This is a genomic window from Brevibacterium ravenspurgense (assembly GCF_001584615.1).
GTDB classification, from domain to species: Bacteria; Actinomycetota; Actinomycetes; order Actinomycetales; family Brevibacteriaceae; genus Brevibacterium; species Brevibacterium ravenspurgense.
Map to the genome: position 1 here is coordinate 1 of NZ_LQQC01000007.1, position 56479 is coordinate 56479.

60 protein-coding genes, 1 tRNA gene, 1 other RNA gene and 1 pseudogene (1 of these 63 cut by a window edge) are annotated in these 56479 nt (G+C 62.5%); 42 read left to right on the forward strand and 21 right to left on the reverse strand.

The window, feature by feature from the left end; genetic code table 11:
• Window positions 1–119 (forward strand): annotated as a pseudogene (locus Bravens_RS10670) (IS5/IS1182 family transposase); the annotation flags it as partial.
• 221 nt (window positions 120–340) lie between these two features.
• On the opposite strand, the gene Bravens_RS10675 reads toward Bravens_RS10670, so the two are convergent.
• A complete protein-coding gene (locus Bravens_RS10675; protein WP_197456678.1) occupies window positions 341–535 on the reverse strand; it encodes an addiction module antidote protein in 195 nt (64 codons plus the stop codon).
• A gap of 55 nt (window positions 536–590) precedes the next feature.
• A complete protein-coding gene (locus Bravens_RS02720; RefSeq protein WP_019174428.1) occupies window positions 591–1004 on the reverse strand; it encodes a GNAT family N-acetyltransferase in 414 nt (137 codons plus the stop codon).
• Between the two features lie 90 nt (window positions 1005–1094).
• Here Bravens_RS02720 and Bravens_RS02725 point away from each other — a divergent pair, with 90 nt between their 5' ends.
• Entirely contained in the window at window positions 1095–1559 is a 465-nt protein-coding gene (locus Bravens_RS02725) for a Fur family transcriptional regulator (RefSeq protein ID WP_062020090.1), read from the forward strand.
• 78 nt (window positions 1560–1637) lie between these two features.
• Window positions 1638–3068: a catalase gene (locus Bravens_RS02730; protein ID WP_244878105.1), complete on the forward strand. Its 1431-nt coding sequence runs from the start codon at window positions 1638–1640 to the stop codon at window positions 3066–3068.
• Between the two features lie 171 nt (window positions 3069–3239).
• On the opposite strand, the gene Bravens_RS02735 is transcribed toward Bravens_RS02730, so the two are convergent.
• The 4 genes from Bravens_RS02735 to Bravens_RS02750 are packed head-to-tail and all read right to left on the reverse strand — an operon-like array spanning window position 3240 to window position 7571.
• The gene (locus Bravens_RS02735; protein WP_061941429.1) at window positions 3240–4106 is read right to left on the reverse strand and encodes an SGNH/GDSL hydrolase family protein; all 867 of its coding nucleotides are present in this window, start codon (window positions 4104–4106) and stop codon (window positions 3240–3242) included.
• Entirely contained in the window at window positions 4103–4909 is an 807-nt protein-coding gene (locus Bravens_RS02740) for a queuosine precursor transporter (protein WP_157452688.1), read from the reverse strand. Before Bravens_RS02740 ends, Bravens_RS02735 begins: the two co-directional genes overlap by 4 nt.
• The gene (locus Bravens_RS02745; RefSeq protein WP_062020094.1) at window positions 4899–5363 is read right to left on the reverse strand and encodes a YbaK/EbsC family protein; all 465 of its coding nucleotides are present in this window, start codon (window positions 5361–5363) and stop codon (window positions 4899–4901) included. Before Bravens_RS02745 ends, Bravens_RS02740 begins: the two co-directional genes overlap by 11 nt.
• A gap of 3 nt (window positions 5364–5366) precedes the next feature.
• Entirely contained in the window at window positions 5367–7571 is a 2205-nt protein-coding gene (locus Bravens_RS02750; RefSeq protein ID WP_062020096.1) for a M3 family metallopeptidase, read from the reverse strand.
• Window positions 7572–7650: 79 nt separating this feature from the next.
• Between Bravens_RS02750 and Bravens_RS02755 the strand changes: the two genes are divergently transcribed.
• Together Bravens_RS02755 and Bravens_RS02760 are read left to right on the forward strand one after the other, a co-directional pair.
• Window positions 7651–8889: an MFS transporter gene (locus Bravens_RS02755; RefSeq protein WP_062020098.1), complete on the forward strand. Its 1239-nt coding sequence runs from the start codon at window positions 7651–7653 to the stop codon at window positions 8887–8889.
• Window positions 8890–8921: 32 nt separating this feature from the next.
• Complete coding sequence (locus tag Bravens_RS02760) at window positions 8922–9992, forward strand: AI-2E family transporter (protein WP_062020100.1); 1071 nt, start codon at window positions 8922–8924, stop codon at window positions 9990–9992.
• Between the two features lie 75 nt (window positions 9993–10067).
• Here Bravens_RS02760 and Bravens_RS02765 read toward each other — a convergent pair whose 3' ends face one another.
• A complete protein-coding gene (locus tag Bravens_RS02765) occupies window positions 10068–11750 on the reverse strand; it encodes a hypothetical protein (protein ID WP_062020103.1) in 1683 nt (560 codons plus the stop codon).
• Between the two features lie 193 nt (window positions 11751–11943).
• Here Bravens_RS02765 and Bravens_RS02770 point away from each other — a divergent pair, with 193 nt between their 5' ends.
• The 3 genes from Bravens_RS02770 (at window position 11944) to Bravens_RS02780 (ending at window position 14664) form a co-directional block, all read left to right on the forward strand.
• The gene (locus tag Bravens_RS02770) at window positions 11944–12537 is read left to right on the forward strand and encodes a peroxidase-related enzyme (protein ID WP_062020213.1); all 594 of its coding nucleotides are present in this window, start codon (window positions 11944–11946) and stop codon (window positions 12535–12537) included.
• Window positions 12538–12700: 163 nt separating this feature from the next.
• On the forward strand, window positions 12701–14224 hold the full coding sequence (exaC, locus tag Bravens_RS02775) for an acetaldehyde dehydrogenase ExaC (protein WP_062020105.1): 1524 nt from the start codon (window positions 12701–12703) through the stop codon (window positions 14222–14224).
• Window positions 14225–14226: 2 nt separating this feature from the next.
• Window positions 14227–14664: a DUF779 domain-containing protein gene (locus tag Bravens_RS02780; RefSeq protein ID WP_062020107.1), complete on the forward strand. Its 438-nt coding sequence runs from the start codon at window positions 14227–14229 to the stop codon at window positions 14662–14664.
• Between the two features lie 66 nt (window positions 14665–14730).
• Here Bravens_RS02780 and Bravens_RS02785 read toward each other — a convergent pair whose 3' ends face one another.
• Together Bravens_RS02785 and ffs are read right to left on the reverse strand one after the other, a co-directional pair.
• The gene (locus Bravens_RS02785) at window positions 14731–16245 is read right to left on the reverse strand and encodes a L,D-transpeptidase (protein WP_167346387.1); all 1515 of its coding nucleotides are present in this window, start codon (window positions 16243–16245) and stop codon (window positions 14731–14733) included.
• A gap of 238 nt (window positions 16246–16483) precedes the next feature.
• An RNA gene (gene ffs, locus Bravens_RS02790) (signal recognition particle sRNA small type) lies at window positions 16484–16579 on the reverse strand.
• Between the two features lie 192 nt (window positions 16580–16771).
• Here ffs and Bravens_RS02795 point away from each other — a divergent pair.
• Together Bravens_RS02795 and Bravens_RS02800 are read left to right on the forward strand one after the other, a co-directional pair.
• Window positions 16772–16857, forward strand: a tRNA-Ser gene (locus Bravens_RS02795).
• A 194-nt stretch (window positions 16858–17051) separates the two neighbouring features.
• Complete coding sequence (locus tag Bravens_RS02800; protein ID WP_062020111.1) at window positions 17052–17759, forward strand: DUF1345 domain-containing protein; 708 nt, start codon at window positions 17052–17054, stop codon at window positions 17757–17759.
• Here the strand turns inward: Bravens_RS02800 and Bravens_RS02805 are convergent.
• Both Bravens_RS02805 and Bravens_RS02810 read right to left on the reverse strand, forming a co-directional pair.
• Window positions 17737–18231 (reverse strand): hypothetical protein, encoded by a 495-nt coding sequence (locus Bravens_RS02805; protein WP_019174444.1) that lies wholly within the window; start codon window positions 18229–18231, stop codon window positions 17737–17739. The genes Bravens_RS02800 and Bravens_RS02805 overlap by 23 nt on opposite strands.
• A gap of 89 nt (window positions 18232–18320) precedes the next feature.
• Entirely contained in the window at window positions 18321–18872 is a 552-nt protein-coding gene (locus tag Bravens_RS02810; RefSeq protein WP_062020113.1) for a GNAT family N-acetyltransferase, read from the reverse strand.
• Window positions 18873–18917: 45 nt separating this feature from the next.
• Here Bravens_RS02810 and Bravens_RS02815 point away from each other — a divergent pair, with 45 nt between their 5' ends.
• Complete coding sequence (locus tag Bravens_RS02815) at window positions 18918–19259, forward strand: cupin domain-containing protein (RefSeq protein WP_157452690.1); 342 nt, start codon at window positions 18918–18920, stop codon at window positions 19257–19259.
• Between the two features lie 25 nt (window positions 19260–19284).
• Here the strand turns inward: Bravens_RS02815 and Bravens_RS02820 are convergent, their stop codons facing one another.
• Together Bravens_RS02820 and Bravens_RS02825 are read right to left on the reverse strand one after the other, a co-directional pair.
• Window positions 19285–19704 (reverse strand): DJ-1/PfpI family protein, encoded by a 420-nt coding sequence (locus Bravens_RS02820; RefSeq protein WP_244878102.1) that lies wholly within the window; start codon window positions 19702–19704, stop codon window positions 19285–19287.
• A gap of 159 nt (window positions 19705–19863) precedes the next feature.
• Window positions 19864–20241, reverse strand: a complete 378-nt coding sequence (locus Bravens_RS02825; RefSeq protein ID WP_062020116.1) for a hypothetical protein — start codon at window positions 20239–20241, stop codon at window positions 19864–19866.
• Between the two features lie 226 nt (window positions 20242–20467).
• On the opposite strand from Bravens_RS02825, the gene Bravens_RS02830 reads away from it, so the two are divergent.
• The gene (locus tag Bravens_RS02830; RefSeq protein WP_062020123.1) at window positions 20468–20650 is read left to right on the forward strand and encodes a CsbD family protein; all 183 of its coding nucleotides are present in this window, start codon (window positions 20468–20470) and stop codon (window positions 20648–20650) included.
• A 99-nt stretch (window positions 20651–20749) separates the two neighbouring features.
• Here Bravens_RS02830 and Bravens_RS02835 read toward each other — a convergent pair whose 3' ends face one another.
• The gene (locus tag Bravens_RS02835) at window positions 20750–21307 is read right to left on the reverse strand and encodes a hypothetical protein (RefSeq protein ID WP_062020124.1); all 558 of its coding nucleotides are present in this window, start codon (window positions 21305–21307) and stop codon (window positions 20750–20752) included.
• Window positions 21308–21443: 136 nt separating this feature from the next.
• Between Bravens_RS02835 and Bravens_RS10835 the strand changes: the two genes are divergently transcribed.
• Window positions 21444–21578 carry a hypothetical protein gene (locus Bravens_RS10835; RefSeq protein ID WP_019174449.1) on the forward strand — a complete coding sequence of 45 codons (135 nt, stop codon included), beginning with the start codon at window positions 21444–21446 and terminating at the stop codon, window positions 21576–21578.
• A gap of 96 nt (window positions 21579–21674) precedes the next feature.
• Here the strand turns inward: Bravens_RS10835 and Bravens_RS02840 are convergent, their stop codons facing one another.
• Window positions 21675–22148, reverse strand: coding sequence for a flavodoxin family protein (locus tag Bravens_RS02840; protein ID WP_331711530.1), 474 nt, complete (start codon window positions 22146–22148; stop codon window positions 21675–21677).
• A gap of 8 nt (window positions 22149–22156) precedes the next feature.
• Here Bravens_RS02840 and Bravens_RS02845 point away from each other — a divergent pair, with 8 nt between their 5' ends.
• From Bravens_RS02845 to Bravens_RS02910, 15 genes are all read left to right on the forward strand, one after another.
• Window positions 22157–23029 (forward strand): Sir2 family NAD-dependent protein deacetylase, encoded by an 873-nt coding sequence (locus Bravens_RS02845; RefSeq protein WP_062020125.1) that lies wholly within the window; start codon window positions 22157–22159, stop codon window positions 23027–23029.
• Between the two features lie 74 nt (window positions 23030–23103).
• A complete protein-coding gene (locus Bravens_RS02850) occupies window positions 23104–23721 on the forward strand; it encodes a TIGR03085 family metal-binding protein (protein ID WP_062020126.1) in 618 nt (205 codons plus the stop codon).
• Window positions 23722–23771: 50 nt separating this feature from the next.
• On the forward strand, window positions 23772–26654 hold the full coding sequence (locus tag Bravens_RS02855; protein ID WP_062020127.1) for a DNA polymerase III subunit gamma and tau: 2883 nt from the start codon (window positions 23772–23774) through the stop codon (window positions 26652–26654).
• Window positions 26651–27253, forward strand: coding sequence for a recombination mediator RecR (recR, locus tag Bravens_RS02860; RefSeq protein ID WP_019174454.1), 603 nt, complete (start codon window positions 26651–26653; stop codon window positions 27251–27253). The genes Bravens_RS02855 and recR overlap by 4 nt, the downstream gene beginning before the upstream one ends.
• A gap of 57 nt (window positions 27254–27310) precedes the next feature.
• Entirely contained in the window at window positions 27311–28606 is a 1296-nt protein-coding gene (locus tag Bravens_RS02865) for an aspartate kinase (RefSeq protein ID WP_019174455.1), read from the forward strand.
• Entirely contained in the window at window positions 28603–29634 is a 1032-nt protein-coding gene (locus Bravens_RS02870) for an aspartate-semialdehyde dehydrogenase (protein ID WP_062020129.1), read from the forward strand. Before Bravens_RS02865 ends, Bravens_RS02870 begins: the two co-directional genes overlap by 4 nt.
• A gap of 160 nt (window positions 29635–29794) precedes the next feature.
• Window positions 29795–30901, forward strand: coding sequence for a metal ABC transporter solute-binding protein, Zn/Mn family (locus Bravens_RS02875; RefSeq protein ID WP_062020131.1), 1107 nt, complete (start codon window positions 29795–29797; stop codon window positions 30899–30901).
• A gap of 88 nt (window positions 30902–30989) precedes the next feature.
• A complete protein-coding gene (locus Bravens_RS02880; RefSeq protein WP_019174458.1) occupies window positions 30990–31733 on the forward strand; it encodes a metal ABC transporter ATP-binding protein in 744 nt (247 codons plus the stop codon).
• A complete protein-coding gene (locus Bravens_RS02885; RefSeq protein ID WP_061940948.1) occupies window positions 31730–32644 on the forward strand; it encodes a metal ABC transporter permease in 915 nt (304 codons plus the stop codon). Before Bravens_RS02880 ends, Bravens_RS02885 begins: the two co-directional genes overlap by 4 nt.
• A gap of 11 nt (window positions 32645–32655) precedes the next feature.
• Window positions 32656–33558, forward strand: a complete 903-nt coding sequence (locus Bravens_RS02890) for a metallophosphoesterase (RefSeq protein WP_062020133.1) — start codon at window positions 32656–32658, stop codon at window positions 33556–33558.
• Between the two features lie 62 nt (window positions 33559–33620).
• Window positions 33621–35780: a transglycosylase domain-containing protein gene (locus Bravens_RS02895; RefSeq protein ID WP_239232868.1), complete on the forward strand. Its 2160-nt coding sequence runs from the start codon at window positions 33621–33623 to the stop codon at window positions 35778–35780.
• Window positions 35781–35866: 86 nt separating this feature from the next.
• Window positions 35867–36025 (forward strand): Sp36 family protein, encoded by a 159-nt coding sequence (sp36, locus tag Bravens_RS10600; protein ID WP_019174463.1) that lies wholly within the window; start codon window positions 35867–35869, stop codon window positions 36023–36025.
• 1 nt (window position 36026) lies between these two features.
• The gene (locus Bravens_RS02900) at window positions 36027–36491 is read left to right on the forward strand and encodes a RidA family protein (protein ID WP_019174464.1); all 465 of its coding nucleotides are present in this window, start codon (window positions 36027–36029) and stop codon (window positions 36489–36491) included.
• A complete protein-coding gene (locus Bravens_RS02905) occupies window positions 36463–37500 on the forward strand; it encodes an NUDIX hydrolase (RefSeq protein WP_145990122.1) in 1038 nt (345 codons plus the stop codon). The genes Bravens_RS02900 and Bravens_RS02905 overlap by 29 nt, the downstream gene beginning before the upstream one ends.
• A complete protein-coding gene (locus tag Bravens_RS02910) occupies window positions 37497–38339 on the forward strand; it encodes an MBL fold metallo-hydrolase (RefSeq protein WP_062020139.1) in 843 nt (280 codons plus the stop codon). Before Bravens_RS02905 ends, Bravens_RS02910 begins: the two co-directional genes overlap by 4 nt.
• A 106-nt stretch (window positions 38340–38445) precedes the next feature.
• Here Bravens_RS02910 and Bravens_RS02915 read toward each other — a convergent pair whose 3' ends face one another.
• Window positions 38446–39123, reverse strand: a complete 678-nt coding sequence (locus Bravens_RS02915) for a Crp/Fnr family transcriptional regulator (protein WP_026022688.1) — start codon at window positions 39121–39123, stop codon at window positions 38446–38448.
• Window positions 39124–39293: 170 nt separating this feature from the next.
• Between Bravens_RS02915 and nth the strand changes: the two genes are divergently transcribed.
• Entirely contained in the window at window positions 39294–40040 is a 747-nt protein-coding gene (gene nth / locus Bravens_RS02920; RefSeq protein WP_062020215.1) for an endonuclease III, read from the forward strand.
• Window positions 40037–40720: an NUDIX hydrolase gene (locus Bravens_RS02925; protein WP_244878103.1), complete on the forward strand. Its 684-nt coding sequence runs from the start codon at window positions 40037–40039 to the stop codon at window positions 40718–40720. Before nth ends, Bravens_RS02925 begins: the two co-directional genes overlap by 4 nt.
• Window positions 40721–40836: 116 nt before the next feature.
• Here Bravens_RS02925 and Bravens_RS02930 read toward each other — a convergent pair whose 3' ends face one another.
• Complete coding sequence (locus Bravens_RS02930) at window positions 40837–41244, reverse strand: phage holin family protein (RefSeq protein WP_062020143.1); 408 nt, start codon at window positions 41242–41244, stop codon at window positions 40837–40839.
• 159 nt (window positions 41245–41403) lie between these two features.
• Window positions 41404–43362, reverse strand: a complete 1959-nt coding sequence (acs, locus tag Bravens_RS02935) for an acetate--CoA ligase (RefSeq protein WP_062020145.1) — start codon at window positions 43360–43362, stop codon at window positions 41404–41406.
• Window positions 43363–43617: 255 nt separating this feature from the next.
• Here acs and Bravens_RS02940 point away from each other — a divergent pair, with 255 nt between their 5' ends.
• The 8 genes from Bravens_RS02940 to Bravens_RS02975 all read left to right on the forward strand — a co-directional run bounded on the left by Bravens_RS02940 (window position 43618) and on the right by Bravens_RS02975 (window position 52275).
• Window positions 43618–45480: a DMT family transporter gene (locus tag Bravens_RS02940; RefSeq protein ID WP_062020147.1), complete on the forward strand. Its 1863-nt coding sequence runs from the start codon at window positions 43618–43620 to the stop codon at window positions 45478–45480.
• Between the two features lie 29 nt (window positions 45481–45509).
• Window positions 45510–46319, forward strand: a complete 810-nt coding sequence (locus Bravens_RS02945; RefSeq protein WP_062020149.1) for a Fic family protein — start codon at window positions 45510–45512, stop codon at window positions 46317–46319.
• 180 nt (window positions 46320–46499) lie between these two features.
• On the forward strand, window positions 46500–47516 hold the full coding sequence (gene ssd, locus Bravens_RS02950; protein WP_062020151.1) for a septum site-determining protein Ssd: 1017 nt from the start codon (window positions 46500–46502) through the stop codon (window positions 47514–47516).
• Window positions 47513–48739, forward strand: coding sequence for a TadA family conjugal transfer-associated ATPase (locus tag Bravens_RS02955; protein ID WP_062020153.1), 1227 nt, complete (start codon window positions 47513–47515; stop codon window positions 48737–48739). Before ssd ends, Bravens_RS02955 begins: the two co-directional genes overlap by 4 nt.
• Window positions 48736–49458: a type II secretion system F family protein gene (locus Bravens_RS02960; RefSeq protein WP_062020155.1), complete on the forward strand. Its 723-nt coding sequence runs from the start codon at window positions 48736–48738 to the stop codon at window positions 49456–49458. The genes Bravens_RS02955 and Bravens_RS02960 overlap by 4 nt, the downstream gene beginning before the upstream one ends.
• Window positions 49425–50099 (forward strand): type II secretion system F family protein, encoded by a 675-nt coding sequence (locus tag Bravens_RS02965; protein ID WP_141737954.1) that lies wholly within the window; start codon window positions 49425–49427, stop codon window positions 50097–50099. Before Bravens_RS02960 ends, Bravens_RS02965 begins: the two co-directional genes overlap by 34 nt.
• 648 nt (window positions 50100–50747) lie before the next feature.
• A complete protein-coding gene (locus Bravens_RS02970; RefSeq protein WP_231863256.1) occupies window positions 50748–51845 on the forward strand; it encodes a DUF3238 domain-containing protein in 1098 nt (365 codons plus the stop codon).
• Window positions 51832–52275 (forward strand): hypothetical protein, encoded by a 444-nt coding sequence (locus Bravens_RS02975; RefSeq protein WP_231863257.1) that lies wholly within the window; start codon window positions 51832–51834, stop codon window positions 52273–52275. Before Bravens_RS02970 ends, Bravens_RS02975 begins: the two co-directional genes overlap by 14 nt.
• 87 nt (window positions 52276–52362) lie before the next feature.
• Here the strand turns inward: Bravens_RS02975 and Bravens_RS10895 are convergent, their stop codons facing one another.
• The 3 genes from Bravens_RS10895 to Bravens_RS02985 form a co-directional block, all read right to left on the reverse strand.
• Complete coding sequence (locus Bravens_RS10895) at window positions 52363–52869, reverse strand: peptidase inhibitor family I36 protein (RefSeq protein WP_070428361.1); 507 nt, start codon at window positions 52867–52869, stop codon at window positions 52363–52365.
• A 36-nt stretch (window positions 52870–52905) separates the two neighbouring features.
• Window positions 52906–53715 (reverse strand): hypothetical protein, encoded by an 810-nt coding sequence (locus tag Bravens_RS02980; protein ID WP_019174481.1) that lies wholly within the window; start codon window positions 53713–53715, stop codon window positions 52906–52908.
• A gap of 169 nt (window positions 53716–53884) precedes the next feature.
• Complete coding sequence (locus tag Bravens_RS02985) at window positions 53885–54433, reverse strand: RNA polymerase sigma factor (RefSeq protein ID WP_019174482.1); 549 nt, start codon at window positions 54431–54433, stop codon at window positions 53885–53887.
• Between the two features lie 830 nt (window positions 54434–55263).
• Here Bravens_RS02985 and Bravens_RS02990 point away from each other — a divergent pair.
• The 4 genes from Bravens_RS02990 to Bravens_RS03005 form a co-directional block, all read left to right on the forward strand.
• Window positions 55264–55479: a DUF4244 domain-containing protein gene (locus Bravens_RS02990; RefSeq protein WP_019174483.1), complete on the forward strand. Its 216-nt coding sequence runs from the start codon at window positions 55264–55266 to the stop codon at window positions 55477–55479.
• Between the two features lie 56 nt (window positions 55480–55535).
• A complete protein-coding gene (locus tag Bravens_RS02995; protein ID WP_082790993.1) occupies window positions 55536–55925 on the forward strand; it encodes a TadE family protein in 390 nt (129 codons plus the stop codon).
• 53 nt (window positions 55926–55978) lie between these two features.
• On the forward strand, window positions 55979–56317 hold the full coding sequence (locus tag Bravens_RS03000; protein ID WP_019174485.1) for a hypothetical protein: 339 nt from the start codon (window positions 55979–55981) through the stop codon (window positions 56315–56317).
• A 93-nt stretch (window positions 56318–56410) separates the two neighbouring features.
• Window positions 56411–56479, forward strand: the 5' end (the start) of a protein-coding gene (locus Bravens_RS03005) for an SLC13 family permease (RefSeq protein WP_062020159.1). The gene runs 1533 nt beyond the window's last position; the window shows 69 of its 1602 coding nt (coding positions 1–69); it begins with the start codon at window positions 56411–56413; its stop codon lies beyond the right edge, outside the window.

Below are 56479 nucleotides of genomic sequence, written 5' to 3' on the forward strand. Positions count from 1 at the left end.
ACATCAAGCAATGGCGCGGGCTGGCTACCCGCTATGACAAGCACGCAGTGGTCTACCGGGCTGCCGTCGTCCTGCACACCGTGATCGCATGGACCCGACATTTATCAGACACGCCCTAGCCGCGCTGGGCTCTGTTCGGTTTCAGCTTTTGGGCTTACGAGGCGCCGCCCGCCTTCTGCTCTCAGGCTGACGCGTCGCTGCGCTTGGGGATGTCGGGGTCGAGCTCGATCTTCTTGTCGCTCGTGGCGTAGTCGATGCGCATCGTCATGCCGAGGGCTTTGATGGGGTTGAACAGCGTCTTGAACGACGGGTTGCCTTCTGCGCTCAGGGACTTGTAGAGCTACTCGCGCTCCAGGCCGATTTCCTTGGCAAGCTTTGCCATGCCCTTGGAGCGAGCGATGTCGCCCAGAGCTGACTTGAGGAAATCAGGGTCTTGATCCTCCAGCACAGCCTTAAGACAGTAGGCCACCTGCTCCTTCGTCTGCAGGCGTTCAGCGATGTCAAAAGGTCGCATCTTGACCTTGTTGTCAGCCATTTTGCCCCACATACCTGTATCTCAAGGACACAGAAGGCCGAGGGTTTGTGGACGGTTACTGGGACTTCACGAAGGCGTGAATGTTGTTTTCGGCGGCTGTGCTGAAACCGCAGGCTCGGTAGAAAGACTGCTGGCGTTCTTCGTCATCAGTGATGAGAACGAATTGGCGAACATGAGAAAACGCGTCCGCTGCTTCTGCCATGAGCGCCTTGCCTACCCCTGTTCGCTGCTCCTCGGGGTGAACGAGGATGTCCTGCAGGTAGGCGATTGTGTGGCCATCGGTGAGAATGCGAATGAGGCCGATGAGAGATTCTCCGCACCACGCTGACCTCAGCCACTGAGACCCGGCGACCGACGCCGCGAGCGCCTCGGGATCCCTTGTGTAGGCCAACCAGCCGACAGAGTCATAGAGGTCGACGAGCTGCTGAAGGCTTGGGATGAGATCGGTAATTCGCAACTCCGGTGTCATGTGACGAACTCTAGTGCTTGCGCTGACTCTTCACTGTGCGTTTGCCTACATTTGTTTGAACTATTCAAAAGAGCGACTAGGCCGAAAGTGATGAACATTGCAGATCCATCAGCGGCCCTGAATGCGCACGAGGACCCTCGTGCGGCACTCAAGGCTGTGGGTCTGCGTGTCACGTCGCCGCGCGTTGCAGCGCTGGAAGCGCTCAGCGGGCACGGTCACTTCAGCGTCGAACGATTGCTCGACGACGTCCGAAAGACCCTGCCCACGGTGAGCTTCCAAACTCTGTACGGCGTGCTCGAAGCACTGAAGAGTGCAGGGCTTGTGCGCAAGATCGAAGTGGGAGGACACCCTGCGCTCTTCGAACTCGACCACGGCGACAACCATCACCACACTGTGTGCCGCAGATGCGGCGCAGTGGAAGACACTCCGTGTGCCACGCAGGCCCCGCCGTGCATTCACCCGCCGGCAGGGTTCGCAGCGGAGGTCACGGAAGTGACCTTCTACGGCCTGTGTGCCGAATGCTCGCAAGTTTCCGAATCCACAATCGCCCCTTGAAAGGAATCAGCACATGACTGACACCGGTTGACCACCCAATCAGGTGCGCCTGTCCAGAACAACGAGCACTCGCTCACGATGGGCCCGGACGGCACCACTGCCCTCCACGACCACTACCTGCTGGAGAAGCTCGCATCGTTCAACCGCGAGCGCGTTCCGGAGCGCAACCCGCACGCTAAGGGTGGCGGCGCATTCGGCGAATTCGAAGTCACCGAAGACGTGTCGAAGTACACCTCGGCAGCCGTCTTCCAGCCCGGCACCAAGTCCGAGACGCTCATCCGCTTCTCGACCGTTGCCGGTGAGCAGGGCTCGCCTGATACGTGGCGCGACGTCCGCGGCTTCTCGCTGCGCTTCTACACGACCGAGGGCAACCTCGACATCGTCGGCAACAACACGCCCACGTTCTTCATCCGCGACGGCATCAAGTTCCCCGACTTCATCCACTCGCAGAAGCGCCTGGGCGACTCCGGCCTGCGCGATGCGGACATGCAGTGGGATTTCTGGACGCTCTCGCCTGAGTCCAGCCACCAGGTCACCTACCTCATGGGCGACCGCGGTCTGCCGCGCACGTGGCGCAACATGAACGGCTACGGATCGCACACCTACCAGTGGATCAACGAAGCCGGCGAGCGCTTCTGGGTCAAGTACCACTTCCTGACCCAGCAGGGCGAAGAGAACATGACGGCTGAAGAAGCCGAGAAGCTGGCAGGCTCGGACGCCGAGTACCACCGCCGCGACCTCTTCAACTCGATCAAGGACGGCAACTTCCCCAAGTGGGACATGTACGTCCAGATCATGCCGTACGAAGAGGCCAAGACCTACCGCCTCAACCCCTTCGACCTCACCAAGACGTGGCCGAAGGCCGACTACCCGCGCATCAAGGTCGGCACGCTGACCCTGAACCGCAACCCGCAGAACTTCTTCCAGGAGATTGAGCAGGCTGCGTTCACGCCGGGCAACCAGGTTCCGGGCACCGGAATCTCGCCGGACAAGATGCTCATGGCCCGCGTGTTCTCCTACCCGGATGCACAGCGCAACCGCGTCGGCACCAACTACAACCAGCTGCCGGTTAACCAGCCGCGTGCCACCGAGGCCAAGAACTACATGCACGAAGGCCACATGAACTACGCGATCACGCCTGCTGAGCACCGCGTGTACTCGCCGCACTCCTACGGCACCGAAGGTGGCCCAGTGGCTGACGAGTCGGTCAAGGAAGCAAACTGGGAGAACGACGGCTCGCTCGTCCGCGCTGCAGCAACCCTGCGCAAGGACGACGATGACTTCGGCCAGGCAGGCATCCTCTACCGCGACGTCTTCACCGACGAGCAGAAGGACCGCTTCAAGGAGACGCTGTGCGGACAGTGCATGGCCATCACCGTCGACCGCATCCGCGAACAGTTCTTCGAGTACTGGACCAACGTGGACGCCGACCTCGGCGTTCACCTGCGCGAGTGCTACAAGAGCTGCTCCAGCAAGAACGCTGCAACGGACGCACACGAAGACGCCTGATCAGCACCGCTGACACAGCCGCACTGAGCTCAGATCTGAAAGTCCAGAGCTGAGAAGCAGACAGCGCCCGGGTACCGCAAGGAGCCCGGGCGCTGCTGTTTTGACGTCGGCCTCAGGAGACGTGTCCGCCTGAACACATGTTGTGCGCGTACGTACCCGTACAGACTGTGTTTAGGCGAACATCTTTGCGGAAGAGCTTCGCAGCCACGCGCGCCTGACGGCCGGCCACACAGCTTCTGCCCACACGGTGTACCCGTGGTCATTGGGGTGGAAGACGTCCGATTCCATTGTGAAGAATTGCCGTGGAATCCCCAGGGTGCTACGCGACCACAGGGACGCTGTTGCCGCGTACAGTTCGGCAAGTTCAAGGTCGTTCTCAGCGGCCAGACGGCGGATCAGGGCATTCGCTGCACGGCATTTGCGCTCAAATGCGGGCAGACCGAAGCTCGGCACGGTTGATACGACAGTCCCCGCCGGCAGTGCCGGATACAGACGCTCAGCAGTCCACGCGAATCCATCGTCAGTGAACGCGCGGTCGGCGATGTCGTTGCCGCCGATGACGCACATCGTGACATCAGCCTGAGCGAACATGCGCCCAGCTTTGAGCTGTGGAAGCTGCTGCTCCATGAGAAGCCACGAAGAGTCTCCCGGCTGGGCGATATTGCACACCAGCACGGGTGCGCCGGCCTCAGATGCCAAACGCCTCAGCACGATGCCCACATAGCCGCGGTCAGCACTGGAAGCGCCCACCCCGCTGGCTGCGGAATCACCCAGAACATTGACCCTGAGGGGGCGCGCGTCACCGGCCCAACCTGACACCGGCCCAACTGAGCCGTCGGGGAAGAAGGCAAGCTCCGCCTCGTGAAAGTGCTTCCACCATCCGCGGCGGGTGCGGGCCTGCACCCCGTTCATCCACGCGGAACTCGACAGCCAGCCGGCTGTCGCGCCGGCCGCCACACCCGCGGCCACCAGGGCGGCCCGGCCCCAGAGGGGCAGGCCCTGCGAACTAAGCGAACTCAGCCGGGACAGCGCGTTCACACTCGGGCGCCTTCAGCCCTGCGCTCGGCGTCGGTTTCGATCGAGTAGGTGCCCTCGCGCTTCTTGAACCAGCGGATGACCACCTGCGTGACGGGCAGGAACAGCACTTCGACCGCGACCTTGTACACAAAGCCGAACAGCACGTACTTGATGAACTCACCGCCGGGAATCACACCGGCAAAGGCCACGGTGCAGAAGATGACGGTGTCAGCTGCTTCGCCCACACCCGTCGAACCCAGCAGGCGAACCCACAGGGCGCGCTCGCCCATGCGACGTTTGATCCGCACAAGAACGAAGGCGTTGAGCATCTGGCCTACGGCATAGCCGGCAAGCGATGCCGCGACGATCCGCGGATAGAAGCCCAACACCGCGGCGAAAGCCTCTTGGCCGTCATAGCCGGGGCCGGGCGGGGCGATGATGACCAGCAGGAAGATGAGTGAGGCCCCCAGCTGCGACACAAAGCCCATGATGACGGCCTTGCGGGCGGCTGCGAAGCCGTACACCTCGGAAATGACGTCGCCCATGATGTACACGAACGGGAATAGGAAGGCGCCGCCGTCGGCCACAATCCAATAGTTGTCGGTGCTTTCGCCCATGGGGAAGAACGCGATGACCTTCGTGGCTGAAATGTTCGACACGAGCAGAGCCACGCAGAAGAACGCCAGAACGACCGCGTAGTAGCGGCCGCGGGAAGACGCGAAGGCAACCAGTCGCGCACCCGCTTTTTGGGCTGACTGTGCGGAAGCCGGACGGGATTCGTGGGGCTCTTGTCTTCCGGAGCCCGGGACAGTGTCAGCGTTCAACGTCGATTTCCTCTCCGCCGGTCAGGCGCAGCAGTTCCGCGTACGTCAGCGGGAACATCGAATCCGCGGTGCCGGCGGCCGCCCACAGCATGGGGTAGGCCGCGAGCGCTCGGTCGATGAACGTGCGAATCGGCTTGCTGTGACCAGCTGGGGCAACCCCGCCGATCACCTGCCCGGTGGCTGCCTTGACCACGTCCGCATTGGCCCGGCTGATCTTCCCGCCGGTCTGCTCTTCGACAAAGCCCGTGTCCACGCGGTGCGCGCCGGAGGTCATGATGAGCACCGGTTCGCCGTCAAGCCGGAAGATCAGGCTGTTGGCAATTGCGCCTGTCTCAATGCCCAGGTGGGCGGCAGCATCGGCGGCGGTGGGCAGGTGTTCGGTGAAGATAGTGATCTCCCCGGTGATGCCGGCTTTGTCGAGGTCAGCCTGGACTCGCTGATTGCGTTCGTGCACGGTTCAGGCCTCCCGAGGTGCTTCCGGGTGGGTTTCGGCAGGTGCCTGGGCAGGGGAGCCGGCGGGTGCCGAGGTGTCGGCGGGGGAGCCGGCGGCTGCCGAGGTGTCGGCGGGGGAGCCGACCGGCACCTCGGCCTGGGTCTGTTCTCGGGTTGGCAGACCGCGGCGGCGCAGCAGCGGATCGACGGTGGGCTGTTCGCCGAAGAACTGGGTGATGGCCTGTTCCGGGTCAACCGAGAAGCCCGGCGCCAGAATGGAGCGGCGGAACGCCTGACCGGACTCGGCCTTCAGGCCGCCCTGCTGGTCAAACCACTCGGATACGTAGGCGGCCAGCTGTTCCGACCACAGGTACGAGTAGTAACCGGCCGCATAGCCGAAGCTGAAGGCGTGCATGAAGTACGGCGAACGGTAGCGCGGCTGCACAGACGGCGAGAACCCGGCGGCAGACAGCACCTCGGATTCGAAGTCGAGCACCGCCTCGACCTGTTCGCCTGGCTCCAGACCGTGCCACGAAAGGTCCAGAAGAGCGGCAGCCAGGTATTCGATCGTGCCGAAGCCCTGCCCGAACTTCTGCGCCTGCTTGATCTGCTCGACCAGGTTTTCCGGCAGCGGTTCGCCCGTTGTGATGTGGCGGGCGTAGTTCGGCAGAACATCCGGGTGGAGCATCCACATTTCGTTCAGCTGGGACGGGAACTCGACATAGTCCCGGGGGACCGAGGTGCCTGCCCGGCTGGGGTAGGTGGAATCGGCAAACAGTCCGTGCCACACGTGGCCGAACTCGTGGAAGAGCGTGTTGACGTCGTCCAGGCTCAGCAGGGCCGGTTCGCCGGGTGCAGGGCGGGGCACGTTCATCGTCATGGTGATGATGGGCTGTTCGCCCGTCAGGCGGGCCCCGGTCACGAGTTCCGCCATCCACGCCCCACCGCGCTTGCTGGGGCGCGTGTACGGGTCGATGCAGACCAGGCCCAAGACTTTGGCGCCCTCGGAGATCTCCCACACCGTGACGGTTTCATCCCACAGGCGGCCTGCGAAACGGTCGGTGACGTTTTCAAAGCTCAATCCGTACAGCACGCTCGCGGCGTAGAAAACACCGTCGTGCAGCACCCGGTTGAACTCGAAGTACTTGCTGATTTCGCTGTGGTCGATGCCGTACAGCTGCGAACCTACGCGGCGCAGCCAGAACGGGATGTCTTCCGCGGCAAGCCTCTGCGGCTGCGCGGTCTTCTCAATCGTTGCGAGTTCACGCTGCAGCTGCTGATTGGCCGGTTCCAGCAGCGAAATGAGCAGACTCGAAGCCTGTTCCGGGTTGCCGGCCTGCTGCGGTTCAATCGCGTACTCGCTGAACGAGCTGTAGCCCAGCACACCGGCCAGAGCGGCGCGCAGCGCCGTGATGTCTGCAACCAGACCTCGGGTGTCACCCTCACCGCCGCGACTGCAGCGATCAGCGGATGCCGCAAACAGCGCCGAGCGGGTCTCCGGATCGGTGAGTGATTCAGCCGGCGGCTGCACTGTCGTCGACTCCAAAGGCAGCACCCAACCGTCAACACCGCGTTCCTGCGCCTGGGCAGCGGCGGCGGCCAGCTGAGGCTCAGTCAGCCCGTCAGGTGAGTACGGGCCGCCGCGTTCAATCACAAAAGCCGAAGCGTTGGTTTCAGCCAGGACGGTATTCGCAAAGCGGTTCTCCAAACGGGTCAGCTCCGCTGACACCGCTTCGACGCGCTGCTTGCCGTCATCGTCCAGGCGGGCGCCGGCGCGAATGAAATCAGCCAGGAGGAGCTGCAGGTGACGACGGTCTTCCGGCAGAAGGGAAGCGTCGTTGATCGCCTCAAGCCTGTTGAACAGGGCGGAGTTGAGCTCAACGCCGAGGAAAGCCGAGGACAGTTCCGCATCGATTTCCGCAAGCGCGTCGCTGTTGTCGTCCGTGTGGGCTGAACCCTGCAAGACACCGGCCACTGCGGACAGGCGGCGCAGCGGCTCCATCGCCTTTTCCAGGGCGACGACAGTGTTGTAGAAGTCAGCGGGTGATTCGTCCGAGGCGATCGCTTCGAGATCCTGCTGGAACTGAGTGAGAACAGCTGCGAGTGTGCTGCGGAGCTCCTCGGCGGACAGGTGGAAGTCCGGCAGCGTCAGCGATGCCGGGTGGGTTATCCAGGCGAGCAGCGAATCCGCGGGGGCTGCGCCGTCGGTGTGTTCGGGGATGGTGGACACGTGCTTCTCCTCTTACAGGCTCGGGCGTCAGACTGTACTTGCCGACGATGTCAGCCGAGCGCTGAGTATCGTGAACTTCGTGAGCAGCTTCGACGGATATCCGCGCGGGCACCGGCAGACGAAGAAGATCGAAATCGGTCTGCTCGTCGCGGGCCTGGCAACCTTCGTGCTGCTTTACAACACGCAAGCTATTTTGCCCTATTTCACGCGGGACCTGCGGATCTCCCCGTCACAGTCAGCCCTTTCGGTGTCCGTTGCAACGGCGGGCCTTGCGGTTGGGCTCATTGCGGCAGCCCCCGTTTCCGAGCGGATCGGCAGGGTCGCACTCATCCGCTTCTCCCTGCTGTCGGCAAGCGCGTTGGGCCTGGTGAGCGCCTTTATCGTCGACTGGCCGACCTTCCTCATTCTGCGCTTTGTCATGGGTGTTCTGTTGGCCGGGCTGCCCGCCACCGCCGCGGTGTATTTGAAAGAGGAAATCCACCCGGACTACGCGACGGCTGCTACGGGGATCTACATCTTCGGCACAACGCTCGGAGGTCTGAGCGCTCGCCTCATCACGTCCGGTGTTGTCAGCCTGCACGAACGGCTGGATCTGGGTGCGCCCCTAGGGCTGGATGCGGCGCATTTCGCTCTGTTTGTGTCAGCACTTGCTGCCTCTGCGTGTGCTGTGGGTGCGTGGCTGCTGCTGCCGCAGTCGCGCGGCTTTGCGCCCCATCCGGTGCATCCGCGGCGGCTTCTGCGCGACTTCGCCAAGGTTTTCACCGACCCTGTCCTGGTGGGCCTGTATGTGCTCGCGTTCTTCGGCATGGGTGCTTTTGTCGGTACGTTCAATGTTCTTGGCTTCCGCCTTGAGGCAGCCCCCTACGGTCTGTCGGTTGCCGTGGTCGGTCTGCTCTACCTGGCCTATCCGGTGGCAGGTTTTGTCGGTGCTCGCGCGGCACGGCTGGCCAACCGCTACTCAATGCGGGCGGTGATTGTCTTCGGTCCTCTGACTGCGCTGGTCGGTGTTGGACTGCTCGCGGCCTCGCCTTTGGCGGTCATTGTGTTTGGTCTGCTGGTGCTCGCCTCGGGGTTCTTCATCACCCACTCGATCGCGTCTGCTTGGGTCCCCTCCCGAGGTGCCGCCCGCCTCGGTCTGCCCGCTCAGGCGGCCAGCATGTACATGCTGTTCTACTACATGGGGTCATCAGCAGCGGGAAACCTCACGCCGCTTGCCTGGCAGGATTTCGGATGGTGGGGTGTCACCGCGATGACTGGTGCGTTCATGGGTGTGAGCCTGCTGATTGCGATTGGTTTGGCGAAGTCGAAAACGGCCTGAGCGCTGCGGCCTGTGGGACCTAGACTGAACGGGTGAGCGCAATCACGATCAACGGCCGGAACGCGAACCCGTTTGTCATCGGGTTCCTCGGCATGCTCGGAGCAGGACTGGCCTACGGGCTCTTTCATCTGGTCGACGACCTCGCCGGTGTCATCGTCTGCATTGCCTGCGCGCTGTTCCTCGCACTTGGTCTTGAGCCGGTCATCCGCTTCCTCAACGACCGGGGAATCAAACGCGGATGGGCTGTCACCATCACGTCGCTGGCCGTCGTCATTGTCGCAGCCGGCGTTCTGCTGCTCGTCGTCCCGCCGGTGGTGCGGCAGGTGCAGCAGTTCATCGGCGACATCCCGCGGATCATCGACGACATCATGCGTGAGCCGTGGTTTGCGAAGCTCGAAGAGAACCTGCCGTTCGGCATCGACCTCAACGAGAGCCTCGAAAACGCCGGCGCCTGGGCCTCGAATCCTGCGAACCTCGCCAGCATCGGCGGCGGTGTTCTGACGATCGGTGCGGGAGTGATGACGTTCACCACGAACGTCATCATCGTCATCATCCTCACCCTGTACTTCGCGGCGGGACTGCCCCGCATCAAGTCCGCTTTCTACCGTCTGATGCCGGCACGCAAACGCGAAGATGTTGAGGACGTCACGGAGGAGATCACCAGTTCGGTTGGCCGCTACATTCTGGGCCAGAGCGCGCTCGCGGCCACCAACGGAGTGCTGTCGGCGGTGTTCCTCACCATCATCGGTGCTCCGCTGCCTGCCCTTTTGGCGTTCATCGCCTTCCTCGGTTCGCTTATCCCGCTGGTCGGCACGATATCGGCATCATGCATCATCGTGGTGTCGTGCCTGATGAGCTCACCCACCCTGGCGCTCATCGCCGCGATCTACTACCTGGTGTACATGCAGATTGAGGCCTACGTCTTCAACCCGCGCATCATGAAGGCTGTGACCGACGTTCCCGGGCCGATCGTGATCATCGCCGCGATTGCCGGAGCGACGCTCGGTGGAGTGCTCGGGGCTATTGCATCGATTCCTGTCGCAGCGTCACTGCTCATCATCTACCGCAGGGTCGTCGTCCCACGCCAAGACGCCAAGCACTAGCGGAAGCCCTCTGAGCACGGGTGGCCGCAACGCGAGAGGTGTCAGTGCTGAACCTCAGCACTGACACCTCGGAAATCAGAAGTCGACCGTACACATGCCGTATTTCGGTTCGACGTTGAACAGCCCGTAGTGGTCGATGGTTGAACCATTGGTAGCGCAGTGCTCAGTCCAGCCCGTGTATTCCTCATCGAGACTGTCCGTTGGGTGGCCGGGCAGGTACAGCTCGAACTCCTCGCCTTTTTCAAAGCCGTACGGCTCAGCGTATTCGATCGTACGACCGTCCCTTTCGGTCTTTTCGCCCGTCGGGGTGGTCGTCTTCAGGTCTTTGAGTTTGAGCTTGTACGTGTATTCGTCAACCCGTTTGGCGACTTCGAAGCGACCGTTGAATTCAGCGGTGTGCTCGCCGCGGACGTTGGCATCTATGTATGAGCCGGTGAACTTGCCGTCCTTTTCCATCGTGATGCTTGTGTTCCACGCGCCAGCGCCAGACGAGAATACGAACATCTTGCCCTCGAGTTCGGCAAGGGCTTTCTTTCCGCCAGAGCCTTCGGGGTAGATTTCGCGTGAGTAGGCGTAGAGCTCCAGCGGCTCTTCTGCCTTGAACAGTTCGGCATCGACCATTTCCCGGCTCTTCTTGCCGTCAAACGGGTTGCCGGCTTTTTCGCTCGCGTTGAACTTGGCTTCCAGGGGTGCTGTCGCCTTCACATCGGCGCTTCCGGCGTAGGTGCCGTCAAGGCCGGGAAGCTTAATGAGCTCAGACTCGCCTGTTCCGGGCTTGGCCCTTTCCAGTGAGGCATCGAAGGCAGTGTCAATGCCGGTTGTGATCTCTGGGCCGGCGATCCCGAAGACGCTGCTGGTGAGGTTCACATTGACCGCGCCGTGCCCCGAAGCATCGAGGTTGTCCTGATCCGCCGCGGCGATTTCAAATGTCTGCTCGCTCTCTTCGTCAATGGGCGACAGGCCCTCGCCGGACAGGTAACGGTACCCGACGGTCCGCTCGAGACTTGATTTGACGGTCGCATCCGCTTCTGTGTCAACACTGCCGTTGGCCGAAACAGAAAGCTCGTTGACCAGAGTGACAGGGAAGTCATCGACGATGATCGTCACCGGCAGAACCTGCTTGGTGAAGAGGTCTTTGTTCCAATCGCCCGGGTTCTGCAGCTTGAACTCACTGTCGAGGTTAAGGTCGGCTTTCGTCTCGAAGTCGATTTTGCCGTTTTCGGCGACCCTCATGTTGAGCGACAGGGTCAAAGATCCGGTGGCGTCGAGTTCGTCACCCGAATACGAAAAGATTTCCCCATCGCTCGCGGCCGGTGCCGCGTGTGCCGGTGCCGCGCCAAGCGGGTTCCCCTTGGACGGGCCGTGGTCGTCAAGCGTGTGATTGCCGTCCGGGTCGATGTTGATGTCGAGGTTGATATCGGCCTTTTTGATTGCATCAGTCAGAGCAGCCTGCTCAGTCTCGAGCACCATTCTGCCGTTGTGCTTTTTAACGGAGGTGACTTTGCGCAGGAAGCCGTTCGGAGCTGCTTTGCCTGTTCCTCCGGCGACGATTGCGCCTTCTGCGATCGAGCTGTCCTCGTCGATCGTGACGCTGTCCTCGGTGACATCGTGGACGGTGAAGCCGTCTTTGCCACCGGCGATGTGCACGTTGGGCTTGAGCGTGAGTGTGGAGGGTTTCTTTCCAAGGGCGGCGAACATGACCCCGCCTACGACGAGTACGACCACTGCCATGATCGCAATGATGATGCCTTTGCGCATGACCTTCCATTCCTCTGTGTGGATCCGACGATCGCTGCTGAAAATCGCAGTTCAATAGTCAACAGTGACGGCGGCGAAGATTTCTGCGCGATACCCTTCCTCAATTCTATGCCAGTTTCGAACTAAATGGCCCAGGTCTCCAGATGTGAAACGGTGCCTTCCAAGCCGCGTGGCCGCATGTAACCTGGCTCACATGACTGAACGATTTCCTGACGCAGTTCTGACAGACCTGCCCGACGACATCCGACAGCGGATAGAAGACGAAGCCGAAAAGTCCGGTTTCGTTCCCAACGTATTCATCAAACTGGCTCGCAGACCCGCAGAGTTCCGTGCGTTCTTCGCCTACTACGACGCGCTCATGGACAAAGACACCGGCAGCCTGACAAAAGCCGACCGCGAAATGATCGTGACAGCCACCTCGTCAGCCAATGGGTGCCTGTACTGCGTCGTCGCCCACGGGGCGCTGCTGCGCCTGTTCAAGAAAAGCCCGGACATTGCAGACAAAGTGGCCGTCAACTACAAGCATGCCGACCTTGAACCCCGCGAAGAGGCCATGCTCGACTTCGCTATGAAAGTCTGCACCGACCCCGCAGACATCAGTGAAGATGACTTCACGCGCCTGGCCGAGCACGGCTTCGATGACGAAGACGTGTGGGACATCGCCGCCATCACCGGGTTCTTCGGCCTGTCCAACCGCATGGCCACGGAGTCGCGAAAGCGGCCAAACCCCGAGTTCTACACGCTCGGCCGGGTGCCGAAAGACATCTACCAACAGCTCAACAGCTGACCGAAACGCACGAGGTGGGGCTCACCTGGGAAGGTGAGCCCCACCTCGTGAGTATGCTCCTGATTTCGAGACACCCCTTGTCTGCCCGCGAGCAGGTGCGTAGTTTGAGGAGAGGACATCGACGTCCTGCAGCACTGCACCTGAGATCTCAAAGGAGAGAATCATGACGGTCTACGCAGCACCCAATACACCTGACAGCAAGGTGACCTTCAAATCCCGCTACGACAACTGGATCGGCGGGCAGTGGACGCCGCCGAAGGCCGGCCGCTACTTTGAAAATCCCTCCCCGGTTACCGGCAAGGTCTTCTGCGAAGTCGCGCAGTCAGACGCTGACGATGTCGAAGCAGCACTCGATGCGGCACACAAGGCCGCACCCGCGTGGGGCAAAACAAGCCCAGCTGAACGCGCGCTCATCCTTCACCGGATTGCCGACCGGATGGAAGAGAACCTCGAAATGCTCGCCGTTGCCGAAACCTGGGACAACGGCAAGGCGATCCGCGAACCGCTGACGGCTGATATTCCGCTGGCCATCGACCACTTCCGCTATTTTGCCGGCGCAATCCGCGCTCAGGAAGGCCGCCTGTCGCAGATTGACGACAACACGGTTGCCTATCACTTCAACGAACCGCTCGGCGTGGTCGGCCAGATCATTCCGTGGAACTTCCCGCTGCTCATGGCGGTGTGGAAGCTTGCTCCCGCTCTTGCTGCGGGCAACGCGGTGGTTCTCAAACCGGCCGAGCAGACCCCGGCCTCGATCATGGTGCTCATTGAGCTGATCGGCGACCTTCTTCCCGACGGCGTGGTCAACATCGTCAACGGCTTCGGCGTCGAAGCGGGTAAGCCGCTGGCCTCGAACAAGCGCATCGCGAAGATCGCGTTCACCGGTGAAACGACCACCGGCCGGCTCATCATGCAGTACGCATCGCAGAACCTCATCCCGGTCACTCTGGAGCTCGGCGGCAAGAGCCCCAATGTGTTCTTCGAAGACGTCATGGCAGCTGATGACACGTTCCGGCAGAAGGCGGCCGAGGGCTTCGCGATGTTCAGCCTCAACCAGGGTGAAGTCTGCACCTGCCCGTCGCGCGCATTCGTGCAGGAGAGCATCTTCGACGACTTCGTCGAACTCGGTCTTGAGCGCGTCCGCAACACCAAGCAGGGCAACCCGCTGGACACGGATACGCAGATCGGCGCCCAGGCTTCGAGCGATCAGCTTGAGAAGATCAAGTCGTACCTGCAGATCGGCAAGGACGAAGGCGCCGAAGTGCTCATCGGCGGTGAGCAGAACCACCTCGACGGTGACCTCGCCGACGGCTTCTACGTCCAGCCGACGGTCTTCAAGGGCGACAACAGCATGCGGATCTTCCAGGAGGAGATCTTCGGCCCCGTCCTCGCTCTGACATCGTTCACCGACTACGACTCTGTCATCAAGGAAGCGAACAACACGCTCTACGGCCTGGGCGCTGGTGTGTGGTCGCGCAACGGCGGCATCGCGTACCGTGCGGGTCGTGACATTCAGGCCGGCCGCGTGTGGGTGAATAACTACCACAACTACCCGGCGCACGCTGCGTTCGGCGGCTACAAGTCGTCCGGCATCGGCCGTGAGAACCACCTCATGATGCTCGACCACTACCAGCAGACCAAGAACCTGCTGGTCAGCTACGACGAAAACCCCATGGGATTCTTCTGACGATGGCTGACGACATCACCGGAGACCAGGACGGCGCCACAGTGACCGCGCAAGTCGAAGCGCGGCCTGAGATCGATGGTGAACAGCGCTCGCGCGTGGGGCTGAGCCCGGCGGCGGTGGAGCTGCTGCAGAAGCTCACACAGCAGCATGGCCAGCTGATGTTCCATCAGTCCGGCGGATGCTGTGACGGGTCTGCTCCCATGTGCTATCCGGAAGGTGAGTTCCTCACCGGAGGGTCGGACGTGCTTTTGGGCACGTTCACTCTGCCCGATGTGCCCGCAGAGTCTGCGGAGATCGGCTTCTGGATGTCAAAGGAGCAGTTCGAGTACTGGAAGCATACTTACCTGCTGGTTGATGCAGTGCCCGGCAGGGGCGGTGGCTTCAGCATCGAAAGCCCCACGGGGCTGCGGTTCCTCATCAGGTCGCGGCTTCTGGACTGACCCCAAAGCACGAGGTGGGGCTCACCTGGGAAGGTGAGCCCCACCTCGTGCTGTGTGTGGAGGAAGTCAGTCGGTGCTTTCCTCGGTGGCCGATTCGCTGGGAGCCGAGGTTCCCTCCGTGGAGGGGTCGGTCGCGTCAGCCGACGGCGATGCCGAGGCGGCGTTTTCCTTCATGGCTTCTTCGGCTGCTTCGCGCTGGTCAGCCGGGATGGCCGACAGGGCGGTCCAGTCGTCCCATTCGTAGGTCCAGTCCGCAACATCTCCCGAGGCGGGGCTGAGCGAAACGCTGGAGCCCTTGATTTCGACGGGGTCGCCGTAGAGGGCGGAGTTGAAGTACTTCTGCGCGCTGCCGGGGGCGAGGTTGACACAGCCGTGCGACACGTTTGCCGAACCTTGCGAGCCGACCGACCACGGTGCGCCGTGGATGAACTCGCCGTTGTTGTGGATGCGCACAGCGTGCCTGGTGGGGGTTTCGTAGTCCCACTGCTGGCTGCGCATGACGTAGTACTCGTGCTTGGACATCACGATGTGCGTGCCGTTATGGGTTTCCGTGCGCGAACCGGCACGGCCGAAGGATGCGGGGAAGTCCCACTTGGTTTCGCCGTTTCGCTTGACGACCATGCGGTGGGTCTTGGTGTTGCCCTCAACCACCTGGTTGCGGTCGACCGTGAACTTCAGTTCGACGTCCTTTTCGCCCTTCTGCCTCTTGCCCATGGGGACGTCCTTGAGGTTCATGCGAAGGTCAACATCGGTGTGCTCGGGCCAGTATTCGCGCGGTCGGTAGTGGATGCGTGAAATCCCGTCGACATCGGGAAGCCAAGCCCAGGAGCCTTCGACGTCGCGGTTGTTGCCGTCGGCGTCCTTGAACGACAGGCCCAGGCGGCTTTCCACGGTGGCGCGGAACTCCTCCGGCACTGTGCTGCCGAAGTTCACAATAATGGGCGCACCGACACCGACCTTCTGGTTGTCGCCGATGAGGGTGCGGGCGCTGATCTCGGTGCGCTCGAGCTTGTCGGTGTCGACCGTGCCGGTGAGAGTGTGCTCCTTGCCGTCAGCGTCGAGTGCCGAAGCGGTCCACGTGTAGGTCGAATCTCCGGCAAGCCGGTAGGAAGACTCCCACGTGGTCTGCTGATCGGCGGAGGCTTCTGCTCCGGTTGAAGCCGAGGGGTCAGCGGATGCGTCAGCGGACGGGTCAGTGGACGCGTCTGCCGAAGAGTCAGCGGAGGGGTCGGCACTTTCCGAAGCGTCCTCTGAAGATTCGTCTGAACTGTCTGAGGTGTCGGCTGCGTCAGTGGCGCCGTCAGTTGGTTCTTCCGAGGCATCGTCTGAGGGGTCCTTGAACTCGCCCAAGTCGACAAGGGCGCCTTCGGCGTCGTCGTCGATCAGCTGGACGTTTTCGAACGTGCCATCAGTGACCTTGAGGGCGAGCTTCTTTCCCGGCGCGTCCGCGGTCACTTCAACCGTGGGCTTCGGAACCTCTTTTTTAGAGATCGGATTCGTTTCGTCAACAACCGAGCATCCGCTGATGAGCAGAAGAGCTGACGTTGCCGCTGCGGCAGCGGACATGAGGCGAAATCGCACGCGAGACCCCTTCGGAAAGGCTGATATAAAGCGCTGTTGAGCAGTGATCGGGCAACGCGCTGATGCTGCCCGAGGCACGGTTTTGAGCTTCCGCGATTCTACCTTTCGCTTTTGGTTGCAATGTTGCATCTTGATTGCGAAAGGGTCACAGGCGATGTGTGCCCACCATCAGCACTGGTCCGCGCCGTGAAGGGAAGTTATAAGAAAGTGATAGACCGCGGTGGGGCGCCTTGAAGACGATAAGGGCCCTCCGCGCACCCAGTAGAGCTTGCTTACCCTTGCTACCTTCCGGTCCTGGGGGAGTTCACAAGATGCTGCCACGCGAAGGGCCGAATCGAGTATAGGCCATGTGGGAACGACAAAGCGAACGCGCAGGGGTGGAGTGGGGGAGTGCGGGCAGTTTTTAGGACATCTATAGGACAGCCCCTCTTTTCGCGATGCGGGCAGTGCGGTTTGCGCAGGCTGTGTTCATCTGCGGTTTACGGCTGATTCGTCCTTCCGCACAAACTTCTGTATGCTGTCTTGCGGAGGATTCGCATAGCGGCCTAGTGCGCACGCCTGGAACGCGTGTTGGGTTAATAGCCCTCAGGGGTTCAAATCCCCTATCCTCCGCGCGATGAAGAAGGCCCCTGACCATTCGGTCAGGGGCCTTCTTCTTGTTTTGGTGGAGCGCTCCAGTGCTGATGGTGGGCCGTACATCGGCCCACGGTGCCCGGATTCGTCACGGTCGAGCACTTATTCGCACTGCTCCTGCCTGGCTACACTGTTTCCAGCACCGAATCTGCGATGCGAGTGAGGGTAAGCCGTTGAAGACTGCGACCGATGCCGTCCGCTACTCTGTTTCGACTGTTTCCGCGATTCTCCTGACCCTGCTGATCGAAACGGCCTGGATTCTCCTGCTGCGCCCCGACTCGACGGGCAGATCACTGTCTACTGAGCTCCTCGTCCTCTTCTACCTGCTGTTCTGGAACTTTTTCGTCATCATCTACGTCACGTGGACGATACGGTGCTACAAGCCCCTCAACGGATCGGCGCTCATCGGCCAGGTGCGTCGCGAAGTCCGGGTGCAGAAGCGCTGGTGGGCGCGGGCGCTCGGATTCACTGGTGCGACGAACTTCGCCGTCACCGCTGCCGCCTTCGCCATCTTCCTGACCGTAGTGCTCGCCCAGACTGAGGTAGTGCGCCAGTCACCGCTCTACTTAGCACTCGGCATCGTCGCTGTTGCCGCGGCCTGGGCATTCATGGTTCTCGCCTTCGCCTCCGCCTACATGCACCTAAACGTGCCCGATGCCGACAAGCGCCACATCCGCTTCCACAGCGAACCGCCCGAGGATTTCGACGACTACCTCACCCTGGCAGTGCTCGCCTCGACGATGGCTGCCGGCTTTTCAGCAGAGATCCGCACGAAGGCTGCCTGGAAGCAGGTGCGCACCAACGTCGTCGTCGCCTTCGGGTTCAACTCGCTCGTGCTCGCGATGATCGTCTCGGTCGTCATCTCCGCTCTGACTCGGTGACGGCACCGCGGCCGGAGACACCGGCTGCGGCGGCCGGTGCGATGAGTGCTCGAGCTTGTACCCAGGTGAAGGCGGCGAGCACAAAGAAGAGTGCCGCGTCGAGGGCGATGTAGATGACATGCACTGAACTGCCCGCTTCTGCAGTGCCGGCGAGCACGGCTTCGGTGCGGGCATTCAACAGCGGGCGCACGACTGCGACCTTGACGATCAGCAGCCCGGCGATCGTCGCCAGCAGTGTCCAGGCCGGGCGGATGTGCCGGGTCGTGACGACGGCTGCAATGAGGATGAGCGCGAGCACGCCCTCGACGATGTTCATCGCAGTGAACACAAGCCGTCCGATGCCCAGCCCCAGCGGGATCGTGATTCCGGGGGCCTGGAACTTCAGCGGGGCCTCGATGAGGTCGATGGCGATGATGAGGCCCAGCCAGATGGCAGGGATGACAAGCCGGGCAGTTAGAGCGGCAGAACGCATGGCCGTAGTCTATGTCCAGTCGGCGCCGCTGCCGTCAGCTGATCAGCATGTTCAACCGATGATCCCAAAACGGCAGCCGGCCTTCCAGGTCATTGGCCGCCGCGGGTCATGCGGATCTCAGCCAGATCATCAGCGGCTGCATCGACGTTGCGGGTGCCGTCGGGTGTGAAGCCATTGCGGGCGTAGAAGCTGCGGGCGCGCGGATTGTCCTCAGCCACCCACAGGGTGGCCGGCGCAGTGCCGATCGCCGCATCCAAAAGCGCCTGGCCGAGGCCTGTCCCGTAGTGACTGCTGAGGATGTACAGCGCCCACAGCTCCAAGCCGGTGCGGTCGTCATCGCGGGCCTCGCCGACGCTCGCGAACCCGACGACATCGGTGCTCGGCAACAGGCCCGGTGACGTGACCGGGGTGCTGGGATCGGTGCGAACGGCCAGGCGCGTGCGCGCACATGATTCAGGCTGCGTCAGCCACTGTGCCCACTGCTCGGTGCGGGTGGCCAACACCGCATCGTCGTAGAAGCGCTCGTCCAGCAGGTGGCCGTAGGCCTCCCGCCATCCGGCGACGTGCACGCGCGCAATCGCAGCCCCGAGCTCGACGTCGGGCTGTGGAGTGGCCTGCGGGGTGATGATGGCGAACGGCATGACACCACGCTAGCGGAGGACTTGGACTTGTCTAGACTCATGGGCATGTCCTTCTCGATCATCGACGTCGGCAACGAGCTGCTCGAACGCGCCGCCGACGAACCGACGAAGCTGGCGACCAAACGGATCCCTTCGGACAATGCCGCAATCGTGCGCATGCTCATCGCGATGCGTGCGGGCGCGCAGCTGTCCGACCACCCCAACCCCGGTGAGGCGGTCATCACAATCCACCGCGGAGCCGCCACCCTGACCGGCACATCCGGTGAGACGATCGCTCTCGACTCCGGTGAGACCGCGGACATCCCACAGGAGACCCACCGGCTTGATGCTGACCGTGACACGATCGCTGTGCTCACTCTCGTCCACCGCAGCCGTCTGCAGTCCTGAACCATGGCTGGTCAGCAGCTGAACGTCACTTCGAGAGGGCCTCGATGAGTGCGGCGTTGAAGACCTCCAGATCACCGGGGTTGCGAGAGGTGATGAGGTTGCCGTCGACGACGAGCTCGGAGTCCTCCCAGGCCGCTCCGGCGTTCTGCATGTCGACCTTGATCGACTCGTACGAGGTCAGCTTGCGTCCCTTGGCCAGACCGGTCTGGGCGAGGATCCAGGGAGCGTGGCAGATCGCAGCGACAGGCTTGTCGGCTGCGAAGAACGCCTCAACGAGTTTGCTTGCATCTGCATCAAGGCGCAGTGAGTCGGCGTTGAGCGTGCCGCCGGGCAGTACGAGCATGTCGTAGTCATCGGCATTGGCATCCGCGACCGGGACGTCGACGTCGAAGACCTCGGCGTGCTCCCAGTCGCCTTCCATTGCCTGCCGCCGTCGCAGATTCACGCTTTAATGCAGATTCACGCGTTGTTGCAGCGCATTAACGCGTGAATCTGCATTAAAGCGCAAATCTGGCCCGCGGGGTGTGCATTCTTTGTGAAGCGCCGTTCCCGCGAATATAAGCCGATGCTGTCGACCAATGTCCCCGGTTAGTCCACCGAAACCTCACCCGCGAGGAGGGAAGTTCTCCATGTCAATGACCACCGGCTCGTAATCGTCGTCAGCCTCGTACACCAAGTCACCGGAATCCGACAGGTCCCACTCATCGGCATGGTCCTCGTGGATCCCGTTGGCGATAAGCGCCAGCGCGGCGCGCTGCGCTTCGCGTGTGTTGCCCATCGCAGCTACAGCGGACGACGACGTTGCCTCGACCGCATCTGCCAAGCCGCGGACATCGAACTCGAAGAACACCAAAGACCCCTCGGTATCGCGCATTGGCACCGTCATGATCGGCCCGGCGATTCTGATGTCTCCGACGGCGCCGAGGAGCTCTGCGAGCTGCCCCGCAAGCAACAGGTCTGAGTCTTTGATCGGTTTTCCCATCAGCACTTCTTCGTTGGGTAGGAGGTGATTACGTTCTTGCCGCCATGAGACACGGGGCCCTGATCGCGAACCAATAGTAGACCCTGCCATTCAGCCACAGCCTGGGAAAAGCCTTGGCGTACCGCCGCATCCAGCGACATCGCTTGAAAGCCGACCGCTTGTGCGAAAAGGTGGAAAGTACCAGGTGCCGTATCCTCGGCGCCGCTGACAGCACAAGGAGAAGACTATGGGTCTCGGAGACGACATCAAGAGCAAGGCTGAAGAACTCAAGGGCCGTGCCAAGGAGGCTGTCGGCGCTGCATCTGACGACAGCGAACTCAAAACCGAAGGCAAGGGCGACCAGGGCAAGGCCAAGGTTGACCAGGTTAAGGGCGACATCAAGGACGTCGCCGACAACTTCAAGAACTGACCGGCTGGACGCAGCCGCGGTGTTCATCACCGCCTAGATCACGAGGTGCCGCTCACCTGGAAAGGTGAGTGGCACCTCGTCGTTTGGGGTGGGCCGGGATCAGGCCTCGGCGTACCACTCCGCATTGCCCACAGCGGAACCGCGATCGGCGATGAGCATGCGCACGGGCGAAGCCGCTGCGTCGTCGGATGTGGGCGGGGTCGAGAAGAAATCGAATGAAAGATCGTCCGGGCGCTGGGAACCGTGCAGCACATTTGTGTGTGCCAAATAGTTCACGGCGGGACCGGTGATCAGATATGAGTGTGCGTTGGAAAGTTCGACGATGAGGACATCGGGATTGTGCCCGTGCACAGCATCGACATCCAGATGGGCAATCGGCGTCACGGCCTTGCGCAGGCGACGCAGGGGAATGATGCGCGCCAAGCCGATTTTGATGAAGTAAATGCCAGGCACAACGATCAGCAGCGACGCGAGCGCCGAAATCGTCTTGGCAGGGCCCGAAAGCGGCGAGGTCAGGACCGTGTAGACAAGACCGGCGGAGAAGAAGAAAAAACCGAAGCCGCTGATGAAGTTCCAGCTGGGCTGATTGATTTCAGAGGTGATCCACAGCTGATCCTCCTGGCGCAGCTGCGGACGCTCCGCGGGATTCGTGGTCACAAGTGCCTTTCTACGGGGCTTCTGTGCAGATCAGTTTATCGGGGTCTTCTCAGCTGAAGTTCACCTGCTGAGCTTTACAGGCCGGGGGCAGATGCGAAAGTGTGGAAGAGTAGTCGATACGAAAGGAGTCTGAACAATGGGACTCGGAGATAAGTTCAACGACGCCAAGGACAAGTTCAACGACGCGAAGGACACCGTCAACGAACACCAGGACGACATCAACAACGCCAAGGACAAGGTGAACGAAGTCAAGGACAAGTTCAACAAGTGACTTCGTTCGGAACGGTCCGGTAAGTCCGGATCTGTCCGGCAAACCAAAGGGCGACTGCGGTGGATAACCGCAGTCGCCCTTTGGTTTGCCCGTGGCTCAGCCCATGACTGATGCGGCGACAGTCGCCGCGGCCTCTGTCAGTTGTTCTCTGCGCTCGTCGGTGACGTCGCCGGTGAAGACAACCGCGGGCGCTGCGAGCTTCCATCCCAGGCCAGTGGTGATCTGCTCCATTGCCCTTTCAGCGCCGGTCGTGTCGAATCCGCCGCGGATCCAGTACGTGAAGGGGCGGCCCTTGGTGGGTTCGCGCACATCGTCATACACGGTGTCGAAGAAGTGCTTGAGCGCGCCGGAAATGTAGCCGAAGTTCGCGGTGGTGCCCAGCACGTAGGCGTCAGCGGCAAGAACATCGTCAACGGTCGCCTCGAGAGCCTGGCGCTCAATGAGTTCAACGCCTTCCAGCTCTGGCATGCATATGCCCGCCCGTGCCGCCTCGGCAAGCGGTGTGACCGTGTCGGTGGGGGAGTGGTGAACCAAGAGTACGGTAGCCATACGGCCACTGTATCGCCGCAAGGAGCCACATGAGCATTATTCGCGACCCGCTGCGCGGGATCGTCCGCCCGGAACCCAGCCACACGGACGAAGAGATCCTCGACGTGCTGTGCTCCCGGCCGGTTCGCGACTGGGCCGTTCTCACTGGAGCCGGGTTCAGCACGGATTCGGGGCTGCCGGACTATCGAGGCCCATCGTCGGTCAATCGTCGTCCCATGACGTTTCAGCAGCTGACCGCATCCCGGGAAAACCACACCCACTACTGGGCGCGATCCTGGATGGGGTGGTCCTTCATGCGTGATGCCCAGCCCAATGAAGCGCATTTGTCGTTGGCTCAGCTTTCCCCGGCGGCACTCCTTACACAGAACGTCGATGGCCTGCACCAAAAGGCAGGTTCGCGGGGAGTTCTCGATCTCCATGGCCGCTTGGATCGCGTTGTGTGCCTGGACTGCCGGGCGATGTACGACCGCGAATGGGTACAGCAGAGGCTCGATGAGGAAAACGCGGCCTTCCTGCGCAATCACAGGGAAGTCATCGACATGGTTGAGATAGCTCCCGATGGTGACGTCCCATTGCAAGACACGGCGGACTTTCGCATGATCGACTGTCCTGCCTGTGGCGGTCTGCTCAAACCGGATGTGGTTTTCTTCGGCGAAACAGTGCCCAGGGAGCGCTCCCTGGATGCGGCTGCCGCGGCTGCCGCAGCTCCGGGCCTGATAGTGGCTGGGACGTCGCTGGCGGTCATGTCCGGCCTGCGCTTTGTGCGCCAAGCCGCCAAAGAAGGCAGACCGGTGGTCATCATCACCGATGGGCCGACCCGGGCTGATGAACTGGCCGACTACCGGTCGCTCAGTCGGGTGGGGGAATTCTTCCGGGCCTGGAAAGACAGAGTGCTTGGGTGATGCGCCCTTTTTGAGTGGAGCTTCTGCGTCTTTGGGCGTATCCAAATCCGCACTGTGTGACTAGGCTGGGACACATGACGAATTTCGCCCGTTCCGAGAGGCTCGCGCTCGCGGCTCTTCTCCGCGAAGTCGGCCCAGATGCCCCTACTCTCTGTGACGGCTGGAGCACGCGCGATCTTGCCGTCCACATCGTCATCCGCGACCGCTATCCGTCCGCCATGGCGGGCGAGGCGAGCGAGGTGACCGCCAAGATCCCGTTCCTGAACAAGCGCGCTGAACAGCGCCGGCGCGAACTCGGCGAACTCGACTGGAAGCAGCTGGTCGGGATGGTCGCAGAAGGCCCCGGGATGCTGTCTCCGGTCGGCTGGGGTCCAGGTGAAATCCTTGCGAACACAGTCGAGTTCTACGTGCACGTAGAAGATGTGCGCCGGGCCCGCCGCGGGTGGACGCGCCGCAACATCCTGCCCGAACTCGAACAGCAGCTGTGGTCGGCGCTGCCCACCATGGTGCGCCTTCCTCCGTGGCGGCCAGAAACGGCAGTGAAGTTCATTGCCCCGGGAGTTGGGGAGTTCTCGTTCGGCAAGACCGACGTCAAGTCGAAAGTCGTCTCCGGCAAGCCCTCTGAAATTGTGCTCTATGCGCTTGGGCGACAGGAACAGGCTCAGGTCGAGGTGCGCTCGGAGAAGATCTGAATGGGGCCTGGCGCAGATCTCATGTCAGTGCCTCCCAGTAGGCTGTAGACGTGTCAACAGCTCTGTATCGTCGCTATCGCCCCGACACCTTCGACCAGGTGATCGGGCAGGAACACGTGACCGACCCGCTCAAGGCCGCTTTGGCCGGTGGTCGGGTCAACCACGCGTACCTGTTCTCCGGCCCCCGCGGCTGCGGCAAAACCACCAGCGCGCGTATCTTGGCACGCTGTCTCAACTGCGCGGAAGGCCCCACGCCCACGCCGTGCGGTGAATGTGCCAGCTGCCGTGATCTCGCCACTGGCGGTCCGGGATCGCTGGACGTCGTGGAAATCGACGCCGCTTCGAACTCCGGTGTTGACGATGCGCGTGACCTGCGTGAACGCGCTGTCTACGCGCCGGCTCGAGACCGCTACAAGGTGTTCATCCTCGACGAAGCCCACATGGTCACCCCGCAGGGCTTCAACGCGCTGCTCAAACTGGTGGAAGAACCTCCGGAGCACGTCAAATTCATCTTCGCCACGACCGAACCCGAAAAGGTCATCGGCACTATTCGCTCGCGCACGCACCACTACCCGTTCCGCCTGGTGCCGCCGGACACCATGACCTCGTACCTGGATCACCTGTGCCAGCAGGAGGGCGTGCCGGTGGGCAAGGGTGTGCTGCCGCTTGTTGTCCGCGCCGGCGGCGGTTCGGTGCGTGACTCCCTGTCTGTTCTCGATCAGCTGATCGCAGGGTCAGGGCCAGACGGAATCGACTACGGACGGGCCACTGCTCTCTTGGGCTACACGCCTGATTCGCTGCTGGGCGACATCGTCGACGCCTTCTCGGCGGGCGACGGTGCGGCTGTCTATCGCGTGGTCGATCGGGTTATCGAATCCGGTCAGGACCCTCGCCGTTTTGTTGAAGACCTCCTGGAGCGCATTCGCGACCTCCTGGTGATCAGCACCTCCCCGCAGAACGCTCGCGCCTTCCTGCCGCAGGCTCCCGAAGACCTCCTGGAACGGCTCGTCCAGCAGTCACAGACCCTCGGTCCGGCAGAACTGTCCCGCGCCGGCGACCTCCTCAATGCCGGTCTTTCAGAAATGACCGGAGCGACATCACCGCGCCTGCAGCTTGAACTCATCTGCGCGCGCATCCTGCTGCCGGCCATGGACGGCGCGCGCAGCTCCGTGCTGTCCCGTGTCGAACGCATGGAACGGCGGGTGGGCATGCAGGCATCCGGAGCCGTTCCGGGTATGCCCCAGGCGACGGCTGGACAAGCCGCTATGCCGGCAGTCGAACAGCCGGGCGCCGAACAAACGGAAGCCGGCAGCCAGCAGGCTGGACAGCAGAGTACGCCTGCTTCGCAGAACGCTGTCCAGCAGGGAAGCCGCTCCGGCCAGCCGACATCCTCGGCTCAGCAGGAGTCGCGTGACTCTTGGGATGATCTCGACGATCTCGCCGATGTCGCTTCGCAAGCTGAAGCGCTCGCCTCCGGACAGTCCGAACCGCAGCAGGAAAGCCAGAAGGAATCGGCTCCACAGGCGGCCCCAGCACAGGAATCCTCACCGGTGCCACAGCGTGACGGCGGCACCCGCAGTGAACAGCGCGGCGAACAGCCGGAACCGCAGGCAGCGGCGGCCGCAGAAGCGCCACAGGGCCAGCAGCAGAACCGCAAGCCGCAGCCCAGTGAGCCGCAGCGAGCAGCTGTTCCGGCCTCGGCGCCGCCGACTGCCGAACAGCCTGCTCAACCGCAGACGGCAGCAAGCCCCGCGGGGCAGGACATCGACGCCATCCGCCGTTCGTGGCAGGCAATTCTCGACGTGGTCGGCCGCAGCGCCAAACTGGCCCGCGCAGTACTGGCGGGCAACGCCGTGCCGCAAGATCTGCAGGACGGCCGACTGCTCCTGGCCTTTAACAACCAAGGTGCGGTCGGTGCGTTCACGCGCGGATCCAATCCGCAGGCCCTCGAAGCCGCTGTCAGCGAAGTCCTCGGACTGACGGTGAAAGTCGACATCGGGCAGGTGGGCGAACACGTCAACCTGCGCATGGACGCACCCGCATCCGGGTACCAATCGCCCTCAACCCACGAAAACCCCAGCGGCCAGCACCACCAGCAGGCGCCTCGGGAAAGCGGGAGCCGCGAAACCCGGCCGCCCAGCCGGCCAACAGAAGCACAGATCCAGGCGGTCGTCGGTCAGCAGGCTATGGACCAGGAAGTCCCCGACCGCGAACAGTACTGGCAGCAAACCCCCGAAGACGACGACCAGGAGGGCGATCAGCCGGCCGTCGATTACGGTGAGCCCGCGCCGGAACCAGAACCTGACCCTGCCCCGGCGGGCAACGAAACGGCAGAACCGGAGCCTGCCCGCGATGGGGCAGCGGAAGCCGACTACTCCTCGGCTGGCAACTGGGAAGCGGAGTCTGAGCCCACTTCGTCAGACAGCTGGGACGCCGCGCCGGAAGACGCCGGCACGTCCTGGGGTGATGGTGCCGTCGAAGCCCCGGCGGTCGTCGTGCCGCCGCCAGCCGACATCGACGACACACCAGAACAGCAGACCGGCACCGCAGGGGAAAGCCAATCTGGGCAGGAAAGCTCAGCGGCTGAAGACTATGACTTCATCGGCGCTTACGCCGACGAAGACATCTTCGCCGGCCCACCCACATCGACCGTGCAGGAACAGGCCCCGCAGCAGCGGGAAAACCCGTACGCCTACGTGGGCAACATGGGCCGGTCCGACAGCGCCGATCAACCGGCTCACGTCGACCCTGCGAACAGCTGGCAGGAAACCGGCCAGACCCCGGCAGCTGACGGCTGGGGTGAGGCCGCAGAATCCGATTACCCCGACTTCAACGTCGACGAAGACCTCGATGTGTCCGAATCCCCAGAAGTCGGCATTCCCGTCGTCCAGCGCCTGCTGGGCGGAGTCATCCTCGAAGAGATCACCGAATGAGTGTTTACGAAGGCGCACTTGCCGACCTTGTTGAAGAGTTCGGCAAGCTGCCAGGCATTGGCCCCAAATCCGCACAGCGCCTGGCTTTCTACGTCATGCAGTCACCGCGCGAAGACGTTGATTCGCTCATCAGCGCGCTGACCAACGTCAAAACACACGTCCGCTTCTGTGACCAGTGCGGCAACGTGGCAGAAGGCGAACTGTGCTCCATCTGCTCTGACCCGCGCCGCGACAGCAGCCTCATCTGCGTCGTAGAAGAACCCAAAGACGTTGTCGCGCTTGAACGGACCCGCGAATACCGCGGGCTGTACCACGTTCTCGGCGGCGCAATCGACCCGATGTCCGGCATCGGACCCGACGACCTCCGGATTCGCGAACTCCTGCCCAGACTGCAGAGCGAGGACGTCCAAGAGTGCATTCTCGCCACCGACCCCAACCTCGAAGGTGAAGCAACAGCCACCTACCTCATTCGCCTGCTGTCCTCAATCGGGGTCACCGTCTCAAAATTGGCGTCCGGTCTGCCAGTGGGCGGCGATCTCGAATACGCTGACGAAGTCACATTGGGAAGAGCGTTCCAAGGCCGCACCAAGGTCAGCTGAACGCCGTCCTCTAAACTGATCAGCGGTGAACAGCGCTGCCGGGAGAAAGTGTGTGAAGTGAGCCTAGTCGTCCAGAAATTCGGCGGGTCCTCCGTAGCTGACGCCGACGGCGTCAAGCGCGTTGCCAAACGGATTGTCGAATATCGCAAAGCCGGCCACGACGTCGTAGTCGTCGTATCCGCAATGGGCGATTCGACAGACGACCTCATCGACCTCGCAAAAGAAGTCTCGCCGCTGCCGCCGGCCCGTGAACTCGACATGCTGCTGACCGCGGGAGAGCGCATCTCCATGGCGGTGCTGGCCATGGCAATTGCCAACCTGGGCTACTCCGCGCAGTCGTTCACCGGCTCCCAGGCCGGCGTCATCACTGACGAAGCCTTCGGGCGCGCACGCATTATCGACGTCACCCCCGGCCGCATTCAGGAAGCCATCGACAAAGGCAACATTGCGATCGTCGCGGGCTTCCAGGGCGTTTCTCAGAACACCAAGAACATCACCACGCTCGGCCGCGGCGGGTCTGACACCACGGCGGTGGCACTCGCGGCGGCACTGGGCGCTGACGTGTGTGAAATCTTCTCCGACGTTGACGGTGTCTTCACCGCAGACCCGCGAATCGTCCCCACCGCCAGCCAGATCGGCACCATTTCCTATGCCGAAATGCTCGAACTGGCCGCCAGCGGAGCCAAAATCCTCCACCTGCGCGCCGTTGAATACGCGCGCCGCTACGGAGTGCCGATTCACGTGCGCTCCAGCTTCAGCCCCCACCCGGGCACCTGGGTGACAGACGAACCCGTACCGCCCGAATTCGCAGACGACGTAAAGAAGGAAGCCATGGAACAGGCCATCATCTCCGGTGTTGCGCACGACCGCTCCGAAGCCAAGCTGACCGTGGTCGGCGTCCCGGATGTTCCGGGCAAGGCCTCAGAGATCTTCCGGATCGTGGCCAGCGAAGAGATCAACATCGACATGATCGTGCAGAACATCTCGACCACGCAGAACGGCCGGACCGACATTTCCTTCACCCTCCCCATGTCTGACGGGGCCAAGGCTATGAAGGCCCTCGAAGCGCAGCGCGACAACGTGGGCTTTGAAGATCTGCGGTATGACGACCAGATCGGCAAGCTCTCCGTGGTCGGCGCCGGCATGCGCTCACACCCCGGTGTGACAGCAACGCTGTTCGAAGCGCTCAAAGACGCCAAGGTCAACATCGAAATGATTTCGACGTCAGAAATCCGCATCAGCGTAGTGACCCGCGCGGACGCCCTTGATGACGCCGTGCGCGCCGCACACACCGCATACGATCTCGACGGATCTGAAAGCGAAGCAATTGTCTACGGAGGTACTGGGCGATGAGCCTTAATATCGGCATTGTCGGGGCTACCGGCCAGGTTGGCGAGGTCATCCGCGACATTCTCGAAACCGAACCCGGCTTCGAAATCGCGAGCGTTCGCTTCTTCGCCTCGGCCCGTTCGGCAGGCACAACTCTGCCGTTCCGCGGCGAGCAGATTGTTGTAGAGGACGCCGCCGAAGCTGACCCCGCGGGACTGGACGTGGCGCTTTTCTCCGCGGGCGGAGCAACTTCGCGGGCACAGGCAGAGCGCTTTGCCGCGGCCGGTGTCACCGTCATCGACAATTCATCGGCCTTCCGCGGTGACGACCAGGTGCCGCTCGTGGTTTCCGAAGTCAATCCGGAAGCCCTAGGCTCGATCCCCAAGGGGATCGTTGCCAACCCCAACTGCACGACGATGGCCGCCATGCCGGTCCTCAAACCCCTCCATGACGAGGCGGGGCTTGTGCGCCTGAAGGTCGCCACCTATCAGGCGGTCTCGGGTTCCGGACTGGCCGGTGTCAACGAGCTCTACGGTCAGGCTGAAGACGTTCTGCCGGATTCCAAGCAGCTTGTGCGCGACGGTTCGGCCGTGCTCTTCCCGGAGCCGAACGTGTACACCGACCCGATTGCGTTCAACGTTCTGCCGATGGCTGGTTCGCTCGTGGATGACGGTTCGGGTGAAACCGACGAAGAGCAGAAGCTGCGCAACGAATCCCGCAAGATTCTGGGTCTGCCCGAACTGCTTGTTGCCGGCACCTGCGTGCGTGTGCCGGTGTTTTCCGGCCACTCGCTGGCAATCCACGCGGAGTTCGAAAACGACATCACACCGCAGCGCGCCGAGGAAATCCTTGCCGAAGCCGCCGGTGTTGAACTGGCGGACATTCCCACGCCGCTGAAGGCTGCCGGCCGCAACCCGTCGTTTGTCGGCCGCATCCGAGCTGACCAGTCCGCGCCGGCGGGCAAGGGCCTGGTTCTGTTCGTGTCGAACGACAACCTGCGCAAGGGCGCTGCTCTGAACACGGTTCAGCTGGCAGCTCTGCTGGATCGCTGACGCGCACAGTCGCCTGAGTTCACGGCGGGTGGGTGCGGTTGAAATGGCCGCACCCACCCTGCTTTTGTATGCCCGCGTGCGCATATGTCTATTGGTAGATGTTCGAGTGCGAAACCTACATTGAGGTCATTTGCCTTCTATTCAAAGGAGTTGCACGCTCATGAAGTCTGTGCGCATTGCGGCTATTGCCGCTGCTGCGGGTCTGGTTCTTGCCGGCTGCGGAACTGGTGACGCCGAATCGACGGATTCGGGTGACAAGCTCAAGGTTGTCACCTCGACGAATGTCTACGCCGACCTCGCGTCTCAGGTTGCCGGTGACGCCGCTGACGTCGAGCCGATTATTTCGGATGCATCAAAGGACCCGCACGACTACGAAGCGACGTCGAACGACCAGCTCAAACTGTCGAAAGCCGATGTTGTCATCGTCAACGGCGGCGGCTACGACGCGTTCATGACCACCCTGCTTGAAGCAGCGGACAAAGACCCGAAGGTCGTCAACGGTGTTGAGGTCTCGGAGCTGCCGGGAGCAGAGGAAAACTCCGCGAACGAACCGCACGACCATGACCACGGTGAAGAAGGCCACGGGCACGACCACGCCCACGGTGAAGAGGGCCACGACCATGACCACGACCACGGCGAAGAGGGCCACGACCACGGTCACGACCACGGCGAAGAGGGCCACGACCACGATCACGACCACGGCGAAGAAGGCCATGACCACGACCACGGTGATGACCACGGCGCGTTCAACGAGCACATCTGGTACTCCGTCAGCGCTATGAAGAACGTCGTCGACTCAATCGAAGAAACTCTGTCTGAAGAAGATCCGGACAACAAAGCCGCTTACGAAGAGAATGCCGATAAGCTTCAGGGTGAGCTCGACGGTCTCATGAAGAAGGCGGATGAGGTCAAAAAGACCGGTGAAGGCAAGAAGAGCGCGGCAACCGAACCGGTTGCACTGTGGCTGTTCGAAGACCTCGGTCTGAAAACCATCACTCCGCAGAAGTTCCTGTCGGCAGTTGAAGCAGGTTCGGACGCAGCACCCGTGGTTCTCAAGCAGGCCCAGGACCAGGTCAAGAACAAGGAGGTCGCTGTCCTCGGCTTCAATCCGCAGGCAGTGAACGAGCAGGCTGAAACCCTGCGCAAGTCCGCTGATGATGCTGGCGTGCCGGTTGTCGAACTGCCCGAAACCCTCAACGAGGGCGAAACCTACGTCGACTGGATGGGATCGCACATCGACGACGTGGAAAAGGCCCTCAAAGGCTGATCAGACCCAGCCCTCCGAAAGGACGTGTTCCCTCATTTCCAGTCCCGCACTGTCGATCACTGACGGCCAGCTTCGCTTCGGCGAAAGGGTGCTGTGGCATCACCTGTCCATTGACGTTGAGCCCGGAGAATTCATTGCCGTGCTCGGCCCCAATGGCACGGGTAAAACCTCGTTGCTGAAAACCCTGCTGGGACAGTATCGACTGTATGAGGGGACCGTCGAAGTCAACGGCCACGCGGCTTACCGCGGTGACGCGGATGTGGGCTACGTGCCCCAGCAGCGTGGTGTCGACCGTGACACCCCGCTGCGGGCTCGCGACCTCGTCCGCTTCGGAATCGACGGACACCGTTTCGGCTTCGGCCTGCCCAACCGCAAAAAGGAGCGGCGGGTTGATGAGCTCCTCGCTCAGGTCGGGGCGACTGATTTCGCCGACAGTCCCGTCGGCATTCTCTCCGGTGGGGAACTGCAGCGCCTGCGGCTAGCCCAGGCACTGGCCAGTAACCCCAAGCTGCTGCTGTGCGATGAGCCGCTGCTGAGTCTCGACATCAACCACCAGCACCTGGTTGCTCGGCTGCTGGATGAAAAACGGCGCGAACGGAACATGGCGATTCTGTTCGTCACCCACGAAATCAACCCGATTCTGAAGTACGTGGACCGGGTTCTGTACATTGCCGGTGGCCATTTCCTGGTGGGCACCCCGGACGAGGTGCTGACCTCCGAGGCTCTCAGCTCACTTTTCGGCACCAAGATCGAGGTGGTGACTGTCGGCGGCCAGCTGGTTGTGGTCGGCACGGAAGCCGACCATCACCACCCCGAGGAGGCTGGTCTGTGAACGGTCTCTTCACATTCGAAGACTACGGCGAACTGCTGTCGCTGCTGTCGAATTCGATCATCGCGGCAGCCCTTTTGGGCGTTGTCGGCGGTGTCGTCTCGGTTTTCGTCAAAATGCGCGACATCGCCCTGGCCGTGCACGGCATCGCCGAACTGTCTTTTGCGGGAGCCGCCTTCGCGCTGTTCATCGGCTACGACGTGGTGTACGGCTCGATCATCGGTTCGCTGGTGGTGGCATTCATCATCGGCATCGGCAGCATTCGGTCCTCAGAGGCGAACTCGATGATCGGCGTGCTCATGCCCTTCGGCATCGGCTTGGGAATCCTGTTCCTTGCGCTCTACGACGGGCGCTCAGCCAATAAATTCGGCTTGCTGACGGGGCAGATCGTTGCGATCAGTCCCGGCCAGACCAAACTGCTCATGGTGTGCGCAGCTGTTGTTCTGGCTGTCATCTTCGTCATCTGGCGACCCCTGCAGTTCGCATCTGTCGATCCTGAGATCGCCAAGGCAAAAGGCGTTCCCACCGGCACTCTCACTGTCGTGTTCATGGTGACACTCGGCCTGGCGGTTGCACTGTCTGTGCAGGTGGTCGGCGTTCTGCTGGTCATGGCCCTGCTGGTGACCCCGGCGGCGGCCGCCATGCAGCTGTCCTCCCACCCGATTGTCGTGCCGATCCTGTCGGTTGTCTTCGCCGTGACGTCATCGGTCGGCGGGATCCTCATCGCACTCGGATCTCCGGTCGTGCCCATCAGCCCGTTCGTGACGACCATCAGCTTCCTCTTTTACATCATCGCCCGGATGATCGGCGGATACCGCACCAAACACCAGCTCGAGGCGCGCAACCGCCGTCTGGGCGACCTCGACAAGCACCCCCACCTTGCGGAAGGGCGGGACGTTCCCGCTGCCGACTAGACTTCGGCACTATGACACGTTCTGCTGCCCGTCCTCTTCGCCGTGCGGCACTGGGGCTGAGCGCTGCTGCCGCGGCGACCGCCGCCTACGGTGTGCTGGTCGAACCGAACATGTTCGCTGTCCGCCGCGAACGAATCCCGGTGCTGCCGCCGGGCCGTGAACCCGTGCGGATTCTGCACATATCGGACCTTCACCAGACGGCGTGGCAGCGACGCAAGCCGCGTTGGGTGCGCAGTCTGGCAGCCCGTCTGCAGCCGGATTTCGTCCTCAACACCGGCGATAACTACGGCGGTTCGACCAAGTCGATCGTGCTTGACAGCCTTGATGAGCTGTTGGACATCCCAGGCGCATTTGTTCTCGGTTCGAATGACTTCTGGGCGCCGAAGATCAAAAATCCTGCCCGCTATCTTCTGGGCCCGTCGAATGTAGCAAAGGCCCACAGCAATCCGCCGGATCTCGACGCTCGCGGGCTTATTGATGCCTTTGAGCAGCGCGGCTGGACACAGCTGGACAATCGGAGCGCTGTCATCACCATCAAGGGAACGCGGATCGGTCTGTCAGGTTTGGGTGATGCGCACATGAAGGCCGATGCGCCCGAAGCTCCCGCTTTTCCGGACGGTTCAGAAGTGAAGATCGGGGTGACGCACGCTCCGTACTCGCGTGTGCTCGATCGTCTTGCGGGTGCTGGGGCGCAGCTGATTGCGGCCGGTCACACGCACGGCGGGCAGATTCGAGTGCCGTTCTACGGTGCGCCGGCCACCAACTGCGACCGTCCGCGCGACGAAGCCCGCGGTCTGTTCCGCCGAGGCGGGGCGCTTGTCAACGTCACCGCTGGGGTCGGGGTGGCGCCGATGGCGCCGATCCGCTTGTTCTGCAGGCCCGAGGTGTCGGTCCTGGAGCTCATCAGCCGCTGACCGGTCCGGCCGGGGCCCTGTATTGAGTGCCCGTGTCAGGGGTCGCCTGTACGATATTGGGCATGGTGTCTTCAGAATCAGCGTCTGCGGCATCGACTTTTACGGCATGGATGCAGTTCATTGCCGTCAGCGTCGTTGCCGGAATCGTCGGTGCAGGTCTTGCAATCCCCTCCGTGGGTGTGGCATCCATCGGTGCGAACAACGCTCTCAAGATATTCAACGCACTGCCCGCCGAGCTTGACGAACGGCCGTTGGCCGAACAGTCGCGCATGCTCGATGCCGACGGCAAGCAGATTGCGAGCTTCTACTGGCTCAACCGCAAAGAAGTTCCGCTGGACAAGATCTCTGAGCCCATGCAGGAAGCCACGGTCGCCATTGAGGACTACCGCTTCTTTGAACACGGCGGTGTTGACTTCCAAGGCATCGGCCGTGCTCTTGTGCACAACCTCGTTTCGTCCTCCAAACAGGGCGGATCGACGCTGACCCAGCAGTACGTGAAGAACGTGCTTGCGGAAAACGCCCACGCCGAAGCCGACGAAGAAGGCGTGCAGGCGGCCAAAGAAGCTTCCGGTATGGCGGGCTACGCCCGTAAGCTCCGCGAAGCGAAGCTGGCAGTGGCGGTCGAAAAGAAGTACGACAAAGAAGAGATCCTCAACCGCTACATGAACATCAACAACTATTCGGGCTCCCCGAATGTCTACGGTGTCGAAGCGGCCGCGCAGCACTACTGGTCGATTCCGGCTTCCAAACTCAACTACGCTCAGGCCGCAACCCTGGCCGGCATTGTGAAGAACCCCAGCGCCTACAACCCCGAGCGTTTCCCGGAGAACGCGCTCGATCGCCGCAACGTGGTGCTTTCCCGTATGCACCAGCTGGGAAAAATCTCTGACGAAGAATACGAAGAAGCCAAGAATTCAGGCCTTGACCTCAAGGTCACCAAGACATCCAACGGCTGCATGGGTGCAGGCGACATGGGCTTCTTCTGCGACTACGTGCAGGCCTATATCGAAAACAACAAGGCCTTCGGCAAGACCAAGGACGAACGGCGCAACCTCCTGCAGCGCGGTGGTCTGACCATCAAGACGACCATCAACCCCAAGCTGCAGAAAGCCGCTTTCAAGGAGGTCAAGAAGCGCGTTCCAATCGGCGATCCTTCGGGTGCAGGCCATTCGATCGTGACGGTCGAACCGGGCACCGGGAAAGTCCTTGCCATGACGCAGAACCGCAACTACTCCGTCACGGAGGGCAAGAAGAACAAAGACACCGCCATCAACTACAACGTGCAGAAGGTCTACAACGGGGCAAACGGCTTCCAGGTGGGCTCAACGTGGAAGCCTTTCGTGTTGGCTGAATGGCTGAAAGAAGGCCACAGCCTCAACGCCTCTGTCGACGCCACAAAGCGCACCTACTCGGCGGGTTCGTGGCGGTATGACGGCTGTGACAGCTACGGTTCCAACTGGTCTCCGAACAACGCCGGTGACTCGCGCGGAACTCAGAAGATGACCGCACTGGCGGCCACGAAGAACTCGGTCAACACCGCCTACGCTGCAATGGCCAACCAGCTCAACATGTGCGGCATCATGAAGATTGCCGAAGCTCTTGGCATCAAGTACGGCAACGGTCAGTCGCTGGAAACCGTCCACGAACAGCTGGGTGTTGTCGAAGCGCTCCTGCCGTCCTCGGTTCTCGGCATTGTGCAGGTTGCACCCATCGACATGGCAAACGCCTACTCTGTGTTTGCCTCCGGCGGCATGCTGTGCCAGCCCACTCCCATCGCGGAGATCACGGACGGCGAGGGCAAGAAGCTCAAAATTCCGGACTCCGACTGCCACCGTGCACTCGATGAAGACGTCGCCCAGAACGTGGCCTACGCACTGTCGCAGACCTTCAACGGCGGAACCACCACGCGGCTGAAGATCGGCGCTCCTGCTGGAGCGAAGACCGGTACCACCAACTTCGAAGTCGGATCCACGTGGCTTGCGGGCTTCACCTCCAATATGTCGACAGCCGTGTGGACCGGCGACCCGAATGGTTCGCGCGACTGGCGCAAGAACGGCAAGGGCGTTGTTCGCGGCCGCGTCTACGGTGCCACCTACTCCGGCGCCACCTGGCAGAGCTACATGAACCAGGCGGTCAAGATCGTCAAGGACAACAAGGGCATTGGCGGCCCTGTTGGAAACAGCGCGAAGAAATCGGATGACGACGCTGGCGACGACGACTGACACGCGGCTGTAGCGTCTATGACGCGCACCGTGCCGGCAGCGCCCGCGGCTCGTACAATTGAACCCGTCCACCGAAAGGGGAGAAAATGCAGAAGTGGGAGTACGTCACCGTGCCCCTCATGATCCACAACACCAAACAGATCCTCGATCTGTGGGGTGAGGACGGCTACGAGCTCGTCCAGGTAGTGGAAGGTCCCCAGGGCAACGGGGGACTCGTTGCCTACATGAAGCGTCCGAAAGGCTGATATGTCGAAGATCGAAGACCGCCTCAATGAACTCGGCTTCCCGCTGCCGCAGCTTGCAGCGCCCGCCGGCTCCTACCTGCCCGCAGTGAAGTCGGGTGACCTTGTATTCACCTCGGGCCAGCTGCCGTTCCGCGACGGCGAACTTGCCAACCCCGGCCGCCTCGGCGACAACGTGACCGTCGAACAGGCCCAGGAATCCGCTCGCTACTCGGTGCTCAACGCACTCGCCGCAGCCAAGAGCGTCATCGGCGACCTCGACAAGATCGAACGCGTGGTCAAGGTCAACGGTTTCGTGACCAGCACCGATGACTTCAAGCAGCAGCCCGAAGTCATCAACGGCGCATCGGACTTCCTCGCCGACATCTTCGGCGAAGCCGGTCAGCACGCACGCTCGGCACTGGGCACCAACGCCCTGCCCAAGGGCACCTGCGTCGAGATTGAATTCATCTTCCGCGTCCGCGACTGACGCTCAGCCAGCGCAGAAGTCTGCGCCGAGTCTTCAGGCGGGTGGGTCGAACAGACCCACCCGCCTGATTCGCGCCTCCAGCGAACTTGTGCGCACCATCGAGCTTTTCCGCTCCGCTGACACACAGCCCAACCCCGACTACCCGCGCAGGGCGGTCAGCCTCGTGCTGGTGCGTGACACCGAGAAGGGCCTCGAGGTGTTCATCACCCGGCAGGCCGACCAGCGCGGCGTCAGTGACCGCAACAGGTTTTCGTTCCCCTTCAGCGTGGTCCGCCCGGAGGATTCTCGCCAGCTTTCAATGGGCGATTGGACATCAGAGCGCTGCGCCAGGGCTCTGCGCTTGAACCGTTCCGGCCGCGCTGTTGCGTTTTTCTCCGCTGCCGGCCGGCTGGCCCTGCAGAACATGGGCATCACCTTGGCTGAGGGACACGACCTGCGTGTAGTAACCGACATCGAACCGCAGTTCCTCCACACCGCGGGGAAGAAGCTGCGCGATCACCGTGTGTCCTTTCCCGCGGTGCTGCGCAGCCGTGACGTTGAGTTCCGGCCCGACCTCCTCAAACCGTGGATGCGGTGGGTCAACACCTCGTGGCAGCTGCGCCGCTACGACACCGTGTACTTCGTGTGCGTGGTCCCACCCGGCCAGCACGTGGACTTCGTATCGATCAACCAGTCGTGGGGCGGATGGATGACCCCACAGGAAATCCTGGGTGCCGTCGACGTGTGGGAAGAGGGCCAAAGCGCCTCAGCCCAGTTCATCAGCGTGGCAACGCGCCTCGTGCTGGAGTCTCTGCGCACTGTCCCCAGCGCGGCCGCAAGTATGCTGAAGATCCGCGATCTCAGGCCCCTGCAGCCGACAGTCCTGCAGCACAAGGGCGACTGGTACATCAGCATTGACAACCAGACCGACCACGCAATTGACGAACTGTCCCAGCTGACAACTGAAAGTGAAGAAGAAGATCCGACAACGCTGTCGGAATCAGAAAGCGAACCACCAGAAGAAGAATGACGACACCAGACCAGCAGGCGGCACCTCGTTTTGTTCGCCGCACAGCAGACAACCCCAGCCCCATGACGCTGGACGGCACGAACTCCTATGTGCTGTTCACGGCGGATGACACAGCCGCCGTCATCATCGACCCCGGCCCTGAACTCGAAGCGCACCTGCAGGAACTGGGCGAGCTCGTGGGGGACCGTGAGCTGCGAGGCATTGTGCTCACCCACCACCACTGGGATCATTCAGACCTGCTGAAGACGGTCGACGGCTGGGCGCCGCAGACACCGGTTTTTGCTGTTGACAGCAGGTTCGCGCGCTTCGTTCCCCCACTGGTGCACGACGATCTGCACGGAGACGACGCGGTTCTCGAGTTTGGTCCAGCGGAGGACGACCGCATCCAGCTGATCCCAACGCCGGGGCACACGCTCGATTCGATCAGCGTGCTGTTCGGCAGTGTGCTGTTCTCCGGTGACACCGTGTTGGGGCGCGGAACAACCGTCATCATGCACGGTGACGGTTCGGTCGAAAAGTACCTGGATTCGCTCACGCGCCTGCGCAGCATGGTGGACGAGGGGCTTGTCACCGAGATCCAGCCTGCGCACGGGGACGCTATCACGGACCCGGGCGAGGTTCTGGACTACTACATTGCCCACCGCCGCGAGCGGCTGGACGAAGTGCGTGCGGCTCTCAAGGAGCACGAGGCGGAGCTCACCGGGGTCGAAATCTCACCTGAGCACGAACTGACTGAGAAGGTGGGCCGGACCGTGTATGCCACGGCACCGCAGAACATGCGGGAGACCGTCAATACGATTGTGGCCGCTCAGCTGGAATACGTGCAGAAGCACGGCTGAGCTGCCGCGGCTCAGCCGCACCAGAAAACGCCGAAGGCCCGCCCAGTTTGTCTGGGCGGGCCTTCAGCGTTTTCAACCTTCACCGGCAGAGCCGGCGGCTGGTGGATCAGTGTGCGCGGTTGTGCAGGCGATCCATGTCGAGGATGACGACAGCGCGTGCTTCCAGGCGGATCCAGCCGCGCTGTGCGAAGTCAGCCAGAGCCTTGTTGACGGTTTCACGCGATGCGCCGACAAGCTGGGCGAGTTCTTCCTGCGTGAGGTCGTGCTGCACCAGGCTGCCGTCCGGTGCGGGGCGACCGAAGCGGCGGTTGAGGTCCAGGAGTGCCTTGGCGACACGGCCGGGAACATCGGAGAACACGAGGTCGCCGACGGTTTCGTTGGTGCGGCGCAGACGCTGGGCGAGTGCGCGCAGCAGGTTCATAGCGGCCCGCGGGCGGCCTTCCAGCCAGGCCATGAGGTCTTCGTGCTTGAGGCTGAGCAGTTCGGTCTGGCTGACAGCGGTGACGGTCGAGGAGCGTGGGCCCGGGTCGAAGAGCGCGAGTTCGCCGATGATTTCGCCGGGGCCGACGACCGACAGGAGGCTTTCGCGGCCGTCGTCGGATTCGCGGCCGACTTTGAGCTTGCCGGAGGACACGATGTAGAGCTCGTCGCCGGAGTCTCCTTCGTGGAAGAGGACGGCGGCACGGCGCAGGCTGCGCGGCTTCATGTACTTGACAAGGGCGTTCGTCGATTCGTCATCGAGTCCTGCGAACAGGGTCGCGCTGCGGACTACTTCGATATCCACGTCTGTACCTCCAGGTTGCTGTTCTGCGACGTTGGGACGCGGTGCTTCGGCCCAGTCAACTTCTGCCGCAATGTGATTCAGCTCAATCCTAGCAATGCTCACCGGGTGTGGCACGGGTCCGTGTTCTATGCTGACCAGCAGATAAAGGAGTGTGTGTGGCGCAGAAGAGCATGCTTGAGCGCAGTCAGCGTCGCTTTGCCGAGGAAACTCAGTTGGGCAGGGTCCGCAGGGCGCGCAAGATCGACCGGATGCTGCAGAAGGTGTTTCCCGATGCGCGTGCGGAGCTTGATTTTCGCAATGCGTTTGAACTGCTGATTGCGACGGTCCTGTCTGCGCAGACTACGGATATTCGGGTCAATCAGGTGACCCCGGAGCTCTTTGCGGCTTATCCGGATGCAACGGCGCTCGCGCAGGCTCGGCTGGAAGACGTCGAGGAGATTGTCCGGCCCACGGGCTTCTACCGGTCGAAGGCGAAGAACATCATCGCCTTAGCCCAGCAGCTGGTCGAGGACCACGGGGGCGAGGTGCCTGCCGACCAGGCCGCGTTGGTTCGCCTTCCCGGGGTTGGGGTGAAGACTGCGAACGTGGTGCTCGGCAATGCCTTTTCAACTCCCGGGCTGACGATTGACACTCACGTGGGGCGTTTGGCCAGGCGGCTGGGCTTCACGACCGAAGACAATCCCGACAAGGTGGAGGCTGATCTGCTTCCGCTGTACAAGAAGTCTGATCTGACGATGGTGTCGCACCGGCTGATCTTCTTGGGCCGGCGCATCTGCCACGCGCGCGGGCCCGCCTGCGGTGTGTGCCCGATTGCCCGTCTGTGTCCGAGTTTCGGCACCGGTCCGCTTGATCCCGCCGAGGCCGAGGCGAAGCTCGCCTACGGCCTGCAGGTTCCGGACGGCGGGTGGCAGCTGTGAGCGATGAGCGCCTGGTGGAAGCTCTCAGCGGTCTGGCGCAGTCGGATATTTCCGATCACTGGATTCATCACCGCAGGCCGAAACAGGACGATTCTGTGCGTCCAGCGGCCGTGCTCATGCTGTTCGGCCGCGGTACACAGCCGCGTACCGAAGCGGGTCTGCGCGAACAGGACCGTCTGGGGGATTTCGGCGATGTCGATGTCGTGCTGCTCAAACGGGCCGAAACTCTGCGCAATCATCCCGGCCAGGTGGCGTTCCCGGGTGGGCGCAAAGACCCCGAGGACGCAACCGCGATTGATGCCGCTCTGCGAGAAGCGCAGGAAGAGACGGGAGTTGACCCGGGTCGTGTGGACGTCATGGGCACGTGGCCGTCGCTGTGGGTTCCCGTCAGCAGGCACAGTGTGACGCCCGTGATCGCCTCGTGGGACGGTCTGCAGTCGCTGCGGGCCGTGGACCAGGCGGAATCGTCGTCCGTGTACCGGGTCCCCGTGGCCGATCTTGTGGCACCGGACAACCGCGGGGTGTTCGAGGTGCCGAAAACCGGGTGGCATTCGCCGGTTTTCGATGCGGGCGTACTGCGATCCTGGGGATTCACAGCAGGGATTCTCGACAGCGCGTTCGAGGCCCTCGGCTGGTCGCGGGAGTGGGACCGGTCCAATCGCCTGCACATCGACATGTGAACCCACCTGACCTTCACCTCGGCAGGATGTTTGAGCTCTCCGGGCATGAAGAACCCCAAACACAAGAGGGACCAGTCCAGACGGACTGGTCCCTCTTGTGTTTGGGGTTCAGAGATTCACACGCGCGGACCCGATGGGTTGGTCAGTGCGGTCTTGACCGCCGCGATGACCGACTTGCCGCGGTCAATGGCGCGAGTCGGCGTGGGGTTGCCCTTCTTGAGCAGCGGTACCGCAATTGCGATGAGAATCGAGGCGATCACCACGTAGATGCCGAACACGATGAGCGTGCTTGCCCACCAGCCCCATCCGGCGAAGTCGTGGAAGATCGCGACGAAGAACGCGGTGAGGACGAACAGGGACATGATGAGGATGCCCAGGCCGACGACCGTCAGACCGATGGCGGTGCCGAGCTTGACGGAACCCTCTTTGATCTCCTGCTTGGCCAGTGCGGCTTCTTCTTCTGCCAGAGCCTTCGAGTCGGCAGAAATGTCCCGCACGATTTGCGCAATGGAACGATCAGACATGGGGCGTTGTCCTCCTAGAAATGCAGGCCTTTGTCACGATACTAGTGGGAACTGTTCATCAGCACCAACGATAGGTGGGGATGAGATGACCCTCACAGGCGCCTCGGGAGGGGCAGAGGAGTCCCCGCCCGCCCCGAAGCACTCGTGCATGAGCCCTGCTCAGGAGTTGTGTGCGCGATCAACGGCCGCCTGGATGCTCGTCATGACCGAAGCGTCGGCCAGCGTCGAGGAGTCCCCGCCGTCTTTGCGCTCGGCGAGGTTTTTCAGCAGTCGGCGGACGATCTTGCCCGAACGGGTCTTGGGAAGGTCATCAACAAAGTAGATGCGCTTGGGCTTGGCGATCGGCCCGATTTCGCGTCCGACGTGCTGCCGCAGCTGTTCTTCTGCCCCTTCGTCGTCAGCAAAATCACCGCGGGTGATGACAAAGGCCATGACGGCCTGGCCGGAAGTCGGGTCGTCCGCTCCGACGACAGCAGCTTCGGCAACAGCGTCGTGCGACACCAGAGCCGATTCGATTTCCGCGGTCGACAGGCGGTGGCCGGATACGTTCATGACGTCGTCGACGCGGCCGAGGAACCAAATGTCGCCATCGTCATCGAAGCGCGCGCCATCACCGGCGAAGTACATGTTCTCGAACCGCGACCAGTACGTGTCCTTGTAGCGCTGGTCATCGCCGTAGACACCGCGCAGCATTGACGGCCACGGTTCTGTGATGACGAGGTATCCGGCCTGGTTCTTCCCGATGTGCTCACCTTTGTCGTCGACGACATCGACGCTGATTCCCGGTAGCGGGCGCTGCGCCGATCCGGGCTTGGTCGAGACCACGCCGGGCAGGGGCGCGATCATGTTCGCACCGTTTTCGGTCTGCCACCACGTGTCGACGATCGGGCAATTCCCACCGCCGACCACCCGGTGGTACCACATCCAGGCCTCCGGGTTGATGGGTTCGCCCACCGAGCCCAGCAGGCGCAGCGACGAAAGATCGTACTTCGCCGGGATCTCCTCGCCCCATTTCATGAACGTGCGGATGGCGGTGGGGGCGGCGTACAGCTGGGTGACACCGTGCTTTTCGACGATCTCCCACCAGCGGCCCTGGTGCGGGGAGTCGGGGGTGCCCTCATAGATGACCTCTGTCATGCCCATGGCCAGTGGGCCGTAGGCGATGTAGGTGTGTCCTGTGATCCAGCCGACGTCCGCGGTGCACCAGAAGACATCGGTTTCCGGTTTGGCATCGAACACGTATTTCATGGTGTACGCCGCCTGGGTCAGGTAGCCGCCGGAGGTGTGGAGGATGCCCTTCGGCTTTCCGGTGGTTCCCGAGGTGTAGAGGATGAACAGCGGCTGTTCGGCTGGGAAGAACTCGGGGGAGTGTTCGGTGGACTGGCGGTCGACGACATCGTGGAAGTACTGGTCGCGGCCTTCGACCATGTGGGCGTCTTCGCCGGTTCGCTGTGCGACGAGCACGTGACGGACAGGGGTGTCACCGTGGGCCAGGGCTTCGTCGACCGTGGCCTTGAGGTCGCTTGGCTTGCCGCGGCGGTAACCGCCGTCGGCTGTGATGACGACTTCTGCTTGAGCGTCCATGATGCGCGAGTGCAGGGCATCGGGGCTGAAACCGCCGAACACCACTGAGTGCGCGGCACCCAGACGGGCGCACGCGAGCATCGAGATGACTGCCTCGGGGATCATCGGCATGTAGAGGGCTACGCGGTCACCGCGGCTGACTCCCAGTTCTGTCAGGGCGTTGGCCGTCTGGTTGACGCGGCGTGAAAGCTCCGCGTACGTGATGTCCTGGGTGTCTCCGGGTTCGCCCACGAAGTGCAGGGCCACGCGGTCGCCGTTGCCGGCTTCCACGTGCCGGTCCACACAGTTGTAGGCCACATTGAGTTCGCCGTCCTGAAACCATTTGGCAAAAGGAGGGTTGGTCCAGTCGAGGACTTCCGTGAATTCTTTGTGCCACGAAATGAGTTCTCGGGCCTGGTCAGCCCAGAAGCCCAGGCGATCGGCTTCTGCGCGCCGGTAGAGGTCTTCGGTTCCGTTGGCCTGGTCTGCAAATGCCTGCGGGGGAGCGAAGGTGCGGTCTTCTTGCAAAAGGCTCTGTGTGTTTTCGTCTGCCAAAACATCCTCGTTTCGTCGGTGAGTCCCGACCCCGTGAGCTTCTTTGCGCACGCGGCGGCTGTGATCTTCACACTAACGCCGGCAGCACTCGGTGCAAAAGGGGTGAATGTATTCGCGGCGCGATCTGCAGAGGCAGATTGTGTCTTGTTCAGTTCACGTTCATGCCGCCGTGTGAAAACATAGCCGTTGTGCACTGACGGGGCCCGCCCGGTTTGCAGGCTCGCCCTCCAACCGCGAACTAAGGAGTCATTGAGCATGAGCAGTCCATACGGCAATCAGCCGCACTATTCCGGCGGTGATTCGCAGCCCGGCCCCTACAACAGCCCGCAGGATCCTCAGGCCGCGCAGCAGGCTTTCAGCCAGGGACAGCCGTACGGGGCGAGCCCGGCTGCAAGCCAGCAGGCCTTCAGCCAGGGACAGCCATACGCCGCGAGCCAGCCGGCGTTCAGCCAGAACCCGCCCGCCGGTGCAGCGCCCGGAGCAGCGAACGCATCCGCCCCCGGGGCAGTCAGCGGTCCTGCCGCCGGTGGCGTCGGAGGGTTCGGACAGCCTCAAGCACCCAAGCAGCCGTCCGCGTTTGGGCTTCGCGAAATCCTGCTGGCCGTCGGCGCATTTCTGGTTTTCGTCTCCATGTTCCTGCCTCAGTACAAGTGGGGGACGGACTCGTTCTACTCGGACGGCTATGAATGGCTCTGGTCGTTCAGCCTGAACGGCTCGGGTGTTCTGATGCTCGGGGTTCTGCCGGTCCTCGCTGCCGGTCTCATCGGCGTTCTCAACAAGACTGTCCGTTCGTTCCCGCAGCACATCGGATCATTCAGCCCGGATCAGTTCGTCACGGCCCTGGCTGTGTTCGGTGCGGCAGTGCAGTTTGTGCGGTTCATCCACCTGTTTGCCTTTTCCACTCCGTCGTGGGGTGCGTTCATTGGTCTGCTTGGCGCCGGACTGGCGGCGTTCGTCACCGCATTCACCATGATTCCGGCACTCGGAGCTTCTGAATTCGACGCCCGCGAATCCGTTCCCGCGCACCCCAAGGCCCGCCCCGTGCGTCGCGCCCCGGCGCAGGCTCCCGCTGTGCAGCCAGGTTTCGGTCAGCCCGGACCTGTACCGGGTGCCCCTGCTCAGAACGGTCAGGTTCAGGGCGGACCGGCACAGCCCGGTTTTGCCCAGCAGAGCCAAGAGTGGCCCGGCTCCGGCCAGCACGTGCAGGCACAGAGCGGACCGGCACACCCTGGTTTCGCTCAGCCCGCACCCGCTGAATCTGCGCCCGCTCAGCAGGAGCCGAACCAGAGTGACGCCGCGCGTGGCTCGCACGCCGGTACAGGACACATCGGGGCGTATTCGCAGCCGTCAGCCAGCAGTGAGCAGTCGGCAGACGCTGCACAAGCGCCGGTCCCCACGGGCGAAAACTTGCAGGCAGAAACCGCGAAGCCCGCGGCTGCTGCGGCATCGGAGACAGCAGATCCCGTTGCGCCCGCTGCATCGGAAACAGCAGAGCCTGCTGCACCGGCTGCCGATGTCGCCGCAGCGTCGGCCGCTCCGGCAGACTTCACGCCCGTTCCCGAAGACCCGGTCGCGCCTTCTGCTGAGGAAACTTCCCCCTCGGAGGCTGCGGGTCTTTCCACTACCGCCGACTCCAAGGGAAGCGACGCGGAGAAGCACTATGGCCGCGAATCCGATCTGACCGCTTCGGATGACGGCGCTCGCCGGCAGGACACGACCGAGCTCAGCGGCACCTCGGCAGACGAGGGCAAGCAGGAACAGCCCCAGCCAGAACGGGAAGAGCCCGTTCAGGAAGAGACTCAGCTGTTCCAGGCGTTCCCCACGTCTCAGACCGAGAATGCCCAGCCGGAACAGGAAGAACCGGCTCAGCAGGAGCCGGTGCAGGAAGAGACTCAGCTGCTCGAGCAGTCCCAGCGCCCCCAGCCGCAGCAGACCCCGTTCTGGTTTGCGGTTCCGGAACCGCGCGTGGCCGTTGACCCAGCCGGCAACCCGGCGTTCCAGCTGGAGCCCGGAAAGTGGATTCTGGCGATGGCGGACAACGGCGATTCGTTCACGGTGCAGAGCGAAGACGGTCGGATCGGCGAACTGCGCAACGTCCATGGAGTTGAGCGCGGCTGATTACGGATCTTTCACAGGCCCTGCGCGCCTTGGCGCAGGTCCCGGCGGTCGCAGGAGCCGTCGAGCGGGTCCGCACCGCCTGCACGCAGCTGCGCTGGCACAACGCGCTGCGCAAGCGGATGGCGGAATGCCGCGCCGAAGCGACAGTGCGGGCTGCGCGCACCTCGGCCGCGTTGGAGGGTGCTCGCTACCCGCTGAACTATGTGCGCGAGGTCATCGGCGCTGGGCGTGAAGTCACCGACGACATGTCGGGTGTGCAGCTGACCGCCGCGGTGCGGGTGGCTGCCGTCGCCGACGAACTGTCACAGACCCCGGACGCTCTGCGCTCCGGTTTTATGGGGCATCTGGCCAGGCTGAGCCTGGCGGCCGGGGCGGGCCTGGCTGACGACGATCAGCTCGGCAGACCGCGCCGAGCCGGCGAAGAGCCCGGTGACATGGGCGGACTGCCCGCAGCCCCGAGCCCAGACGAAGTCCAGCAGCGCCTGGCCGACCTCGAAGCGCTGCTGCAGGACGAAAGCCTGCCCGGCTTCGTGGTTGCGTGCATTCTGCACGGAGAGATCCTCGCGATGCGCCCGTTTGTGATCGGCAACGGACTCATTGCCCGCGCCCTGTTCCGCATCCACATGGTGTCCTCAGGCGTTGATGTGACGGGTGTTGCAGTGCCGGAAGCGGCGCTGCTGTCCGATGCTGCAGGCTACGGCGAAGCCGGTGCCGCCTACACAAGCGGTCGGGACGTGATCGGCTGGATCACTATGAACGCAGAGGCTGTGGAAAAGGGCGTAGGCGAAGGTGTGCAGATCTGCCAGAGCGTGCAGGCCGGACGCATTCCGCGCACCTGAGTTCTCGGCAGGCGTCGGCGGCCGTGCCGCTCCACGACAAAGGCCGAGGTGGAACTCCTGGGGAGTTCCACCTCGGCCTTTTCTGTTACTGGTGTGCTGCCGGCTGTGGATAGGGGAGCGTTTGTCCACAGCGGGTTTTTGCGGGTGTTCGCGACTGCGTGAGCGGGCAATCGTGGAGGCATGAATCGACCTCGCGTAGTGCTCTTCACCCGAGTGCCCAGCCTCATTGATCACTGTGCCGCGTTGGCAGACGGCATCGGCCTGGGCCTCGACATTCGTCTGCCGGAAAACGGCGGATGGCAGGATGCCGCACTCGTTCTGATCGGCGATGACATCACAGAAGCCCCGGACGTCGGCAATGTGCCCACCGTCCTGGTGACGCTGACGCAGTCCAACGCGGTGTGGGCGACCGCGGCGCGGCTGGGGGCTGACACCGTGGCTGTACTGCCCGCCGGTGCGGAATGGCTGACTATCCGCATGATCAACGCCGTGGAACCCCCGGCAGAGCCCGCGCAGACGTGGGGTTTCGTCGGCGGAGTTGGGGGAGCGGGCACCTCGGTGCTCGCCTGCGCGGTCGCTCGCAGTGCCGCCGCGCAGGACATCGACACGGTGCTGCTTGATGCCGATCCGCTGGGAGGCGGGCTCGACCTCGTTCTGGGTGCAGAGGGCAAAGACGGTCTGCGCTGGCCCAGCCTGGCGGCTTCCCGCGGCAGACTGCGGCCGTCGACTCTGCGGGATTCACTGCCGCGCACAGAGGGACTGGCGGTGCTGTCGTGGGATCGGACGGGAACGGAAGAGCTCACCCCGGAGGTGTTCGAAGCCGTTATGACTGCCGCGCAGCAGGCCTTTGAGCTGGTGGTCGTCGATTTACCGCGGCATGCGCCCGTGCAGTGGGCGCGCATGTGCAGCGAACTCACCGTGGTGGTGCCCGGCAGGGTGCGCGCCGCGGTTGCGGCATCACGGGTCGCCAGGCGTCTGGAAGCGGTCAATTCGGCCGTGCGCATCGCTGTGCGCGACGCAGGCAGGGGCGGTGTTCGGCCCGAACTCGTCGCCGACACCATCGGACTGCCGCTAGTGGGCGTCATCAAGGACGACCCACAGGCAGCGGCCGCCGTTGACCGCGGCGAAGGCCTGCCGATTGCACGCACCCACGTGGGGCGTGTGGCCGAAAAGATCGTGGAAGGCGGTTCGCTGTGACTCTTGACGGTCAATGGCTCGATGCAGAGCTCATCCGCGATGTCAGAACCCACCTGCTGGAAAACCCCGGGCCGGTGACAGCGGGATCTGTTGCAACCGCGCTCGCCCGCAGCGGCCGGGTGGTCGGATCGGCTGAGCTCCTGGAGCTGGTCAGCCGGATCTCGGCTCAGCTGGGCGGGGCCGGTCCGCTGCAGTCACTGCTCGATGAGCCCGAAACGACGGACGTCTTCGTCAACAGCCCGCAGGACGTGTGGGTGGACAGGGGAAGCGGGCTGGTGCCCGTACCGCTGTCCTTGGGAACCGAAGATGATGTGCGGGCTCTCGCTGTGCGCTTAGCAGCACTCGGCGGGAGGCGCCTGGACGACTCCCAGCCCCTGGTCGACGTGCGCCTGCCCGACGGAGTGCGGCTCAACGCACTCATCCCGCCGCTTGCAGGGGAGCACACCGTGATGTCGTTTCGCGTACCCCGCAGCAAAGGCTTTCGACTGTCAGAGCTCATTGAGCGGTCTTTTCTTACCGCTGAGATCGCCGAGGTTCTTCTGGAGCTGCTGGAAGTGCGGGCCAACATCCTCATATCGGGCGGAACCGGGTCGGGGAAAACCGTTCTGCTGGGCGCGCTTTTAGCCGAAATACCGGCTGACCAGCGCATTGTCATCGTTGAGGACTCACGTGAACTCAATGTGCGCCACGATCACGTGGTTCAGCTGGCAGCCCGACAGGCAAACGTCGAGGGCATGGGCGAAGTGTCAATGGCTGACCTCGTGCGCAATGCCCTGCGCATGCGGCCGGACCGGCTGATCATCGGGGAGTGTCGAGGGGCTGAGGTCCGCGACATGCTCACCGCGCTCAACACCGGTCACGAAGGCGGGTGTGCCACTATTCACGCGAATACCGCGTCGGCGGTCCCTGCCCGTCTTGAAGCACTGGGGGCGCTTGCGGGTATGAGTCCGGAGGCTGTGCGCTCCCAGTCGATGACGGCAATTGATGTCATCCTGCACATCACCCGCAGACGTGACGGGCACAGGAGGCTCGCCGAAATCGCCGCGCGCACAAGCGCCGAGCACACTGCCCCTACCGAACCCCAGACTTCTGGTGAGGTGGCGGCGGAAGCCGGCGGCACCTCGGCGGACTTGGCAACAGTGTGGAGCGTTGAACACGGGGCTGGTGCCGGTTGGGATGGTTTCGTGGACTGGTTGAGGCGGAAGCAGGGGGAGCGGTCATGATCGTGCTCGCTGCGCTGCTGGCCGCCGCGGCGGCCGGGCTGTGGGTGTGGGACCCCGCCGAAAGGCGGCTGAATAAGCTGCTGCCGCGCGATGATTCGGATGGGCCTCGGACGCGTGCGGGTGATGGTCTGCAGGGGCTGGTGCGGCGGTTTCGCAAGTCGGACGCAGCTGATGACGAACATGTGGCGGCCGCTATCGCCGTCATTGACCGGGCTGCGGAACTGCTGCGTGTGGGTGCGGCACCGGCGGCGGTGTTGGAACACCTGTCGAAGCTGCCCGGGCCAGAGGACCTGCAGGCAGCTTTGGCTACGGCGGCGCGTTCTGCTGAGCTTGGGTCTGCTCCGCATCAGGCGATCTCCGCGCAGGCCGAAGGTCTTCCCGCGCAGTCGAAAGACATTCTGCTTCACATGGCGTCGGTGTGGTTCGTCGCCGAATCTGCGGGTGCCCCTGCGGCGAATCTTCTGGAGCGGTTTGCAAAGACCGCGCGGATGCAGACGGATTCAGCCCGCGAGCGGGCCATTGCGCTGGCCGGACCCCAGTCGACCGTGAAGGTGCTCACCGCGCTGCCGCTTCTGTCACTCGGTCTGGCGGTGCTCATCGGCGCTGATCCCGCGGAACTCCTGACTTCCGTTCCCGGTGCCGTGTCGTGCGTCAGCGGGGCGGTTCTTTTGGTGGTCGGTCGACTGTGGATGCGCCGGATGTTGAAGAGGGCACTGTGATGGCCGGGGTGGTCGCCGCGGTTCTCATTGCTGCTGCCGTGTGGCTGTGGATCGGGGATGCGGATGCGCGGCTCAAGCGGGTGCTTGATGGCGGAGTCGGCCTTGGTGATCGAGCCGGCGCTGATACGCAGAACGCGGGCTCGGGCGAAGAAAAGAGGTCCTCAGGTTTGTTGGAGGGTCTGCTGGGGCTCAGTCGTGAGCAGAAGAGCGACCCCGGCGAATCTGATGTTGAGGCGCTCGCCTTCGACCTTGAGCTCACAGCTATTTGCCTTCGCGCGGGTTTGCCGATTGGTCGGGCGTTGGCCCTTGCCGCCGCAGCCGGCGGTGACCGGTCGAATCTGGGTGCGCTGAGCCGAGCCCTTGAGCTGGGACAGACGGATTTTGAGGATCAGCATCTGAGCGAAGTCATTGTGCTCATCCGCTTCTCAGCACAGACCGGAGCGGCACTTGCCGGCCTGCTGTCCGCTATGGCCTACGACCTACGCCGGGCTGAACATCAGCGCCGGAGGCTGGCGGCGGCGAAACTTGGAGTGCAGCTGGTGATTCCGCTGGGGGCGTGCATTCTGCCGGCGTTCATTCTGCTGGGCGTTGTTCCCGTGGTGCTCACCCTCATCGACGACATGTCGGTGCTGTTCGGGTGAAGGGCTCCTGCTGGTCGACATCGATCCGCTCGCCGAACTCGTCGGAGTCGTGGACGCCCGTGCGTGGTGGAACGATGAGGAGTGAACGCTCTCGCGTCGGCGTTCAGTGGTGGAGGCGCTCATGACGGTCATCATTCACCCTGTTGGATACGTCAGGCGAGGCACCACCCTTGAGTCTGCCTCCGATGTCGTCGAGATTGATTGGAAGCGCCGTGAGCAGCGCTGAGCTAGCCGAGGTTCTGTAAACGCGCCTACCTTTCACACGAGTAGGAAGGTGGAGCCAGGACATGGGCCACGAAGAGCAGGAACAGGCTGCGGGATCAGCATCGTCGTTGCAGGCGGTGGTGTACGTCAGGATCAGTGACGACCCTGAGGGCACCGAGCGTGGAGTGGAACGGCAGGAGGCTGGCTGTCGTGTCTACGCCACAGCCCGCGGTTGGGAGGTCGCAGGGGTGGCCGTGACAGGGATGTGGTGGTCGACGTGGCGGGGTGTAACGCGGAGCGCAGGTCGGCAAATAAGACCAGTGAGGGCGCGTGGGACAGTCCCGCGCGCCAGGAGACTCCGGAGGTGGAACAGCCATGAGACCACGAAGACGAGTTGTGTGGACGTGTGCGTCTGCGATCGCAGCGGGGGTGTTCGTAGCGGGCATGGTCGCGCCAGCGCATGCAGAAGGTCCGAACGGTCAAGACGCTGAGTACACGCTCGACGCGCTGTCCAGCGGTGACCTTGTCATCGATGGTGCCGAACCCGATGGGAATTTGGGGCGTCGAGCGGCACCGAACGCTGACATCACCGATGGGGTGCAGCTCGGCACGTTCAAGGGCGATGAGACAGTGATCGTTGATGCTTCTCTCGCCGATCATGGAGCGCTCGCGGCGGTGGACACGGAGCACGTTGATCTTTCCTGGGAGGGTGTCGACGCGTCACGCAGCTATGCAGTGTTTCGCGACGATGAACTCCTCGCAGAAACGTCTGAGCGGTCGTTCCGCGACTCGGACGCGGTCCCGGGCGTAATCCATCATTATCGGGTGGAGACCATCCTTCCTGAAGGGGCAGCCCCTCTTCACGACGACGAGGTGACGATCCAGGGGTTCGACGTCGTGGTACCTGACTCGACGGACCTGGCAGCAGAGGCTGCGGAACATAACACCCAGATTGAAGCAATGGCCGCTTATACGGGATCGACGGTGAGATACAGGACGTTCATTCCGCAAGCAAAGCTCAGTGCACCGCGGGCAGGTTGCGGCAGCTATAGGAGCAGCTACAAGTTCGGTGGGGACAACCGCGGCTTCGGTGCCAGTTCAGGCACGTCTCGCACGAGTATGAACGCGAACGTTCGATGGGACGGCCGGGGACTCATCGGGAGTTCCAAGAACGTCGGCGCAACGAAGGTTTACAACTCCAAGGGAAAGCTTGTGGCTACGAAGACAGCTTCTACAAAGGATATGTCTATCAAGCAGCTCGGAAAAACGAAGACCGATGTCGATCTTCGCTTCCGGCTAAAAGCGGGAAACCCGTTCTGTAAGTACAACTCGATTCAGGGTGCTTTTACGATCACGATCACCAAAAACGGGTCGTACAGCATCATTTCCGGCAGTCATCGTCAAATGCCGAATCACGAGGTGTACGTTTCTTCGATCAGTGGAAAGTGGAAGACTGTCTACCAGCGGAAGTACGCAAGTGCCGCGTGCCTGGTGAGTTGGTTGTGCCCCGAGGCGCAGATGGTGGGTTATGGAAAGTACTGATCGGCTGCACGGATCTAAGGTCATGTTGCGGCGTCGCGCAATCATGGGAGGTGCGCTCGTGGGCGGGTTCGCCGCGCAGGCGCTTTACAGCCTTGCGTTCGCCGCGCTTCTGGAAGTCCCGGCGGATAGCCGGTGGCCGCCTGTCGTTGCTGCCGGTGTCATGGTCGTGGTTGTCGCGGTCGCGACCTGGGGACGGGAGAGACGGATTCGTCGCGTCGCCTGGTCTGCGGTCCTCGCGGCCGTTGTGTTCATCCTCTCGTACGCTCTACTCGGGGAGATCGGTGATGCTGTGGCCGAGCAGGTGCCCATGCGTGTGAGCGGAGCGCTGGAGAGAATTCACTACTTCTTCGGCCTCACGGGCGAGGCGTGGACATCTTTCATCATCTCGATGGTTGTAGCCGCCCTCGTCACGGCTCCACGCCGTGCCTGACGACAGTGCCCGCCGCGCAAAGATCTCTTTCTTCGTGCGGCGGGCACTTACTTTCCCCAGTCGATGCCACATGGAATCGATGTGCTGTCAGGAGCATCTGATCTTGGTGATGCGGGAAACGCTGCTGGCACCTCTGCCTGCTTTGACTGTTGCCTTCACCTGGGAACCAGCGTAGGCAAGCACTGTGCCGGAACTGCGGGAGTTCTTTACGGAACGCACCTTCCCATGGAGCGCAGCGAACGAGGTATATGTTGCAGGGCAGGTCGCGTAACTGAGTTTGTTGCCCCGGAACCCTGCTGCGGAGTAGACGCAGTAGCGTCCCGATGCGCATTTGGCGGAGACCTCTCGCGCAGTCGCTGCTCTGGGAGTGGAGCCCGGCGCAGTGTCGGTGGGATCGAGAGTGAGCACGATCGCGCCTTCGCCCCAGGTAACCTCGTTCCAACCGGTTTGGGAGCCTCCGAAGTCCTCGATTACGTCATCGACGCGTTCTTGCATCGATGTGTCTGTCGGACCTGCTGCCCAGGAGCTCTGCGGGGCAAGAAGCAAGATCAAGGTCAAGGTGAGCGTGGCGGTAAGGCGAGATGCTCTTCGCATGTCGTGGTCACTTTCTTGTGAGAAAGACGAGACCGGTCAGCGGTCCCAGGCTACGTAATGGATGACAGATGGTGACGCAATGTCCGTACGGTCGTTGCCGATGTAGATGGTCTCAGCTGCGGTGATCGAGCCCGCGCGGGGCGAGATGATGAGTAGGTCTTCGACGTGTCCGGGGTCGCGGTCTGTGGCGCGGATGGCGATGCCGTCACGTCCGAGGCGGTCGGTGACGCGGCCCGCGACCTCCAGATTAGGCAGACCGCTGACGTAGGAGAGAAGCGCGCTCTCCTGGTCTCGAGAGAGGACGTTGCTGGAGAGAATGCTGGAGACCTCCTGGATCGTCTCTCCAGCTCCTAGCGGCTGTTCGCTTCCTGCCACTGTGGCGAGGTAGTCAGCGATCTCTGTCGGTTCAGTCGGCACTGCTTCGGGGTAAGGAGTGTCAAATTCGCCAGGTGCGAACGTCTCGTCTGACAGCACCGTCCCCGGCGTGGCCAGATGCTCGGTCTTTTGTCCAGGGAATGGGGGCGCAACGGTAACTACGACGTGTACGTTCCCGTCGCCGACGAACGTGATCTCTTCGTGCCGCGGTTCGACGGACGAGGAGATAATAGTGCCGTTGGCGTCGATTTCGGTGTTCAGCACCCAGGTTTCCATCCGGATCCTGTTCGGCGGCGGGTCGCGCTGCAACATCAACTTTGCTGACTCGTCGAGAATTTCTTCCGCGGAAGCATCTATGTGATCGGTGACGAGCAGTGGTGGGGTCGCCGCTGATGCCGGTGTGTCGGGGAGAATGTTGAGTGTGACGCCCCCGGCTATGGCGAACGCTGCAAGGGAGGATGCGATGAGCATCAGCCGCCGGCTGAATCGTCGAGGGTGACCCGGGCTGGGCCCGAGTCGTCGACTCGCTGGTGGGACATTTGGGGAGGAGAGAACCAAGTCAGCGAGTTCTTGTTTCGCGCGCCCCGTCAACGGGAGGTGTCGGTGCCCACTCAGTGGTCGCGCATCGCGGATGCGTCGTTCAAACTCGTCCATCCTTGACCTCCTCACTGTGAGCGTCCTCGACGGCGTTGTACAGCAACGCTTTGAGCGTCTGTCGGGCACGTAACAGCCGTACCCGCACGGTCACCGTCGATATCCCAAGGATCGACGCAATCTCCGCACGAGTGAGGTCTTCCCAATAGGCCATGTAGAGAATCTCGCGGTCGGTTTCTCTCAGTCCTGCCAGAGCCCGGCGAACATCCAGTGCATCTGCGGTCTCCATCCTGTAGGAGCTATCGCCGCTGAGCCCACCGATCCGGCTAAACAGCTCCGTCGAACGAGCCACGCGCTGGTACTCGTTGCCAATGATATTGCGCAACACTTTGTACACCCAGGGCAGAGAGAGATCACCTCCGGACTGATGGTGAGCCCACGTGATCCGGAAGGTCTCCGCTGCCACATCCTCGGCATCGGCGACTCCCGATAGACGTTGCTGGGCAACCGTGAGGACGAGGCGATAGTGTCGAGCATAGAAGTGCGCGAACACCTCGGCGTGCGCCACGCTGTCGCCGTCGGCTTCCTGCCTCACCTCGTCTCCTTCCGATCGATCGGATCGATGCCCTCCGAACATCACTCCTCGGCACGATGAGAGACTTCAGAACAGCTTCAGATACGACCGCCCTGATCGCTATCATGCCCGCCCCATCTGGCTCGTCCCAATCGCACCTCTCACAGTTTTCTATTTGCTGACAGCGTCCCCGCGTTACATCCCAAGCGAGCCGTGCCACCTGTCCTCCACGGCCAGGCGTGCACCACACAGAGTCAAGGAGCCCGCCACCACCATAAATGTGATCTGTATAACACGATGTAGTGCGGGTTTGTGCTCAGAAAATAGCGAAGGTAGAGGAAGCCGCTATAGCTCACAGTTGGAGTAGCGTCCTCGCGGGGCGGGGACAGCGGCAGAGGGGAGTCGGGTGAACGGGGGTGCGGCAGGAGTCGGGATTGTCGTCACCTCCAGCTGCCTTTCCTCTGACGTGTGTAGTCCTCGCAACGAGACACCAGCTCAATGACGGTCCGTCAGCATTCATCGACATCGCAGTGAACCGACCCTTGAAGGCAGTCAAGTCATGACTTGATCACAGATTTCACGAATCGCGAGCGGGTGCCTGCCGCGCTGAAGCTCAGGGAATGAGGGTCATTCGAACTCGGAGGGTTGATCCCCACGGTTGACTCCAGACAGACGAATATGTCGGTGCTGTTTGGGTGAAGGGCTCCTGCTGATCGACGCGGCTGAAACTGGACTGCAGTTCTGAAGCCTGGGGATAACTTCGCGGTTGTCCCCAGGCTTTTCTTCTCTCTTCTTTCGGGTGCTCCGCACCTGCACGCTGGAAGCGCCATCTGAAGAAAGGAAGGGAAAAGATGGACAACGAAGTTCAGGAACTCGTTCCGATGGAAGAAGAAAAGAAACCCGTGCGCCTGCGCAAACCAGACAGGGGAGCGACAACGGCAGAGTATGCGATCACAACACTCGCCGCGTGTGGTTTTGCCGCACTGCTCGTTGTGGTGCTGAAATCCGAGGGCATCCAAACTCTCATCACAGGTGTCATCTCCAAAGCGCTCAACATGGGCGGGTGATGGCAGTGCCCACTTCGATGTTTCGCCCAGGGAGCCACACTCGTGACGCTGCTCGTATGTCAAACGCTCTCTGCCGGAAGCGGACCGCAGGAAAGGACTGCGGTGCCGTCACGGCCGAATTCGCCATGATCATGCCGGCTATCGTGCTCGTCATTCTTATGGTCATCGGAGTGGGCACCCTCGGCCTCGCGCAGCTTCGCACCTACGAAGCTGCGCGGGCCGGCGCACGCGAAGCCGCCCGCGGCGAACCCACCGCAGAAGTGCGCCGCAGTGCGGAAAGCAAAGCCGGCCCCGGTTCCGCCGTCACAATCGGCAAAGACGGCGAATACACGGTCGTCACCGTCACCGTCCCGACACCGAAGACCATGCGGAAGCTCATCCCTCGCGTGCAAGCAGTGCAAAGAGCGCGCACGGAAAGCAGCGCGCAGTCCGGAGACGCACAATGAGCACACAGCAAACGCGGCAAGCTCAGCGGCACCGCCGGGCAGATCGCGGGTCCATGCCCGCAATCGCAGTCAGCCTCATGGGGTTAGCGGCAGTGCTCATTGCAGGGCTTGGACTGACCAGCAAAGTCATCCTCGTATCCGCGCGCGCAGACGGCAGTGCCGACCTTGCAGCCCTGGCAGCAGCTGACGCTGCGCGGGGAATCCGTACCGGCGACCCCTGTGACGTTGCAAAGAAACTCATCGAAGCCGACGGCTTCACAATGGACGACTGCATTGCCCGTCCTGACCTGGGACGGGCGAAAGTCACCGTCAAAGCGAAGCTGCCAGCCCCGTTTCCCGCAGTGAAGCGCTCAGCCGTGGCAGGTGGGCCGCAGCCGCACACAGCCGGTTGAAAACCCAAAACGGGGCAGTTCATGCAGTGTTTGCAACAGGGGCGTACCGTCGAATGTGAACATTGCACTTTGCAGCACACTGATTGGAGCGCTATGGCCAGCTCAGGCAAAAGCCCCCTCCGCAAACAGGCCGAACGGCGATCACGTGACGCAGAATCCGCC

Coding starts and splice junctions, on each gene's coding strand:
- Bravens_RS10675 (WP_197456678.1), bottom strand. CDS start 535: ATGGCTGACAACAAGGTCAAGATGCGACCTTTTGACATCGCTGAACGC.
- Bravens_RS02720 (WP_019174428.1), bottom strand. CDS start 1,004: ATGACACCGGAGTTGCGAATTACCGATCTCATCCCAAGCCTTCAGCAG.
- Bravens_RS02725 (WP_062020090.1), top strand. CDS start 1,095: ATGAACATTGCAGATCCATCAGCGGCCCTGAATGCGCACGAGGACCCT.
- Bravens_RS02730 (WP_244878105.1), top strand. CDS start 1,638: ATGGGCCCGGACGGCACCACTGCCCTCCACGACCACTACCTGCTGGAG.
- Bravens_RS02765 (WP_062020103.1), bottom strand. CDS start 11,750: ATGCGCAAAGGCATCATCATTGCGATCATGGCAGTGGTCGTACTCGTC.
- Bravens_RS02770 (WP_062020213.1), top strand. CDS start 11,944: ATGACTGAACGATTTCCTGACGCAGTTCTGACAGACCTGCCCGACGAC.
- exaC (WP_062020105.1), top strand. CDS start 12,701: ATGACGGTCTACGCAGCACCCAATACACCTGACAGCAAGGTGACCTTC.
- Bravens_RS02780 (WP_062020107.1), top strand. CDS start 14,227: ATGGCTGACGACATCACCGGAGACCAGGACGGCGCCACAGTGACCGCG.
- Bravens_RS02805 (WP_019174444.1), bottom strand. CDS start 18,231: ATGCGTTCTGCCGCTCTAACTGCCCGGCTTGTCATCCCTGCCATCTGG.
- Bravens_RS02810 (WP_062020113.1), bottom strand. CDS start 18,872: ATGCCGTTCGCCATCATCACCCCGCAGGCCACTCCACAGCCCGACGTC.
- Bravens_RS02815 (WP_157452690.1), top strand. CDS start 18,918: ATGTCCTTCTCGATCATCGACGTCGGCAACGAGCTGCTCGAACGCGCC.
- Bravens_RS02825 (WP_062020116.1), bottom strand. CDS start 20,241: ATGGGAAAACCGATCAAAGACTCAGACCTGTTGCTTGCGGGGCAGCTC.
- Bravens_RS02830 (WP_062020123.1), top strand. CDS start 20,468: ATGGGTCTCGGAGACGACATCAAGAGCAAGGCTGAAGAACTCAAGGGC.
- Bravens_RS10835 (WP_019174449.1), top strand. CDS start 21,444: ATGGGACTCGGAGATAAGTTCAACGACGCCAAGGACAAGTTCAACGAC.
- Bravens_RS02845 (WP_062020125.1), top strand. CDS start 22,157: ATGAGCATTATTCGCGACCCGCTGCGCGGGATCGTCCGCCCGGAACCC.
- Bravens_RS02850 (WP_062020126.1), top strand. CDS start 23,104: ATGACGAATTTCGCCCGTTCCGAGAGGCTCGCGCTCGCGGCTCTTCTC.
- recR (WP_019174454.1), top strand. CDS start 26,651: ATGAGTGTTTACGAAGGCGCACTTGCCGACCTTGTTGAAGAGTTCGGC.
- Bravens_RS02870 (WP_062020129.1), top strand. CDS start 28,603: ATGAGCCTTAATATCGGCATTGTCGGGGCTACCGGCCAGGTTGGCGAG.
- Bravens_RS02875 (WP_062020131.1), top strand. CDS start 29,795: ATGAAGTCTGTGCGCATTGCGGCTATTGCCGCTGCTGCGGGTCTGGTT.
- Bravens_RS02890 (WP_062020133.1), top strand. CDS start 32,656: ATGACACGTTCTGCTGCCCGTCCTCTTCGCCGTGCGGCACTGGGGCTG.
- Bravens_RS02895 (WP_239232868.1), top strand. CDS start 33,621: ATGGTGTCTTCAGAATCAGCGTCTGCGGCATCGACTTTTACGGCATGG.
- sp36 (WP_019174463.1), top strand. CDS start 35,867: ATGCAGAAGTGGGAGTACGTCACCGTGCCCCTCATGATCCACAACACC.
- Bravens_RS02900 (WP_019174464.1), top strand. CDS start 36,027: ATGTCGAAGATCGAAGACCGCCTCAATGAACTCGGCTTCCCGCTGCCG.
- Bravens_RS02910 (WP_062020139.1), top strand. CDS start 37,497: ATGACGACACCAGACCAGCAGGCGGCACCTCGTTTTGTTCGCCGCACA.
- nth (WP_062020215.1), top strand. CDS start 39,294: ATGCTTGAGCGCAGTCAGCGTCGCTTTGCCGAGGAAACTCAGTTGGGC.
- Bravens_RS02930 (WP_062020143.1), bottom strand. CDS start 41,244: ATGTCTGATCGTTCCATTGCGCAAATCGTGCGGGACATTTCTGCCGAC.
- Bravens_RS02940 (WP_062020147.1), top strand. CDS start 43,618: ATGAGCAGTCCATACGGCAATCAGCCGCACTATTCCGGCGGTGATTCG.
- ssd (WP_062020151.1), top strand. CDS start 46,500: ATGAATCGACCTCGCGTAGTGCTCTTCACCCGAGTGCCCAGCCTCATT.
- Bravens_RS02960 (WP_062020155.1), top strand. CDS start 48,736: ATGATCGTGCTCGCTGCGCTGCTGGCCGCCGCGGCGGCCGGGCTGTGG.
- Bravens_RS02970 (WP_231863256.1), top strand. CDS start 50,748: ATGGTCGCGCCAGCGCATGCAGAAGGTCCGAACGGTCAAGACGCTGAG.
- Bravens_RS02975 (WP_231863257.1), top strand. CDS start 51,832: ATGGAAAGTACTGATCGGCTGCACGGATCTAAGGTCATGTTGCGGCGT.
- Bravens_RS10895 (WP_070428361.1), bottom strand. CDS start 52,869: ATGCGAAGAGCATCTCGCCTTACCGCCACGCTCACCTTGACCTTGATC.
- Bravens_RS02980 (WP_019174481.1), bottom strand. CDS start 53,715: ATGCTCATCGCATCCTCCCTTGCAGCGTTCGCCATAGCCGGGGGCGTC.
- Bravens_RS02990 (WP_019174483.1), top strand. CDS start 55,264: ATGGACAACGAAGTTCAGGAACTCGTTCCGATGGAAGAAGAAAAGAAA.
- Bravens_RS02995 (WP_082790993.1), top strand. CDS start 55,536: ATGTCAAACGCTCTCTGCCGGAAGCGGACCGCAGGAAAGGACTGCGGT.
- Bravens_RS03000 (WP_019174485.1), top strand. CDS start 55,979: ATGCCCGCAATCGCAGTCAGCCTCATGGGGTTAGCGGCAGTGCTCATT.